Origin of the sequence: Flagellimonas nanhaiensis, from assembly GCF_003382275.1 — a bacterium.
Taxonomy (GTDB): Bacteria; Bacteroidota; Bacteroidia; order Flavobacteriales; family Flavobacteriaceae; genus Flagellimonas; species Flagellimonas nanhaiensis.
In genome coordinates this window covers 1-57,671 of record NZ_QTJX01000005.1, presented here as the reverse complement: position 1 = coordinate 57,671, position 57,671 = coordinate 1, and the positions used below count along the sequence as shown (strand labels likewise).

General features: G+C 40.0%; 57 protein-coding genes (1 of these 57 running past the window's edge). 23 read left to right on the top strand and 34 right to left on the bottom strand.

Features of this window, described 5'->3' with window-relative positions; genetic code table 11:
• The 3 genes in view from tamL to accD are tightly spaced (at most 52 nt apart) and all read left to right on the top strand, a layout consistent with a single transcriptional unit that may run on beyond the window.
• Nucleotides 1-2,416, top strand: the 3' portion of a protein-coding gene (tamL, locus tag DX873_RS16180) for a translocation and assembly module lipoprotein TamL (protein ID WP_232520961.1). Its footprint begins 122 nt before the window's first position; 2,416 of the gene's 2,538 nt are visible here — the last part of the coding sequence; its start codon lies beyond the left edge, outside the window; the stop codon is at nt 2,414-2,416.
• A gap of 52 nt (nt 2,417-2,468) precedes the next feature.
• Nucleotides 2,469-3,536: a class II fructose-bisphosphate aldolase gene (fbaA, locus tag DX873_RS16175; RefSeq protein ID WP_116185533.1), complete on the top strand. Its 1,068-nt coding sequence runs from the start codon at nt 2,469-2,471 to the stop codon at nt 3,534-3,536.
• A gap of 28 nt (nt 3,537-3,564) precedes the next feature.
• Nucleotides 3,565-4,425, top strand: coding sequence for an acetyl-CoA carboxylase, carboxyltransferase subunit beta (accD, locus tag DX873_RS16170; RefSeq protein WP_116185532.1), 861 nt, complete (start codon nt 3,565-3,567; stop codon nt 4,423-4,425).
• 44 nt (nt 4,426-4,469) lie between these two features.
• Here accD and DX873_RS16165 read toward each other — a convergent pair whose 3' ends face one another.
• The gene (locus DX873_RS16165; protein WP_116185531.1) at nt 4,470-5,339 is read right to left on the bottom strand and encodes a hypothetical protein; all 870 of its coding nucleotides are present in this window, start codon (nt 5,337-5,339) and stop codon (nt 4,470-4,472) included.
• A 154-nt stretch (nt 5,340-5,493) separates the two neighbouring features.
• Here DX873_RS16165 and rpsO point away from each other — a divergent pair, with 154 nt between their 5' ends.
• The 3 genes from rpsO to DX873_RS16150 all read left to right on the top strand — a co-directional run bounded on the left by rpsO (nt 5,494) and on the right by DX873_RS16150 (nt 9,230).
• On the top strand, nt 5,494-5,763 hold the full coding sequence (gene rpsO, locus DX873_RS16160; protein WP_116185530.1) for a 30S ribosomal protein S15: 270 nt from the start codon (nt 5,494-5,496) through the stop codon (nt 5,761-5,763).
• A gap of 218 nt (nt 5,764-5,981) precedes the next feature.
• On the top strand, nt 5,982-8,204 hold the full coding sequence (locus DX873_RS16155) for a polyribonucleotide nucleotidyltransferase (RefSeq protein ID WP_116185529.1): 2,223 nt from the start codon (nt 5,982-5,984) through the stop codon (nt 8,202-8,204).
• A 162-nt stretch (nt 8,205-8,366) separates the two neighbouring features.
• The gene (locus DX873_RS16150; protein ID WP_073180565.1) at nt 8,367-9,230 is read left to right on the top strand and encodes a sigma-70 family RNA polymerase sigma factor; all 864 of its coding nucleotides are present in this window, start codon (nt 8,367-8,369) and stop codon (nt 9,228-9,230) included.
• Between the two features lie 183 nt (nt 9,231-9,413).
• On the opposite strand, the gene DX873_RS16145 is transcribed toward DX873_RS16150, so the two are convergent.
• A complete protein-coding gene (locus DX873_RS16145; protein WP_116185655.1) occupies nt 9,414-10,988 on the bottom strand; it encodes an aldehyde dehydrogenase (NADP(+)) in 1,575 nt (524 codons plus the stop codon).
• Nucleotides 10,989-11,187: 199 nt separating this feature from the next.
• On the opposite strand from DX873_RS16145, the gene DX873_RS16140 reads away from it, so the two are divergent.
• The 6 genes from DX873_RS16140 to DX873_RS16115 all read left to right on the top strand — a co-directional run bounded on the left by DX873_RS16140 (nt 11,188) and on the right by DX873_RS16115 (nt 17,952).
• Nucleotides 11,188-12,252 carry a sensor histidine kinase gene (locus DX873_RS16140; protein ID WP_116185528.1) on the top strand — a complete coding sequence of 355 codons (1,065 nt, stop codon included), beginning with the start codon at nt 11,188-11,190 and terminating at the stop codon, nt 12,250-12,252.
• A 9-nt stretch (nt 12,253-12,261) separates the two neighbouring features.
• On the top strand, nt 12,262-13,017 hold the full coding sequence (locus DX873_RS16135) for a LytR/AlgR family response regulator transcription factor (RefSeq protein WP_116185527.1): 756 nt from the start codon (nt 12,262-12,264) through the stop codon (nt 13,015-13,017).
• A 212-nt stretch (nt 13,018-13,229) separates the two neighbouring features.
• Nucleotides 13,230-15,443 (top strand): DUF5916 domain-containing protein, encoded by a 2,214-nt coding sequence (locus tag DX873_RS16130; RefSeq protein ID WP_116185526.1) that lies wholly within the window; start codon nt 13,230-13,232, stop codon nt 15,441-15,443.
• A gap of 66 nt (nt 15,444-15,509) precedes the next feature.
• Complete coding sequence (gene rpe, locus DX873_RS16125) at nt 15,510-16,169, top strand: ribulose-phosphate 3-epimerase (protein WP_116185654.1); 660 nt, start codon at nt 15,510-15,512, stop codon at nt 16,167-16,169.
• Nucleotides 16,169-17,143, top strand: a complete 975-nt coding sequence (locus DX873_RS16120) for a YpdA family putative bacillithiol disulfide reductase (protein ID WP_116185525.1) — start codon at nt 16,169-16,171, stop codon at nt 17,141-17,143. The genes rpe and DX873_RS16120 overlap by 1 nt, the downstream gene beginning before the upstream one ends.
• Before the next feature lie 59 nt (nt 17,144-17,202).
• A complete protein-coding gene (locus DX873_RS16115; protein ID WP_116185524.1) occupies nt 17,203-17,952 on the top strand; it encodes a hypothetical protein in 750 nt (249 codons plus the stop codon).
• Nucleotides 17,953-18,043: 91 nt separating this feature from the next.
• Here the strand turns inward: DX873_RS16115 and DX873_RS16110 are convergent, their stop codons facing one another.
• The 5 genes from DX873_RS16110 to DX873_RS16090 all read right to left on the bottom strand — a co-directional run bounded on the left by DX873_RS16110 (nt 18,044) and on the right by DX873_RS16090 (nt 21,480).
• Nucleotides 18,044-19,087, bottom strand: a complete 1,044-nt coding sequence (locus DX873_RS16110) for an ATP-grasp domain-containing protein (protein ID WP_116185523.1) — start codon at nt 19,085-19,087, stop codon at nt 18,044-18,046.
• Nucleotides 19,088-19,801 carry an NRDE family protein gene (locus tag DX873_RS16105; RefSeq protein ID WP_116185522.1) on the bottom strand — a complete coding sequence of 238 codons (714 nt, stop codon included), beginning with the start codon at nt 19,799-19,801 and terminating at the stop codon, nt 19,088-19,090.
• Nucleotides 19,789-20,274 carry a DinB family protein gene (locus DX873_RS16100; RefSeq protein WP_116185521.1) on the bottom strand — a complete coding sequence of 162 codons (486 nt, stop codon included), beginning with the start codon at nt 20,272-20,274 and terminating at the stop codon, nt 19,789-19,791. Before DX873_RS16100 ends, DX873_RS16105 begins: the two co-directional genes overlap by 13 nt.
• 5 nt (nt 20,275-20,279) lie before the next feature.
• A complete protein-coding gene (locus DX873_RS16095; RefSeq protein WP_147296680.1) occupies nt 20,280-20,933 on the bottom strand; it encodes a LysE family transporter in 654 nt (217 codons plus the stop codon).
• A gap of 100 nt (nt 20,934-21,033) precedes the next feature.
• Nucleotides 21,034-21,480 (bottom strand): YHS domain-containing (seleno)protein, encoded by a 447-nt coding sequence (locus tag DX873_RS16090; RefSeq protein WP_116185519.1) that lies wholly within the window; start codon nt 21,478-21,480, stop codon nt 21,034-21,036.
• Between the two features lie 173 nt (nt 21,481-21,653).
• On the opposite strand from DX873_RS16090, the gene cls reads away from it, so the two are divergent.
• Nucleotides 21,654-23,060 (top strand): cardiolipin synthase, encoded by a 1,407-nt coding sequence (gene cls, locus DX873_RS16085; protein WP_116185518.1) that lies wholly within the window; start codon nt 21,654-21,656, stop codon nt 23,058-23,060.
• On the opposite strand, the gene DX873_RS16080 is transcribed toward cls, so the two are convergent.
• From DX873_RS16080 to DX873_RS16045, 8 genes are all read right to left on the bottom strand, one after another.
• Nucleotides 23,055-24,062 (bottom strand): 2-hydroxyacid dehydrogenase, encoded by a 1,008-nt coding sequence (locus DX873_RS16080; RefSeq protein ID WP_116185517.1) that lies wholly within the window; start codon nt 24,060-24,062, stop codon nt 23,055-23,057. The genes cls and DX873_RS16080 overlap by 6 nt on opposite strands.
• Before the next feature lie 61 nt (nt 24,063-24,123).
• Nucleotides 24,124-24,567 (bottom strand): hypothetical protein, encoded by a 444-nt coding sequence (locus DX873_RS16075; RefSeq protein ID WP_116185653.1) that lies wholly within the window; start codon nt 24,565-24,567, stop codon nt 24,124-24,126.
• Between the two features lie 50 nt (nt 24,568-24,617).
• Nucleotides 24,618-25,058 (bottom strand): Hsp20/alpha crystallin family protein, encoded by a 441-nt coding sequence (locus tag DX873_RS16070; RefSeq protein ID WP_116185516.1) that lies wholly within the window; start codon nt 25,056-25,058, stop codon nt 24,618-24,620.
• Nucleotides 25,059-25,134: 76 nt separating this feature from the next.
• Nucleotides 25,135-25,539, bottom strand: a complete 405-nt coding sequence (locus DX873_RS16065; RefSeq protein WP_116185515.1) for a hypothetical protein — start codon at nt 25,537-25,539, stop codon at nt 25,135-25,137.
• A 98-nt stretch (nt 25,540-25,637) separates the two neighbouring features.
• Entirely contained in the window at nt 25,638-26,060 is a 423-nt protein-coding gene (locus DX873_RS16060; protein ID WP_116185514.1) for a hypothetical protein, read from the bottom strand.
• A gap of 11 nt (nt 26,061-26,071) precedes the next feature.
• Nucleotides 26,072-26,923, bottom strand: coding sequence for a universal stress protein (locus DX873_RS16055; protein WP_116185513.1), 852 nt, complete (start codon nt 26,921-26,923; stop codon nt 26,072-26,074).
• Nucleotides 26,924-26,985: 62 nt separating this feature from the next.
• Entirely contained in the window at nt 26,986-27,789 is an 804-nt protein-coding gene (locus tag DX873_RS16050; RefSeq protein ID WP_116185512.1) for a universal stress protein, read from the bottom strand.
• 3 nt (nt 27,790-27,792) lie between these two features.
• Nucleotides 27,793-28,641, bottom strand: a complete 849-nt coding sequence (locus DX873_RS16045; protein WP_116185511.1) for a universal stress protein — start codon at nt 28,639-28,641, stop codon at nt 27,793-27,795.
• Nucleotides 28,642-28,760: 119 nt separating this feature from the next.
• Here DX873_RS16045 and trxA point away from each other — a divergent pair, with 119 nt between their 5' ends.
• Nucleotides 28,761-29,060 (top strand): thioredoxin, encoded by a 300-nt coding sequence (gene trxA, locus DX873_RS16040; RefSeq protein ID WP_116185510.1) that lies wholly within the window; start codon nt 28,761-28,763, stop codon nt 29,058-29,060.
• A gap of 5 nt (nt 29,061-29,065) precedes the next feature.
• On the opposite strand, the gene DX873_RS16035 is transcribed toward trxA, so the two are convergent.
• From DX873_RS16035 to DX873_RS16005, 7 genes are all read right to left on the bottom strand, one after another.
• Entirely contained in the window at nt 29,066-29,920 is an 855-nt protein-coding gene (locus DX873_RS16035) for a universal stress protein (RefSeq protein ID WP_116185509.1), read from the bottom strand.
• A gap of 17 nt (nt 29,921-29,937) precedes the next feature.
• Nucleotides 29,938-30,789 carry a universal stress protein gene (locus DX873_RS16030; RefSeq protein WP_116185508.1) on the bottom strand — a complete coding sequence of 284 codons (852 nt, stop codon included), beginning with the start codon at nt 30,787-30,789 and terminating at the stop codon, nt 29,938-29,940.
• A 6-nt stretch (nt 30,790-30,795) separates the two neighbouring features.
• Nucleotides 30,796-31,650 carry a universal stress protein gene (locus DX873_RS16025; protein ID WP_116185507.1) on the bottom strand — a complete coding sequence of 285 codons (855 nt, stop codon included), beginning with the start codon at nt 31,648-31,650 and terminating at the stop codon, nt 30,796-30,798.
• Nucleotides 31,651-31,665: 15 nt separating this feature from the next.
• Nucleotides 31,666-32,511, bottom strand: a complete 846-nt coding sequence (locus DX873_RS16020; protein ID WP_116185506.1) for a universal stress protein — start codon at nt 32,509-32,511, stop codon at nt 31,666-31,668.
• 79 nt (nt 32,512-32,590) lie between these two features.
• Nucleotides 32,591-33,433 carry a universal stress protein gene (locus tag DX873_RS16015; RefSeq protein ID WP_181899539.1) on the bottom strand — a complete coding sequence of 281 codons (843 nt, stop codon included), beginning with the start codon at nt 33,431-33,433 and terminating at the stop codon, nt 32,591-32,593.
• 91 nt (nt 33,434-33,524) lie between these two features.
• On the bottom strand, nt 33,525-34,574 hold the full coding sequence (locus tag DX873_RS16010) for a response regulator (RefSeq protein ID WP_116185652.1): 1,050 nt from the start codon (nt 34,572-34,574) through the stop codon (nt 33,525-33,527).
• On the bottom strand, nt 34,552-36,081 hold the full coding sequence (locus DX873_RS16005) for a sensor histidine kinase (RefSeq protein WP_181899538.1): 1,530 nt from the start codon (nt 36,079-36,081) through the stop codon (nt 34,552-34,554). The genes DX873_RS16010 and DX873_RS16005 overlap by 23 nt, the downstream gene beginning before the upstream one ends.
• An 81-nt stretch (nt 36,082-36,162) precedes the next feature.
• Between DX873_RS16005 and DX873_RS16000 the strand changes: the two genes are divergently transcribed.
• Nucleotides 36,163-36,570, top strand: coding sequence for a hypothetical protein (locus tag DX873_RS16000; RefSeq protein ID WP_116185504.1), 408 nt, complete (start codon nt 36,163-36,165; stop codon nt 36,568-36,570).
• On the opposite strand, the gene DX873_RS15995 is transcribed toward DX873_RS16000, so the two are convergent.
• On the bottom strand, nt 36,571-37,482 hold the full coding sequence (locus tag DX873_RS15995; protein WP_232520960.1) for a universal stress protein: 912 nt from the start codon (nt 37,480-37,482) through the stop codon (nt 36,571-36,573).
• A gap of 115 nt (nt 37,483-37,597) precedes the next feature.
• Between DX873_RS15995 and DX873_RS15990 the strand changes: the two genes are divergently transcribed.
• From DX873_RS15990 to DX873_RS15975, 4 genes are all read left to right on the top strand, one after another.
• Nucleotides 37,598-38,230, top strand: a complete 633-nt coding sequence (locus DX873_RS15990; protein WP_116185503.1) for a WG repeat-containing protein — start codon at nt 37,598-37,600, stop codon at nt 38,228-38,230.
• Nucleotides 38,231-38,376: 146 nt separating this feature from the next.
• Nucleotides 38,377-39,462, top strand: coding sequence for an efflux RND transporter periplasmic adaptor subunit (locus tag DX873_RS15985; protein ID WP_116185502.1), 1,086 nt, complete (start codon nt 38,377-38,379; stop codon nt 39,460-39,462).
• Complete coding sequence (locus DX873_RS15980; protein ID WP_116185501.1) at nt 39,459-40,721, top strand: ABC transporter permease; 1,263 nt, start codon at nt 39,459-39,461, stop codon at nt 40,719-40,721. Before DX873_RS15985 ends, DX873_RS15980 begins: the two co-directional genes overlap by 4 nt.
• A 3-nt stretch (nt 40,722-40,724) precedes the next feature.
• The gene (locus DX873_RS15975) at nt 40,725-41,402 is read left to right on the top strand and encodes an ABC transporter ATP-binding protein (protein WP_116185500.1); all 678 of its coding nucleotides are present in this window, start codon (nt 40,725-40,727) and stop codon (nt 41,400-41,402) included.
• A 3-nt stretch (nt 41,403-41,405) separates the two neighbouring features.
• On the opposite strand, the gene DX873_RS15970 is transcribed toward DX873_RS15975, so the two are convergent.
• The 8 genes from DX873_RS15970 to DX873_RS15935 all read right to left on the bottom strand — a co-directional run bounded on the left by DX873_RS15970 (nt 41,406) and on the right by DX873_RS15935 (nt 53,307).
• Nucleotides 41,406-42,251: a universal stress protein gene (locus DX873_RS15970; protein ID WP_116185499.1), complete on the bottom strand. Its 846-nt coding sequence runs from the start codon at nt 42,249-42,251 to the stop codon at nt 41,406-41,408.
• Between the two features lie 130 nt (nt 42,252-42,381).
• Nucleotides 42,382-43,527 (bottom strand): DUF819 family protein, encoded by a 1,146-nt coding sequence (locus tag DX873_RS15965; protein WP_116185498.1) that lies wholly within the window; start codon nt 43,525-43,527, stop codon nt 42,382-42,384.
• Nucleotides 43,528-43,544: 17 nt separating this feature from the next.
• The gene (locus DX873_RS15960; RefSeq protein ID WP_181899537.1) at nt 43,545-45,176 is read right to left on the bottom strand and encodes a gamma-glutamyltransferase family protein; all 1,632 of its coding nucleotides are present in this window, start codon (nt 45,174-45,176) and stop codon (nt 43,545-43,547) included.
• Entirely contained in the window at nt 45,158-46,432 is a 1,275-nt protein-coding gene (locus DX873_RS15955) for a pyridoxal phosphate-dependent aminotransferase (protein WP_116185496.1), read from the bottom strand. Before DX873_RS15955 ends, DX873_RS15960 begins: the two co-directional genes overlap by 19 nt.
• 36 nt (nt 46,433-46,468) lie before the next feature.
• Nucleotides 46,469-48,019: an N-acyl-D-amino-acid deacylase family protein gene (locus DX873_RS15950; protein ID WP_116185495.1), complete on the bottom strand. Its 1,551-nt coding sequence runs from the start codon at nt 48,017-48,019 to the stop codon at nt 46,469-46,471.
• Between the two features lie 119 nt (nt 48,020-48,138).
• Nucleotides 48,139-49,560: a SusD/RagB family nutrient-binding outer membrane lipoprotein gene (locus DX873_RS15945; protein ID WP_116185494.1), complete on the bottom strand. Its 1,422-nt coding sequence runs from the start codon at nt 49,558-49,560 to the stop codon at nt 48,139-48,141.
• A gap of 13 nt (nt 49,561-49,573) precedes the next feature.
• A complete protein-coding gene (locus DX873_RS15940) occupies nt 49,574-52,810 on the bottom strand; it encodes a SusC/RagA family TonB-linked outer membrane protein (protein ID WP_116185493.1) in 3,237 nt (1,078 codons plus the stop codon).
• 95 nt (nt 52,811-52,905) lie between these two features.
• On the bottom strand, nt 52,906-53,307 hold the full coding sequence (locus DX873_RS15935) for a M14 family metallopeptidase (RefSeq protein WP_147296679.1): 402 nt from the start codon (nt 53,305-53,307) through the stop codon (nt 52,906-52,908).
• 626 nt (nt 53,308-53,933) lie between these two features.
• Here DX873_RS15935 and DX873_RS15930 point away from each other — a divergent pair.
• Genes DX873_RS15930 through DX873_RS15915 form a run of 4 tightly spaced genes read left to right on the top strand, consistent with a single transcriptional unit; the run spans nt 53,934 to nt 56,183 of the window.
• The gene (locus DX873_RS15930; protein WP_116185491.1) at nt 53,934-55,214 is read left to right on the top strand and encodes a tyrosine-type recombinase/integrase; all 1,281 of its coding nucleotides are present in this window, start codon (nt 53,934-53,936) and stop codon (nt 55,212-55,214) included.
• Between the two features lie 46 nt (nt 55,215-55,260).
• A complete protein-coding gene (locus DX873_RS15925) occupies nt 55,261-55,605 on the top strand; it encodes a hypothetical protein (RefSeq protein WP_181899536.1) in 345 nt (114 codons plus the stop codon).
• Nucleotides 55,589-55,960: a hypothetical protein gene (locus DX873_RS15920; RefSeq protein ID WP_116185489.1), complete on the top strand. Its 372-nt coding sequence runs from the start codon at nt 55,589-55,591 to the stop codon at nt 55,958-55,960. The genes DX873_RS15925 and DX873_RS15920 overlap by 17 nt, the downstream gene beginning before the upstream one ends.
• Nucleotides 55,950-56,183, top strand: a complete 234-nt coding sequence (locus DX873_RS15915) for a hypothetical protein (protein ID WP_232520959.1) — start codon at nt 55,950-55,952, stop codon at nt 56,181-56,183. Before DX873_RS15920 ends, DX873_RS15915 begins: the two co-directional genes overlap by 11 nt.
• Here the strand turns inward: DX873_RS15915 and DX873_RS15910 are convergent.
• Genes DX873_RS15910 through DX873_RS15900 form a run of 3 tightly spaced genes read right to left on the bottom strand, consistent with a single transcriptional unit; the run spans nt 56,180 to nt 57,465 of the window.
• Nucleotides 56,180-56,512 (bottom strand): hypothetical protein, encoded by a 333-nt coding sequence (locus tag DX873_RS15910; protein WP_116185487.1) that lies wholly within the window; start codon nt 56,510-56,512, stop codon nt 56,180-56,182. The two genes, DX873_RS15915 and DX873_RS15910, sit on opposite strands and share 4 nt — an antisense overlap.
• Nucleotides 56,513-56,572: 60 nt before the next feature.
• Complete coding sequence (locus DX873_RS15905; protein ID WP_116185486.1) at nt 56,573-57,202, bottom strand: hypothetical protein; 630 nt, start codon at nt 57,200-57,202, stop codon at nt 56,573-56,575.
• Entirely contained in the window at nt 57,199-57,465 is a 267-nt protein-coding gene (locus DX873_RS15900) for a helix-turn-helix domain-containing protein (RefSeq protein ID WP_116185485.1), read from the bottom strand. The genes DX873_RS15905 and DX873_RS15900 overlap by 4 nt, the downstream gene beginning before the upstream one ends.
• Nucleotides 57,466-57,671: the final 206 nt, after the last annotated feature.

The window sequence follows — 57,671 nt, the reverse complement described above, 5'->3', positions numbered from 1 at the left end:
AAATTTAATTGTACAAAAGCCCAACAGTAGTGTTTTGGGCTATCCGCTTCGCCTGAACCTTTACAATCTTGCCAAGGAAAACCCTGATTCCTCCTTTCAAAATTGGTTGCACAGAAAAGAAAAAAGGGAAAAAAGATTGAACAATTTCCTTTCTAAAAAACAAGTGACACGTTTAAAGGAGTCTTTTGTGGTCAGCGGAGCAAGTGCATTTCTGAAAAGGATAGGAGAACCTCCCGCGATAATTGATACCACACTGGCCCAAAAAAGTGTAGATCGACTGGAGGCCTTTTATAGCAGTAAAGGTTATTTCAATAATTCAGGGTCGTTTCAAGTAGTCAACAGTAAAAGAAAGAAGAGAGCCGAAGTAGAATATCATGTTGCGCTCAAAAAGCCTTTTATGATTGATACGGTACAAAAAAACATTAATTCCGTTCAATTGGATTCCATTTACGACAAAACTGCAGAGCAATCACTCGTGAAAGCTGGAGATCAGTTCGATTTGGCCAAATTCAATCTGGAAAGAGAGCGTTTGACCAGTCTTTTTAGGAATTCAGGAGTTTATAACTTCCAGGAAAGTTCCATTAACTACGATATTCTTAGGGATACCTCGGAAGTAGCCAACGACCAGTTGATGGATGTTCAACTCAACATTCAACAACCAAGAAGTGCGGACACTACTGCCATTGATAGTGAATATCGGGTACATCGATTTAAAAAAGTAAACATTTATGCCGACTACTTGATTGGTGGTAGTTTAGATTCCCTTAAGTCCGTGGACTATGAGAATTATACCATTTACTACAACAACGAATTAAAATATCGTCCCAAGGCACTTACCGATGCCATTTTCTTTGAAAAAGATAGTATTTATAGGGATTTGGACAGGATTAGAACCTATCGTCAAATTACCAACCTCAACACATTTAAATACCCCAACGTAGAATTTATTCCCGATACTACCCAAGCTCAGCTGATTTCAAACATCTATCTGGCGCCAAGACCTAAGTTCTCCTTGAATCTGGATTTGGATGTAACCCACTCCAACATTCAACAAGTTGGGACTGCACTCAGTGCCACTGTAATAACCAGAAATGTATTTGGTGGCGCCGAGACCCTAAATGTCTCTGCTAGGACATCTATTGGCCTTTTGAGCGATGCCTCCTTGTCCAATGAAACCTTTACTTCAGAAATTGGTGGTGATGTCAATATAACCTTTCCGAGGATATGGTTCCCCTTGAACACAGAGAAGATCATACCCTATTATATGCTTCCTCAAAGTAGATTCTTGGTAGGTACCAATTTTCAAAAAAATATCGGTCTTGATAAAATATCACTTAACACCGTTCTGTCTTATAACTGGTCTCCCACGATAAGTGTGAAAAACAATGTGGAACTATTGAATGTGGAGTTTGTTAGAAATGTTAATCCCGATAATTTTTATAACGTTTACCAAAACACCTACAGAAGCTTGGACGATATTGCGGATGAATTTCAGGATGACCCCCAATATGCTTCTTTTTATGAAGAAACTGAAAGTATAGTAGATCCTTTGCGCCTATCTATCCCCGAAGGTGCAAACAGTTTTGCACAGGCCATTTTGGACAATCAGATTGCCGTAAGTTCTGATACACTTTCCATTGTAAGGAGTATTGAGGAACGAAGAGATCGTCTTACTGAAAACAACCTGATTTTTGCCACCAATTATACCCTTTCCAAAAACAGCAAGACGGACATCAATGACAATGATTTTTTCCAGTATAGAATTAAACTGGAAAGTGCTGGAAACCTGCTTTCCTTGCTAGAATCTGTAGTTCCCTACAATAAAAATGACGATGACCAACTGTTGGTGTTCGGGGTTCCTTTTTCACAATATTTCAAAACAGAATTTGATTTTATCAGACACTGGGAAATTGGAAATTCCAGTGTTATAGCCTTTCGAAGTTTTATGGGCATGGCCGTACCCTACGGAAACTCGGAAAGCATCCCATTTGTTCGCAGTTACTTTGCTGGGGGATCTAATGATAATAGAGCATGGAATGCTTATGAATTGGGGCCGGGAAGAACCGACAACATCAACGATTTTAACGAAGCTAATCTAAAACTGGCTTTTAACTTGGAATATAGATTTCCTATTGCTGGAGATGTAAAAGGTGCACTTTTTGCAGATGCAGGGAACATCTGGAATGTTTTTGATAGTGAGGACAATCCAGATGCCATTTTCACAGGTTTTAACTCGTTAGCTGATATTGCCCTAGGTACTGGTTTGGGGCTTCGTTACGACTTTACCTACTTTGTTTTTAGGTTAGATGTAGGGTTCAAGACCTACAACCCTGCCGAAGAAGGAAGTGATCGATGGTTTAAGGGATACAATCTTAGAAATGCGGTATTTAATATAGGAATCAATTATCCCTTCTAGAGTAAATAATTTATTACTTTTGTGGCTTAATTTAATCCGAAACCAACTAAGTATGTCCCACAATATTAAGCCTGGCGTTGCCACCGGAGATGAGGTTCAAGCTATATTTGAACACGCAAAAGAAAAGGGTTACGCACTACCAGCCGTTAACGTAATTGGTTCCAACACCATTAATTCAGTAATGGAAACTGCAGCCTCCCTAAACTCCCCTGTAATCATACAGTTTTCAAATGGAGGAGCTCAGTTCAATGCAGGAAAAGGACTTTCCAATGAAAACCAACGTGCAGCTATTTTGGGAGGGGTTGCCGGAGCAAAACACGTACATCAACTAGCTGAAGCTTATGGTGCCACCGTAATTTTGCATACCGACCACTGTGCCAAAAAATTATTACCATGGATAGATGGTCTCTTAGATGCTAGCGAAGAGCATTTTGCAGCTACAGGAAAGCCACTTTTCAGCTCACACATGATCGACCTTTCAGAGGAGCCAATTGAAGAAAACATTGAAATCTGCAAGGGTTATTTGGAAAGAATGAGCAAAATGGGCATGACCTTGGAGATTGAACTTGGAATCACTGGAGGTGAAGAAGATGGTGTGGACAATACAGATGTAGATGATTCTAAGTTGTATACCCAACCAGAAGAGGTAGCGTATGCCTATGAGGAGCTTTCCAAAGTAAGCCATAGATTTACTATCGCTGCTGCTTTCGGTAATGTTCACGGAGTGTACAAACCGGGAAATGTAAAGCTTACACCAAAGATTTTGAAGAACTCTCAAGAATTCATCACCGAAAAATATGGTGTAGGGCACAATCATATCGATTTTGTTTTCCATGGAGGATCAGGCTCTACTGTTGAGGAAATAAGAGAGGCCATTGGTTATGGGGTCATTAAAATGAACATCGATACAGACCTTCAATATGCGTTTCTTACCGGGGTAAGAGATTATGTGGGTGAAAAATCAGAATACCTGAAAGCTCAAATCGGGAATCCTGAAGGAGATGACCAACCCAACAAAAAATTCTATGATCCACGAGTTTGGCTCCGAGAGGGAGAAAAAACCTTTGTGGAAAGATTGAAAAAAGCCTTTGAGGATTTGAACAACATAAATACACTGTAGGTCTTTAGTTTAACTTAATTTTGATTGCATGTCGTCTTGGTTTAAAAGAAAGGAAAAGGGAATACAGACCGCTACAGAAGAGAAAAAGGACACTCCCAAGGGGTTATGGTACAAATCCCCTACCGGAAAAATTGTGGAATCAGAGGATCTGGCCAAAAACTTCTATGTAAGTCCAGAAGATGATTACCACGTAAGAATTGGGAGCAAGGAATATTTTGAAATCCTTTTTGATGACAATAAGTTTAGGGAATTGGATGAAAAATTGTACGCCAAGGATCCTTTGAAGTTTGTGGACACCAAAAAATATTCTGAAAGATTAAAAGCGGCCCAGCAGAAAACCGGACTAAAAGATGCCGTTAGAACTGCAGTTGGCAAATCTCAAGGCAAGGATTTGGTCATTGCCTGTATGGATTTCAGCTTTATAGGTGGTTCCATGGGAAGTGTTGTTGGAGAAAAAATCTCAAGGGCCATTGACTATGCCAAAAAGAAAAAGATTCCATTTTTGATGATTTCCAAATCCGGAGGAGCTCGAATGATGGAAGCTGCACTTTCGCTAATGCAGTTGGCAAAGACCTCAGCTAAATTGGCCCAATTGGCCGAAGCCAAAGTGCCTTACATTTCTTTATGTACGGACCCCACTACCGGCGGAACAACAGCATCCTATGCCATGTTGGGCGATATCAATATTTCAGAGCCCGGCGCTCTAATTGGTTTTGCAGGTCCAAGGGTAGTTAAGGATACCACTGGAAAAGATTTGCCTGATGGCTTCCAAACGGCAGAATTTGTTAAAGAACATGGTTTTCTGGATTTCATCTCCCATAGAAGGGACTTAAAAAAGAAAATCAACCTATATATCGATTTGATTACCAATCAACCGGTAAGATCATAAAAAAAGCCTGCAAATGCAGGCTTTTCTTTTAGGCGTCCAAATCGTTATTTCAAAAATCGCCTTAAAAAGATTTCTTCTTCAGAACCATCAGGATAAGTCAATGTCCCCGTTGCATCACAGTCCCCATCACCAAAATCCAAACTTACTGTATTATCGTTTCTGGAGATTTCCAAAACGCCACTGACAATAAACCTGCAGGACAGTTCCCTTCTTAATGGAGTTATTACTTCCTTCACAAAAACATTGCCCAGCCTACCAGTATAGGTCCTTTTACCAGTGATCAAAAACACATTATCTCCCCAAAATCCTGTTCCATAGCCCTCAATCCACTCGCGGGTGCGGGTCCCGGTGAATGAAGCCGTATCCCCCTCTGGCCATGTGGCGGTAAAAGAAGCATTGGAAGTTCCTTGGGGGTTTCCATTTTCATTGGAGCGAACACGCAAAATATCCGCAGAACCTTCAACGGACACACCATTAAAGCTGAAGTTCTCCAAGGTGAGATCAATAGTTTTTGATACAGCCTCCATATCCAAAGCATAGTTCAAATTGATAATTCCCGCAAGGACATTCCCATTGGGCATTTCACATCCTTCCCCAAAATCTATGGTAACATCCTTGGTAGTGTTTGTGATTACTTTAGTAATGGTTACACAATCGGGAAGGTAATCCGAATCATAATTTTTAGAAGTCAGCGCAATTTCTTCGGTCGCATAAACATCTTCGGCAATGGCGGTCACTTCTTCCGATATCATTTCAGTTTCATCACTGTATTTAAGTTCCGCAGCGGAAATTACTTCTGTACTCGACAGTTCTTCAGTAGTGCTTTCATCCTTACTACAGGAAACGATGGTCAAAAATGCCATTGCGGCAAGCATTGGGGTCACTAGTTTCATTTGTTTGAGACTCTTTTTCATAATGATTGTATTTATATGGGTTTGTCTCTAAGACCTGAAGCAGAGCAAAAGGTTTAATTTGTTCTTAAAATTTTTCATTCTAAAAAAAGACTTATCTTTGCACGCTGATTGAGGGACAATCAGATACATAAAAATCATTTAAATAAATATTGGAATGTATTTAACCAAAGAAGTAAAGGCCGAGATTTTTAAGAAACACGGCGGCTCTGAGAGCAACACCGGTTCTACGGAAGGACAAATTGCATTGTTCACACACCGTATCAACCATTTAACAACACACCTAAAAAAGAACCATAAGGATTATAACACCGAGCGTTCTTTGGTGAAACTGGTAGGTAAAAGACGTAGTCTTTTGGATTACCTAAAGAAAAAGGATATTGAAAAATACCGTGCCCTTATTAAAGAGTTGGGTATAAGAAAATAAAAAATGAGGGGAGGCTTTGGCTTCCCCTTTGTTTTAGTTGGAAAAGCTCCAACAACCTTAAGCCCCGATCTTAAGATCGGGCAAACACAAAAAGCTACATTCAGTTTTTCATTGGTCCGTGCCCATGGCACAACACAACAACAACACAACCCGACCGTCCGGATGGCGGTAGACCAAATGTTTAACGACCTGCACTTTTAGCAGGTAAGACTATTTTTATGATTCCAAAAACTTTTAAAGAGGTCATAGACCTTGGTGACGGTAGGGAAATTTCTATCGAAACCGGAAAATTGGCAAAACAGGCCCATGGTTCTGTTGTTGTCCAGTCAGGCAAATGTATGTTGTTATGTACAGTTGTCTCCAATTACAAGCAAAGCGATGTCGATTTTTTACCACTCACAGTAGACTATCGCGAAAAATTTGCTGCCGCTGGGCGTTATCCCGGAGGTTTTTTCAAACGTGAAGCAAGACCAAGTGATGGTGAAGTATTGACCATGCGTTTGGTAGATCGTGTTTTGAGACCGCTATTTCCAAAAGATTACCACGCCGAAACACAGGTGATGATTCAATTGATGTCGCACGACGAGGATGTTATGCCTGATGCCATGGCCGGACTTGCCGCTTCTGCTGCAATTCAACTTTCAGATTTTCCGTTTGAATGTGCCATTTCTGAAGTACGTGTAGGACGTGTAAATGGTGAATTGATCATCAACCCAACAAGAGCACAACTAAAAGAATCAGACATTGATATGGTTATCGGTGCTTCTGCAGATTCTGTTATGATGGTTGAGGGTGAAATGGATGAAATTTCTGAAGAGGAAATGGTTGAGGCCATCAAATTTGCCCATGAAGCCATTAAGGTACAGTGTGAAGCTCAGCTTAAACTGGCCGAAGCCTTCGGAAAAAAAGAAACCAGGGAATACAATCCCGAAGTTGAAGACGAAGAACTTCAAAAGAAGGTTCATGCCCTTACTTATGACAAGGTATACGCCATAGCAAAAGCTGGTTCTGCTAAGCATGAGCGAAGCGAGGCATTCCAAGCCATTAAGGAAGAAGTTGAAGCTACTTTTTCAGAAGAGGAATTGGAGGAAATTGGAGGCCTGGTCTCAAAATATTTCTACAAAGCCGAAAAAGAAGCCGTTCGTAACCTTACCCTAGATGAGGGATTGCGTTTAGATGGACGTAAAACCGATGAAATCAGACCTATTTGGTGTGAAATCGATTATTTACCCTCAGTTCATGGTTCTTCCATCTTTACCAGAGGTGAAACTCAAGCTTTGGCGACCGTTACTTTAGGTACATCAAGAGAAGCCAATGTTATTGACATGCCATCTTATGAAGGTGAAGAAACGTTCTATTTGCACTATAACTTCCCTCCTTTCTCCACAGGTGAAGCAAGACCAATCCGTGGAACATCCCGTAGGGAGGTTGGACATGGAAACTTGGCACAACGTGCACTAAAAGGAATGATTCCTGACGATTGTCCATATACAGTGCGTGTGGTTTCTGAGGTACTGGAGTCCAATGGATCATCTTCCATGGCCACAGTGTGTTCAGGTACAATGGCACTAATGGATGCCGGGGTGCAATTGAAAAAACCTGTTTCAGGTATAGCCATGGGGTTGATTACCGATACTGAAACTGGCAAATATGCCGTACTTTCAGATATCTTGGGTGATGAAGATCACCTGGGTGATATGGACTTTAAAGTTACTGGTACTTCTGAAGGTATCACAGCCTGTCAAATGGACATTAAAGTAAAGGGATTGTCCTACGAAATCTTGGTAAAAGCATTGATGCAAGCCAAAGATGGTCGTTTGCACATACTGAAACATTTGACCGATACTATTGAGACTCCACGTCCTGAAGTTAAGTCTTATGCTCCAAAAATCGTTACCAAAATTATTCCTGGAGAATACATTGGTGCGGTTATCGGTTCTGGAGGAAAAGTAATCCAAGAATTGCAGAAAGAGACCAATACCACTATTGTTATCAATGAAGATCCTGATACGGAAGAAGGTATTGTTGAAATTTTAGGTACCGATCAAGATGGTATTGATGCTGTTATCGCCAAAATTGATGCTGTGATGTTCAAACCTGAAGTAGGTAGTGTTTACGAAGTAAAAGTGATTAAGATGCTTGATTTTGGTGCTGTTGTTGAATACAATGAAGCTCCAGGAAATGAAGTCTTGTTGCACGTCTCTGAATTGGCCTGGGAACGTACCGAAAATGTTTCGGATGTGGTGAACATGGGCGATGTTTTTGATGTGAAATACTTCGGCCTTGATCCAAGAACCAGAAAAGAAAAGGTTTCTAGAAAAGCATTGTTGCCAAAACCTGAAGGTTATAAAGAGCGCCCACCAAGAAACGATCGTGGTGGAGATCGCAGAAACAATGACCGTAGAGGAGGTAATCGCGACAGAAAGCCAAGGAGGGACTAACATTCCTTTTACATACCCTTAAAAAAAGCCCCGGAAAACCTCCGGGGTTTTGTATTTAAGAAAAAAAAGTCAAATAAATTTTACCAAATTGTAACTTTTTGCGTTTTCCTACGTATAATTTAATGAGCTTCGGTTCTAAAATTATAAAGAAGGGAAAATTAGATGAGACAGTTAAAGATCACAAAACAGGTTACCAATAGGGAAACCGCATCGTTGGACAAGTATTTACAGGAAATCGGTAAAGTGGATTTGATTACTGCCGATGAAGAAGTAGAATTGGCCCAACGAATAAAAGCTGGAGACCAAATAGCCTTGGAAAAGCTGACCAAAGCTAACCTTAGGTTCGTAGTCTCTGTTGCTAAACAATATCAAAACCAGGGATTGACCCTACCTGACCTTATAAATGAAGGAAACTTGGGATTGATCAAAGCCGCACAGCGGTTTGATGAAACCCGAGGGTTTAAGTTCATCTCATATGCTGTTTGGTGGATTCGTCAATCCATTCTTCAGGCATTGGCCGAACAATCCCGTATTGTACGTCTTCCGTTGAACAAAATTGGTTCTATCAATAAAATCAACAAGACCTTTGCTTTCTTGGAGCAAGCCCACGAAAGGGTTCCATCCGCTGAAGAAATTGCCAAGGAATTGGACATGACCGTAGAAGATGTAAAGCAATCTCTTAAAAACTCTGGTCGTCATGTTTCTATGGATGCGCCATTGATTGATGGGGAAGATTCCAATCTATACGATGTTTTACGAAGTGGAGAATCTCCAAATCCAGATAAGGAATTGCTTCATGAATCCTTAAGGACTGAGATTGAGCGTGCTTTGGAAACCCTCACTCCAAGAGAAGCGGACGTTATCCGACTATATTTTGGTCTGGCTGGTCAACATTCAATGACCTTAGAAGAAATTGGTGAAACTTTTGATTTAACTAGGGAACGTGTTCGACAAATTAAGGAAAAAGCAATACGTAGGTTAAAGCATACATCAAGAAGTAAGATTTTAAAGACATATTTGGGATAATCGCTTAAATAGCCCCAACAAATTACAGTTAAATTAGTCTTAAATTGTTTTTTTGGCAGGAAAGTTGTAATTTGGAATCCTACAACAGTTTATCATGACTGTTCGTTTTTTGATTGATGAATAAACTCCGGCTGATTACCGGAGTTTTTTCATTTATATACCTTCCACTTATTTCAGTACGTTTCATCCTTTTTGCTCTCCATTAATCAACCTGTTGATTTTCAATGGATTATCCGTTTTTAATTCATCAGGTAAGAGCGAATCTGGAAAATTTTGATAGCAAGTTTGCCTAACAAAACGTTCGATTGCTTTGGTCCCAACAGAAGTGGACCTAGCATCCGTAGTTGCAGGGTAAGGCCCTCCGTGAACCATAGCATTACACACTTCAACACCTGTAGGAAACCCATTGATCAATAGTCTTCCTACTTTTTCCTCTAAAATTTGAATCAACTCTACATTATTCTGTAAATCTTCTTCTGTTCCAAGTATCGTAGCCGTTAAATGCCCGTGCAATCCGCTTGCAATTTTTAATGTTTCATCAGCTCCAGAAGTATGGACCAGCAATGTAGAAGGACCAAACACTTCTTCCTCTAAAAAGGCATTTTCCAAAAAAGTTTCCCCTTTGGTTGAAAGCAAACAGGTTCTTCCCTGATTTTGACCATTTTCATTGGATCTTGCCAAGACCTCAACCCCTTCTTGAGAAGCTAAATTTTCCACTCCTTTGCAAAACGCACCATGAATCCCAGAGGTCAACATGGTCTCGGAAGAAGACGCCGAAATCAAACTGGAAAGGTTAGCTTCAAAATCTTTTACATCTGCAGAATCTTGCATAAAAACCACTCCAGGATTGGTACAAAATTGTCCAACTCCCAGGGTAAAAGAACCGTGCAACTGCTTACTTATCTCCTCTCCTCTTTCACTCATGGCCCCTGGTAAAACAAATACCGGATTGGTACTTCCCATTTCGGCATAAACAGGAATGGGTTCTTCTCGTTTCGAGGCAATATCGAACAATGCCCTACCTCCTTTTAGTGATCCTGTAAAACCAACGGCCTTTACGGCTTTATGGCTTACCAAATGCGTTCCCACTTCGTGGGAAATCCCATGGACCATGGAAAAAACACCATCTGGCATTCCCGTTTTCTTAGCTGCGGAAACAATGGCAAAAGCCACCAACTCCGAAGTTCCGGGGTGCGCAGGATGGGCCTTTACAATTACCGGGCATCCAGCTGCCAAAGCACTTGCGGTATCTCCTCCAGCGACCGAAAAAGCCAGTGGAAAATTGCTTGCACCAAATACAGCCACAGGGCCAAGGGGGCGCAACATGCTTCTTATGTCTACTCTTGGCAAAGGTTGCCTATCTGGAATGGCTTCATCAATCCTGGCATCTACCCACGAACCTTCTCGTACAAGCTCGGCAAAAAGCCTTAATTGCCCCATCGTTCTGCCTCTTTCGCCTATAATTCTACCTTCTGGCAAAGCTGTTTCCGCGCAAGCTCTTTGGACCAACCTATCTCCCAGGTTCATTATCTCATCTGCAATGGTTTCCAAAAACTTGGCCTTAGCTTCTCCAGACATATTCTTATATACCTTAAAAGCTTCCACAGCCATAGCAACTGCGCTATTTACTTCCTCAGAGGTTGCTTCGGTGAATGGAGTTTCAAGATTTTCTCCCCTAGCCGGGTCTATTCCATAAAAAGAAGTTCCACCAAGGGCAGATTCCTGAAATCCTAGATAATTCTTGCCGTGTAATTGCATATTCTCAGTTCTCGTATTTAAATCGGGTTCTAAAGATACCCAATCAAACAACATTCGGGAATACGAAATGTATCTAATCACAATATTTCCAAAACCTGAATTTATAGACATTCAACCCCCAAAACAGGTTATATCCTTTTGTTGGCTGATAATCCATGTCCTATTTCGTACTTTCATATCTTAGATTAGGGAGAATACAATGGTTGAAAGGATACTTCACGGCAACAACAGGATATTTTATCACTTCCTCTTTTGGATGGCCTATGTCCTGTTTTTTACATTGACCTGGGGCAGTTATGATGGGGAATACTGGGAAGAATTTCTTCAATTAGTATTCCTACTACCCTGGAAAATGATTCCTACCTACATCACACTGTACTATTTGATGCCCAAATACCTGTATCCGAAGAAAATGGGCATGTACATTGTAATTACCATCATACTAGCTATCAGTATGGCGATGATCGACAGGTACATGAACTGGAAATATCTGTATAGGTGGTTTCATTATGAAGATGGACATTGGAAGGACCCTCTTTGGTATTTTCCAAAGATTCTCAATTCCATGCTCAGGGTCTATACTCCTGTTTTTGTTGCCATGGCCATAAAATTGCAACGATTTTACTATCAGAAGGACAAAATCAACAAAGCACTTGAAAAAGAAAAGGTGGAAACAGAATTAAAGTTTTTAAAGGCTCAGATTCATCCTCATTTCCTTTTTAACACCTTAAACAGCATTTATTCGCTTTCATTGGAACAGTCTTCAAAAACCCCAGATGCGGTCTTAGGCTTGTCCAAATTTTTAGATTATATGTTGTATGAATGCAATGATCGTTTGATTACCGTGGAAAAGGAATGGGAGCAGCTTATGAACCTTGTCGCCCTGGAACGTTTGCGCTACGGAGATCAATTGAGCATAACCACCAATATTGAAGATGACAATAAAGAAAGTCACATTCCGCCGTTAATCTTGCTTCCATTTGTGGAAAATGCTTTTAAACATGGGGCAGATAATTTAATAACCGATTCTTGGATCAATATTGACCTTAAATTGGAAAACCAACAACTTCAATTTATGGTGGAAAACAGCAAGGCTTCTTCAGAATCCACGGAAGGGCTTGATAGTGACAAGAATATAGGACTCAAAAACGTAAGACGCCGTTTGGACCTCTTCTTTCCTGAAAAACATCAATTAAAGATATTGGAAGAAGAGGACAGCTTCTTGGTGAAGCTGGAAATTGACCTAAGTGATATTAGTTCTTAAATTGGAGGTATGGCGAGAAAAATTAAATGTATCATTGTAGATGATGAACCACTGGCCCAGAGTGTTCTTGTAAAACATGCTGATCAAATAGAGCAACTGGAAGTGGTAGCCGTTTGTGCCAACGCTGTGGAAGCTTTTGGACATCTACAGGACAAGAATATTGACGTCGTTTTTCTCGATATTAAAATGCCCAAAATTAATGGGATGGAATTGTTGGAATCCCTTGACACCCTTCCCCTGGTAGTATTTACAACTGCTTACCGTGAATTTGCCATAAGAGCATTTGAATTGGATGCCATTGATTATTTGCTCAAACCAATATCTCTGGGGCGTTTCATGAAAACTATTTCAAAGGTCAACCGGTACTTGATGGGCACTGATTCTGTTGGCAATGAAGGAAATGAGAAAAAAGAGTCGCAAACCGGGAAAATTCCAAACGACTCGGGTATACTGTATATCAAATCCAATAGAAAGATCCTAAAATTGGATCTGAACGACATTAACTATTTGGAAAGTTTAAATGACAAGGTAATCATCCATACATGTGGTGGAAACCAGATTTCAACTACGCAACGCATTGGATATTTAGCTGAAAAGCTTCCAAAAAAACAGTTTCTGAGAATCCACAGGTCTTTTATTGTTGCTGTTGACAAAGTGGTTGCTTTCAATAGCATTATGGTAGAAATTAATGGCAAAGAGCTTTCCATAGGACGTAACTACCGTTCACATGCCTTAGAGACACTTCAAATACACTCTGATCAATAATCTAAGTACCAAAAAGGCCCTTAACTTGTTAAGCATTCCTTAAATCCAACTTCAATGTTGGCGTTCCAACATTTACGACACGGTACAGACCATTTTCGGCATCAAACAGCGTCTAAACGTCATTTACCCACTTAGAACATCTATTCCCAAAATGCATTTGTTGACGGATATCAAGTAGACTTTCTTTAGGTATCACCAAAAAACAACATCGCATGAAAATTGTCTGTTCTTTCCTTGTACTCCTGGTAGTTGCATCTGGTTTTGCTCAAAATGGAGGCGGCGATACCCGCGCTGAATTTAGGTACCATATTAAAAAGGCAGTTGCCCCTGTAAAGTTGGATGCAGTGATTGGAGACAATGAATGGGACGGTCACGAACTCATTACCAACTTTTTCAACCATTGGCCCAATGACCAAGGTAGAGCACAAAATCAAACTGAGGTAAAAATGACCTATGACGACCAAAATCTTTATGTATTGGCTAAATGTTTCGATAAAGAAGAACGCATTGTGCAATCTCTTGTTCGTGACAATGATGATGACTATTGGGGAAGCGATAATTTCTCTGTTGTTTTTGATCCAGTAAATACCAAACAAAGTGGGTTTATGTTTGGGGTTACTGCTGGCGGAGCCGAATTGGAGGGCAGTCTTACCATTGAAGGCTCACAGACCTGGGTCTCTGAAAACTGGGACAATAAATGGGCATCCAAGACCGCACAATATCACGACTTTTGGCTTGTAGAAATTGCTATTCCTTTTAAAACTTTACGCTATAATGCCAACCAGTCTTCTTGGGGTGTCAATTTTATCCGAGGAGACAAACAAAACAATGCTTACACTACATGGACCCAGTTTCCAGTAAACTTCAACGGTGTTAGCATGAACTACATGGGAACCCTGGAATGGGACCAAAGTCCGGAAAAAGCCAAGGGCACCTTTATTCTAAATCCCTATGTTACCTCTTCCTCCTTAAGGGACTACGAGGATACAGATCAAGAAGAGGCCCAACTGGACAGCGACCTTGGTGGCGAGGTTAAAGTTGCCTTGACCAGTAGCCTCAATCTGGACCTCACCTTATTCCCCGATTTTTCAAATGCTGACGTGGACCAACAGGTCACCAACATTACGCGTTTCAATATTTTTCTTCCCGAACAACGTAATTTCTTTCTGGAGAACAACGATATCTTCTCCAACTTTGGAACCTACGACATTAAACCCTTCTTTTCAAGAAGAATCGGTATTATGGATGGCGAGCCTATCCCTATCGACTTTGGAGGAAGACTGACCGGAAACATCTCGCCAAACCTAAGAATAGGGGTAATGAACATCCAAACGCGGCGTACCGATGAGTTTGCTGCCCAAAACTATAGCGTAGCCGCGTTTCAACAAAAAGTACTGAAGAGATCGGTGGTCAAGGGAATGTTCATCAATAGACTGGCAACCAGTAACACCGAGGAACTGGAATATTCGCGAAACGCCGGACTAGAATTCAGTTATATATCAGAAAGTGGCCGGTTGAACAACACCTTTATGTACCACACTTCCTTGACTCCTGAAAATTATGATGACACCTATTTTTATGGTTTTGAGGGAAACTATACCTCCAAAAGATTCAGGACTGGGTGGACCCTCAACGTTGTGGGTGAAAATTACATCACCGAATTGGGAATAAACCCACGTTTGGAAAACTACAATGCAGAAACTGAAGAAACCATTAGATTGGGCTATACTTTAATCAATCCCTGGGTACGTTACCTCACTTTTGTGGAAGGTGAGAACAAAAAGCTGAATTATCATGGATTGCGTACCTGGCACAATATGTATTTGAACTCTGACGGCACTTTTAACGAAAGTCAGAACAACTTAGGCTACGATTTTGAATACAGGAACACTAGCAGAATGACTTTGTTGGCCCGCTATCGCAAGGTGGACCTTCTTTTTCCAACATCGCTTTTGGGAGATGACTATACTCCTATTCCCACAGCAGATTATTCTTTTGCTTGGGCCGAGCTGCGCTTCAGCTCCGACGTGCGAAAGAAATTCGTCTGGAACACCAATTTGGCCTATGGTGATTTTTTTAACGGAACCCGATTGGGTGCTATGGTGCAGGGCTCGTTCAGATTACGACCCTGGGGAAGTTTTGGACTGACCTATGACTACAACAATATTCAACTTGCCGAAGGGTTTGGTCAGGACAATTTGCATCTTATACGCCTAAATGGAAACATTAGCTTTTCCAACAAACTGTTTTTGAGCAATGTTATGCAGTACAATTCGCAAAGCGATAATTTCAGTGTTTTTTCCCGTTTGCAATGGAGGTACAGTCCAATGTCCGATATCTTTTTGATATTTAATGAAAACCACGACACTGTAGGCTCTGGCATCAAAAATAGGTCGGTGGTGCTAAAAGTTACGTATTGGCTTTAGCAAATATTTGCCAGGGGGCCTAAAGCTAGATCAATTCCTTATTTTTGCATTAGTTAGTACAGAATGATGCAAAAAAAGTTAGTTGCCCCTTCCTTATTGGCTTCGGATTTTGCCAATTTACAACGAGATATAGAAATGGTTAACCAGAGTGAAGCCGATTGGTTTCATTTGGATGTTATGGACGGCGTATTTGTGCCGAACATTTCCTTTGGAATGCCAGTAATACAAGCTATGGCAAAGCATGCCAAAAAGCTTTTGGACGTTCACTTGATGATTGTGGACCCTGATAGGTATATCAAAACCTTCGCAGAAGTGGGCGCAAACAACCTCTCTGTTCACTATGAGGCCTGCACCCATTTACACCGTACGTTACAGGCCATTAAAATGGAAGGTATGAAAGCAGGGGTTGCCCTTAATCCTCATACTTCAGTTAAACTATTGGAAGATACCATTGCAGATATTGATTTGGTGGTCTTGATGAGCGTAAATCCAGGATTTGGCGGTCAAGCCTTTATAGAAAACACCTATAACAAGGTCAAAGACCTTAAAAACCTCATCGAACAGAAAAATTCCGGTGCACTAATTGAAATTGATGGAGGGGTCAATGCTGGCAATGCCAAAAAGTTGGTTGAGGCCGGTGCTGACATTTTAGTAGCGGGAAGCTTTGTTTTTAAAAGCGAAAATCCAACCGAGACCATCAAAAAGTTAAAAGAAGAGATTGCATAATGCAAGAATTTGATATTGTTATAATTGGGGGAGGTCCTATAGGGATTGCCTGCGGCCTCGAGGCCAAAAAAAATGGGATTTCTTACTTGATCATTGAAAAAGGACCTATTGTAAATTCCTTGTTCAACTACCCCATCAATATGCAGTTTTTCTCTTCTTCTGAAAAATTGGAAATTGACAATATTCCCTTTATCAGCAAAGAGGCCAAACCTAAACGTAATGAGGCTTTGGAATATTACCGAAGAATTGTCACTTCAAATAATTTGAACATCCATCTTTTTGAAAAGGTTACAGAAGTAAATAAACAAGGGGAATCATTTCAGGTAGAAACCGACAAAGGCCACTACCTAGCAAAAAACATTATTGTTGCTACAGGATTTTATGATTTGCCCAATACGATCAATGTTCCGGGTGAAAATTTGCCCAAAGTCTCCCATTATTACAAAGACCCGCATTTTTACGCCAGTCAAAAATTAGCGGTGGTCGGGGCAAGTAATTCTGCCATAGATGCGGCTTTGGAATGTTGGCGAAAAGGGGCAGAGGTGACTTTGATCATCCGTGGTCCGGAAGTTGGCCAGAGGGTTAAATATTGGGTGCGACCAGATATTATCAACCGAATCGACGAAGGGAGCATCAAAGCCTACTATAATTCTAATGTAAAAGAAATCAGAGCGAATGAAATTGTAGTGGACACTGATGATGGTGAACTCACTCTTGAAAATGATTTTGTATTGGCCCTAACAGGTTATAAGCCAAATTTCACCTTCTTGGAGAAATTGGGTATTGTATTGTCTCAGGATGAAAAACGCTTGCCAAGTTATGACCCCAACACTATGGAAACCAATGTTCCCGGTCTGTTTTTGGCTGGTGTTATTTGTGGAGGTATGGAAACCCACAAATGGTTCATTGAGAATTCCAGAATCCATGCCCCAATCATTATCAAGGCCATAAAAAGCAAGATGCAGCCTGTGTAAAAGGATTCTTGGAAGCCGTTAAAATTTCGTATTTTCAAGTGACTCTAAACCAGGATACTATGAAAATGATCAAACAATTGCATCTGGCTTCCCAATACCTGGCCGCTGCCGGAAAGAGTTTTTTAGAACACAAAGCGGATGACAGTCATACCAATTTAGAGTTTTCCATTGAAACAAAAAGTTTGTTGACTCGGGCTTTCGATGGATCAAAAACCCAACTTGGCCTAAATTATAAAACCTTTTCCCTGGACTGGATAGCCTCTCAGTCTGAATCCATTTCCTTAAATGGAAAAACCCATCAACAACTTATAGAATGGCTCGCTGAGATGACTAAAAAATCAGGTCTTAACAAAACCTATGAGTACAATCTTCATTACCAGTTGCCCTACTCTTTAGATGATGGAGAAGAATTCAAGTTATCAAGTAAAGAAGAGGTAGAAGAGTTGATTCGTTTACGAACATTGGCCCAAAACGTGATTTCGCAATTTTTAAAAGAAGAGCAGCTGGAATCAGAAATTAGGATATGGCCCCACCATTTTGATACTGGAGCTTTCGCTCATTTGCACGATGGTTCTGGAAAATCCGTTGGTCTGGGAATGGCCATTCCAGATAACATGATAGACGACCTTTACTTTTACATTAGCGGTTATAGAGGGCACGATAACTTGAACACCTGGGCCTTTCCTGCCCTTTCCCATGGCAAATGGGTCAACAATGGATTCAAGGGAGCGGTTATGCCGGCTTCGAAAACCGATGAAACTACCGTATTGCAATTTTTTAGAGAAGCACTGAAAGGATATCAATCATAATTCCAGGCCAGTAGACCTTTAGATCAAACTCTAGCTGTTCATGTCAGTTAAGCCAACAAATCTTATTCAATCCTTAGAATTTGATTTTCCTCTAAATCATTTTGAGTTGAGCCTCTAGGGCTCCATTTTCTTTAAGCATAGTCCTTCCATCTCTAAAACTAAGGTAAGAATGCCCTTTTTTATGATTTAGTATGCTTATTTCATTGAGCATTCCCCAATGTCGTGTGATTTCTTTCCAAGCAAAAAGCAGGGAGTGTTCAGGGTCATAAATGTGGGTGGCCTCCCCTCCTGCACCATTGATTTCAATCACACTGAAGTTTTTACCTTCTGAAAGCTCCTCTAGAGTATTGTAGAGCACATCTAAACGACCATAATGAAATCCTTCCATTTTGGAACATATACTGTCAATTGTACCCGAAAGATTCTTGTTCAATTTATGAGTGATATCCACAAATTTCGCTCCTCGGGTATGACTCCCAAAAGGCACCAAAATGAACTCCTCTCCTTCTTCCAGAACTCTTTTGAGGTCAGATCCAAATTTCTTCTTTAAAGCTTCCAACTGCAGATGGCTACGTGGATTCTTTTTGATCAATTCCAAAATGGAGCTTTGTCCATCACCTATTACTGATAAAAATTGTTTGGAAACAATTCCTGTTATCTTTCCATGTTCCTCATCAGGTTTCCGTACATAAAAAATACCTACTTCCTTGGTAAATGGTATCAGTTCCTGTACCAAAAAATCCGAAGGGGTCTTCAACATATACTCCCTAAACGCATCCTTGCTGTGGATTTTTTCCACGCCAAACGCTTTCATACCAATATCTGGCTTGGCAATAAATGGAAAACCAATGCCCGCAGCCAATACATTTTCCAAAACCTCTTCGGGAATGTCATTTTTTGATACCCAAATAGTTTTAGGGATAAACTGTTGGGGAATCATCTTATATATTTCCATTTTTGATTCCATGGCCATTCCACCATTCTTCATAGAAGGATTTGCAGCATTGAAAAAGAAAAAAGAACGCGCTTTTATTGAATAGTACAGCCATACTGGAAACAAAGGATAATAAATAGCCCATAAGGGCCAGTATTCCCAGTGTGTAAGCTTATGCCATTTAAGTCTCCAACGGTTCATTTAGGTCAAAGTAAGGGGATTAAACAGCTTTTCGTATTCCGTGTTGTTCAGCAGGTCCAGATGTCGCATTTTGATATCTTTTTCCCCTAAAACCGCCTGCGTAACACTAAAGGTCCGTAATCCGGTTTTTCTATCGATAATGAATCCATTTTCGTAATCCTCATGATTGTTGGAATGAAAATCCACCACATGGGAAGCCTCTATATTGGAGTTGGATCTCAAGAATTCATCAAACAAAGAGGCTCTTTCAGTGATTACGGGGTCTTCATACAAAGTCACGGAGGACCAAATGTAACCCTTTGTCTTGTCCAAATGTTTAAAATATTTTTGATTGCCATCCCATCTAAACTCCAATAATTGGGCATCAAAAAGAACCAGGGTAAAAGGCTCAATATTGTACAGTTCCATTTCCTGTAACATAGAAACCGGGTCTGAAGCACTTACTATATCCAAAAGAACAAGCCCCCTACTCTTCGAGTAACTTTTTTGTCTAGTATGACGAACAAAGGCTCCATTCAATAAAACTGTCACCACACCATTTTCATTAACTGCAAACCATGTGCCCCCGGCCAAAGGGTCTTTCGGAAAGAGAACCTTGGTGGAATTGATCACCTCCTCTTTAGGCTCAAAAGCTAAGGGACGGGAAATATGTTCATCCCTATTTGAGGTAATGAAATATTTATCACCGCTGGAAATAAAACTTACTGTGCACATGCTTGTCGATATTGAAGAGTGGAAGGGGCCACTCCAAAAGATTCTGGTAGGTGAAGAGATGTAAAATGCTGGATTCCAACTTTTATAAGGGCATGGTGATGGATGGTATGCTCCAAATTGTACATGACCTCTCTATAAAAATTAGACTCTAAACAAGTCTCGGAGTCTCCCAATCCGTATGTAACCTTGAGGACCTTATTAGGTCGTTCCAGATGTTTTTGGATATAATTTAAACGTTCAATGGCAAACGGTAATTCTTGTTCTATTCTTTTATCCCTGTTGCGCCTATCATAGGAAACATCAGCCTTATCATAACCATCAATCAAACATAGATACAGCTCTATTATATGGCGGGTATGCTGTCCAATAGATGCATCTGAAAGTATTTTGCATGGCGAAGCATAGCTTTCTTTCGGAAGATCAAGCAGAATTTCCTTGAACTGCTCCAGGGTATCTATGGAAGATTTGAACATAGTATTTAAGATGTTTTATAGTTTAGTTTTTTCTTGAGCATTAAGAACATAAGATAGAAAGAAAATCCAAGGTAAAGCAACCCCATCAACAGATTGGTGACCATGTTATATTTGGCGTACTTCGTAAATATATATTTGCCGGCCAGGATAAAAACACCCAGTCCAAACAGTGTCCCAATTCCTATTCCGATTAGATAAAACACATAGGAGGTTTTAGAAGTTTCCAGAATTCCTTTACTATCCAAAACTTTGTTCCATGTCATCCAAAAAGGAATCTGTAATGGGTTCAAGGCACTCAATAAAATACCAAGAACAAAGGTTGAGCTAAATTGCGGCAATAGGTCCATTTTGGAATCAAATTCTGAAACATGGGCCATATTTATAAAATTGGATATTGCCAAGTAGAGCAGCAGCACTATTCCAAATGGAACAAGGTAGTACAACAACTTTCCACTTAGATTCAGCCTTTCGTTGCCAAAAAGGGTCAATCGAACTACAACAAGTTCAACCAAAACCACCGCCAACGCAAACCAAACGGCAGAAAACAATCCCCTCGATGCGGCAATGTCAAAAGCTGTCAGGTTCAATGTTCCAAAAGGCAAAGCGCCCAAAAAACTGATGAGAAGACCTGAGAAACATACTTTTGAAAGTTTTGTCATATCAACTACTAGGCTGAACCCTTTTTTGAGCACATGAAGTGCCTGTTTTTATTAATAACAAATTTATCTTTTCCTATTGGACTACGAGTTACGAGATAGGTTACCGTTGCATTGCTTTTTCCCAATTTTTATCCGCTTGAGCCTTCAGTTTTTCAGGGGATTCCTGGAGCCATAGTGCCAAGGTGTTGTTTTTTCCCTTGTTGTAGAAAAGGTACAGTTTGCCATCTCGTATTTCAAAAGTGCTAGCATTGATGCTTACTTTTTTTCCTGAAACTCCCATAGCGTAGGCACAATATCCACCATATTGAGGGATATAGTTTTTGGGTGAAGCTTCAAACTTGTCCAAATTATCTTGGTTGCTAAACTTGTATTGGACTCCATCAAATACGGAACGAAACTCTTCTTGTCCCTCCCTCGGTTCATTATCAAAGTATGAGACTACATCATAGCCGTTCGCAGCATATCCTTTCTTTGTATTGTAATCAATGGTTTGGGCCGAAAGAACACCACCAAACAACATCAACACTGCAAATAATACATTTCTCATCTGATCACTATATTTTCGGTATTCTCCCTAACCATTTAGCCCTTAAGTCATTATTTTTTTGATTTCCTTTCAAATCAAAAAAACAAAAACCCATTTGAAGGGTTGGTGAGCCACATCATATTACCAATAATAAAGTAGGTCTATATTTGTTATTGACCTCATTATCAATAGTGATGCTGCTCATTACAGTTATAGTCGTTTATATCATCATTGCACTGAGCATGGTCATCAGTTTGTTGCTCAATGGTGTACGCCCAAGTAAGACTTTGGGGTGGTTATTGGCAATTTTCACCATTCCTGTTGGTGGTTTTTTACTGTATTTGATGTTGGGTAGAAATCGAAGGAAAAACAAGCTTTTTCCTTTACAAAATGACTTTTTTGAAGATTTGCCCTATGACTTCAAACAAAAAGACCTCCCAGTTCTAGAAAATCATACCAAAACTGTGGAACTGATCCAAGGCACCTCCAAATGTCCGGTGACAAATCACAACGAGATTACCCTCCTAAAAGATGGCAAGAATACTTTTGAGAGTATTTTCAAAGCTTTGGAAGACGCCAAAGAACACATACATCTGCAGTACTACATCTTTGAGGACGGCCTTCTAGCCCAGAAGTTGTTGGAAATATTTGAGAGGAAAGTAAAAGAAAATGTACAGGTCAGGCTTTTGTATGATGGTATTGGCAGCTATTCATTGAGCAAAAGGTATCTACGTAAACTTCAAAAAATAGGGGTTGAGGTAGTGCAGTTTCTCCCCTTCAGGTTTGGACGTTTTTTGTCTTCCTTGAATTATAGAAACCATAGGAAAATAATTGTAGTGGACAACAAAATAGGTTTCACCGGAGGCATCAACATTTCCGACAAATATTTAAAAGGAGACCCTTCTGTGGGAAAATGGCACGATACCCATTTAAAAATTGAAGGTGAAGCAGTTTCTTACCTCAATAGGGTATTTATTTCGGACTGGTTTCTTGCTAGCAAAAAGAAAGTGGACTTTACCTCCTTTAACGTTGTAAAAACCCCAGAGGAATCAACTTCAATGCAAATAGTGCCCAGTAGTCCAGATGACGATTTCCCCATTATGGAACAGGTTTATTTTTCAATCATCAATGGGGCCAAAAAATATCTTTACATAACCAATCCCTATATCATTCCCAACCATGCCATACTCCAAAGTTTAGAGACAGCGGCCCTGAGTGGTGTGGATGTGCGTCTGCTGATGTCTTCAAGTACGGATATGAAATTGGTGGATTGGTGTGTTAGAGCCTATTTTGATTCCTATCTTAAAGCTGGAATCAAAATCTATCTTTACCCTGATGGAATTCTACACAGCAAGGTCATGATCTCTGATGACACCATTGCCAGCGTGGGCACGGCAAATCTTGATAATCGAAGTCTGCAGCAAAATTATGAGGCCAATGCCATATTGTACAGTCCTTTGCTTTGCAAAGAATTAAAGGCTGATTTTTTAATGGATTGCTCCAAGTCAAAAAAACTAACGGACCATCTCACTTTTAGCAATCGGCCATGGGTAAATAAACTTATTGAAGGTAGTGCCAAACTTATGAGTCCCTTGTTATGACACTGGGTTTACAAATCCCAATTCATTTTTACAGGTTCTGTCCTCTTCCCAACAATCAATATTGTAGAGTGTTGTTTCCGCAATTCGCTGAAGCGCTTCTCGAGTAGCAAAAGCTTGGTGTGGAGTCAACAACACATTGGTCATGGCAATGAGTTCTTTCAGCTGCTCATCTTTGATGCCCCTAGCACTGTTATCTTTAAAAAATATGCCTTTTTCGTTCTCGTACACATCCGTGGCGTAGCCCGCCAATCGGCCATCTTTTAATACTTCCAGTAGGTCCTTGGTTTTTACAATCGCTCCTCTTGCCGTATTGATCAACAGGGCTCCCTTTTTCATGGACCCCAACAATTTTGAGTCAAAAATATGGTGCGTATCATAGGTCAATGGCACATTTATGCTCACAATATCACACTGTTTGCAAAGCTCCTCAAGTTCTACATACTCCAAATCATATTGATTTTCCAAAAAATGATTCTTCTTCAAATCTGTCCCTAAGACCTTGCAGCCAAATGCATGTAATATCTTCACCATAATGGAACCAATTCGTCCCGTACCAAAAACCCCAACCGTTTTGCCCTCAAGATCAAAACCAATAAGATCCTTGACCATAAAATTATAGTTGTGTACTTGGTCATTGGCCCGAATTAGATTGCGATTGAGAGCCAATAAAAGACAAATGGCATGTTCAGCAATGGCATGTGGGGAATACTCGGGAGCATAGGCCACTTTTATACCCAAACGCTTTGCAGACTTAACACTAATGTTGTTATATCCAGTAGATCTTAAGGTAACGTACTTGACCCCCATCTCCTTCAAAATTTCAAGAACCACCAAAGAGGCTTCATCACTTGAGAAAATGGAAATAGCATCGTAGCCTGCCGCCATAACAGCTGTCGTAGAGTCTAAGGCACGGGCTTCAAATCTAATCTTATGCCTATCCGCATTTACAGCTTTGATGTTTTCAATTTCAAAATCCTTGGCGCTATAAACAAGTACTTTCATTTTTCTTTCGTGGGTTTATTAGGGTGATTTGCAAATGACCTTTCAGCCACATCAGAACTGCTTAGTTGAGCAGTCTTTTTTGTTTTTTCTTTTTGATTACTTTGGATACAATGTTGAACATTTTGGTTTTCGTATCTCGATACTGTTCAAAGTATTCTTCCACTTCTTCTTTTAGATCGGCATGGGTATCCAAATAGGCATTCTCCATTCTTTTTTGATCCACATCATCCACCATGATCTGCAACTGATTTTCATGTAATCGAACCCTTTTGAAGAGTTTTTGTAAATCTTTTTCCAAAGTGTCCAGCATCTCAACCACTGGTTTTATGGTATTGAACATGTTTGCATCAATAATATCCAGGGTGTAATCCTTGACCATATTGTTCAAGAATTTTTGCTCATCCTTAGCAAATTCCAGTTCAGAATTCCATTTTTTCGATTCTACGTGAAGTTCGTCTGCACTGAACCATTCTCTGTATGATTTATTTTGGGTTTTTGATTTCATATTTTCAATATTGTAGCGGCAAATGGAATCCATTTGCCGCGTGTTCCACATCAAACAACCTCGATTATCTTTTTTGGGTTTTCCATTGCTCCATCTTTCTTAAGAAGATTGAGACTTAAAATCCCGTTCTCATAGGTTGCCTTTACATCCTTTGTTTGATCTACCGAATTGGGCAATTGCATGGTTCTTGTAAACGCATTGTAATTAAATTCCCTTCGGGTATACTCTTCATCTTTTTCGGTTTCTTCCTTACTTTTTTTGGCAGAAACCTCCAAGACGTCATCCTTCATGGTAATTTCAAAATCCTTTTTTTCAAAGCCGGGGGCTGCAATCTCAATTTCAAAATCACCATCATGTTCTTTCACGTTCATGGATGGAAGGGATTTCTCCAAGTTGAAAAAATCGTCATCAATGAAAGTGTCCCTGTTGAAGAAATCAATCAGGCTTTCGTTCCATGGGAATCGTTTTCCCTTTAGTTTAACAAGTGACATAATAACAGGTTTTTAGATTAATGAATTATGTTCTATTTCAATATAAAATCAGGCCTTGGGCCTAAAATGATCTATGTCAACATGAAGGTTTTCTTCTTTTAAGCACCGAACCGGCATAACTATAGACCTCTGTCTTTAGTTTTAGGTAATCATCAAAGTATTGCAACACCTTGTCCTGAAGTGCATGGTGCTTTTGAAAGAAATTCTTATCGCATATTTCCGGTGTGCACTCGATAATTCCACCTAAAAGGTTTATGTGCTTTAAAACAGCCTTTTTAAGCCGTTCTTTTTCCTTTTTTGACTTTAGCAGTTCTTGTCTGTAGGTTACTAACCTCTCAAATAGATTGGGTGTCCTGGGCTCAAAGACATAGGAGTTCAATAGTTTTTCAATAAAGGTCATTTCGTCCTCAATGAATTGAAGATGAGATTTCCATCTTTGTAATTGGGAATTGAGTACCTCTATTTTCTTTTCTTTGACCATATTCCGTGCCGTTCATTAAGTAATGGCGACTCATGAATATAAAGTTTGGTCGGTCTATTTGAAATGATTTAGGTCAATTTAGGGCGTGGTCAAACGAATTATTGATAACGGTCGTCTACATTGAAGGAGCGTTTGACCAACGCCTTAAATTGATTTTGAGTCATACTATCTGTTTTTTCCTTAAGCTTTACTTTATTGGCCAATTGAGGATAATTGGATTCCAGCTCTCTCATAAATTTATCAGGTGCTTCGGCCGGGCCAAACAATGCCAATTGGTCCGCATCTACCAGCTCCTGGGCAATTTTGGCAAAATATCGCTTTAGCTGATGTTTCTCTGTTTCTAAATATTTGCTGTCCTGAACTACATCTTGGGGACCCCATCTGGTTTTTGAACGTGAGCCTCCTTTGGGGTTAAAGAAATCCAATTCCGAAGGAATTGTAAAAATGCTCTTTTCCTTCCCATCTTCCAAGATTACTCCAAGCGCTTCCTGTTTATCCAACCAAATTCCTATTTGCTTCATTATTATCTTTTTCAATTATCATTGAGTTCCAAAATTGGGATAGTGGGGTCATACCCTATTTCCTTGACCAATGGGTTGGAAAGCATACTTCCAAAAAACCAATGTTTACGATTGAGGAAAGCTATCATATCACAAGGTTTGTTCTCCATAAAAAGATTGATGCCCTTACTCACTTTGACCCCAGGCACAAAATGCATTTCATAATCCGACCCATTCAAGATGTCCTGCAACAATTGTTTATTGGCTTCTTCGCTCTTGCTCAATTTACCATCCTTATCCTTGTCAATATGCACTACATTGATTTTTGAATCATGTAGTTTGGCTATTTCTATCAGATGTCCTATTTCCTGTTTTTTATAATCGGTCTTGTAATCGGTTGGAAACAGAATTTCTTTTGGAGTTGAAAAAGAATAGTCCACGGGCACGGCAATGACCGGGCATTCTTTGATTCTTTCCATTACAGCTACGGTATTGGTCCCAAAAATCCTAGCTCGGGATTCAGTGAGCCCTTTGGTTCCCATGATAACAATATCTATATCCTTTGCGGCTATGACGTGGTTAATGGCCTCAACAATGCTATTGAACGTACTTATGGAATGAAACCTATGTTTTGGGTTTTCAGGATACAACTTTATCATTTTCATTAAGCGCTCCATTTTTACCCGGGAATCTTTCTTTGCAGTTTCATAAAGACGTTCACCAGGTTCGGGAACCATCATACTGTCCAAAGTATACCCAGAAACTTGAAAGGCGTTCAACACGTAAAAATCGCATTCAACATCTTTGTAAAGTTGCATTGCATAGCGCAATGCATTCAATGCATTCCGGGAATAATCTGTGGGCAATAAAACTCGCTTGTCCATTTGATATAGCTTTGGTTTTCCTTAAAGCTAGTTTACATTATGCTTTTAAAACATGACGAAGGTCAATTTTTGGCCTGGGGTAAAATCAAAAATGGCAAATCCAATTTCACATTCAATTCCTTAATGATTCCCTTGCCTATAAATTCCAAGAAAAAATGATGTGGATAATACACCATGCAGAGCATATCAATACTCCATAGATCCACGAACTCCAGAATGGTCTTGGCCTTGTTTTGGAGCACAGGCATTTCTATTTCCTTGGACATTCCATTGGAAAATGCCGTAAAGAAATCCGCTTTGTTCTTGGATGCGGTGTTATCTTCCTTTCCTTCTTCAATGGTCATGGGCACCAATTCACATTTGGCGACTCCGGTAATGAATTTTAGAGCTTCAACGTTCTTGGAAGTAATGGGATTGGCATAGTTGGAGATAAAGGCCATTTTAGATACTTTTTTAAAGTCTATCTCCAGAGGAACTATCAAAATGGGGCAACAGGTAATTTCCCGAACCAATTGCATTGCATTGTTTCCGAACAAAATATCTTTCATTTCATCATGTCCTTTATTACCAATAACCATAAGGTCGAAATTATTTTCTTTGGCATACTGTGCCACACCGTCTATTAAATTTGAGTGTAACCCGGTTTTTTTAAACGTATGTCTTTGATTCTTCCCAACATCCCGGACCAATCTGTGCACAATGGAATCGAGACCTTCCTTTGATTCATCTTTGGCTACTTGTCCGCCATCAGCATAAACATTGAGAACATGGAATGTGCATTCTTCATCTTCCAATAGATGCGCAGCATAGAATAGAGCATTGTATGAGTTATCTGAAAAATCGGTAGGTACCAGCAATTGTAACATGTCTTAAGATTTAGATTTATATGGAAGTACTAAAAAGGGAACATTGGAGTGCAATCCGATGTTTCTTATCACGGGTTCAACAAAAAGGCGTTCCAAAAAAGAATGTTTGTTCTTTACCATGACCAGTAAACCAAATGGAACGCGCTCTTGAAAAACATTTATGGCATTTATCAATTCTTGGTCAGGTAAGTCATGAACTTGATGAGGCGTGTCTTTGATCATCTTTTCCAAAGCCCTTTTATATTTTTTCTGCTCCGATGTCAATCCTTGCGGAGCTGTAACGTGTATGACGTTTATCTTACTTTCCCAAATTTTGGACAACCAAAGTATTACATCAAGCTCCGTGCGTTTATAGTCTATCTCGTAGTCCGTTGGGAACGCGATTTCTTTGAGAGCCGAAAATTTATAGGTCGAGGGAACCGCCAGTACCGGAATGCCCACCTTCCTAAAAATATGTACTGTATTGGAACCAAAAAGAACCTCTTTGGCTCCAGTAGCTCCCTGGGTACCCATTATAATCATATCTATGTTCTCGTTCTTTACCACGGAACACATTTCGTCATCCAAAGTATTGAAGGCAGCATGCGGAACATAGGTATGTTTAGGGTTGGGATATAGTTTCCTTAAACGCTTTACAATCTTATCCAAGGTTGTTTCGGCCAAGTGTTGATGGTCATCTGGCAATCCAAATTTACCAGGACTTCCCATGGAATAATCCACCCTGTAAAGGGCAGGTGTGTACGCATGAACAATAAAAAATATACATGTTGTGCTCTGGAGCAATTCCACAGCATAGCACATTGCATTGAATGCGTTTTCCGAGAAGTCTGTTGGCAATAGTATCTTTTTCATTGGATTAGTTTCAACCCTACATCATATAAAACTATAGCAGCAGGTACTTTCATACTATGATATCCATCAATTGGAGAGAAAATCCGATTTTATAAATTGCGGTCATAATTGCAAAACAGATGAAAGCAAGCTTTTCGGAAATCATTGGTACGGATCAATTGGTATTGATTGATTTTCATGCGGATTGGTGTGGCCCCTGTAAAATGTTGGCCCCTATTTTGAAGGAAGTAAAGGAAGAGATGGGGAGTGCTATCAGAATAATCAAGATTGATGTGGATAAAAACCAATCTTTGGCCAGCAAATATCAAGTTAGGGGAGTCCCCACGATGATTGCATTTAAAAATGGAAAGCAACTCTGGCGGCAATCAGGGGTATTGCAAAAACAGTCCATAATACAGACGTTACAATCCTTTTTGTAGTGTTTTTATTCAAAAAGGTGTGTTACCAAAAATGGCACTGAAGTATTGAACGATATCTTTTTGATGACAGCTTCACGGGTCAATTTTTCAAAAAAGCCATGCCAATAATTGATCATGGCCACCATATCTATCTTTTCGTTGTTCTCCACCAAATCCTGTATTGTTGTACTAACGGATGCCCCGCTGTCAACGTCCACAAACTTATGATTTACAGATTTTAGGTGTTCTTTTATAAGGTCACGGGCATTTTTCTGTTGTGGACTTAGCTCTTCGGGGTTTCCAACATAGGTGATTTGAACCTTGGAATCAAACAGTTTTGCAATTTCTATTAAGGGTTTAAACTCATAGGCTTCGTAGAGATGTTCATAGCCTGTTGCCAGTAAAATTGTGTTGATGGTTCCCTCACTTTTATACTCTTCAGGAACGGCTATAATAGGGCAGAAATTGATATCCTTGATAATTTTGTAGGTATTGCTTCCCATAAATACTTCCTTAAGACCGGTAGCCCCTTTGGTTCCCATAATTATACAATCAACCTCTTTTCCATAGACCGTTCTACCCACTGCATTGGTAAGACTATCTACTATGGACAATGTTGTGAAGGTATGTTCTGGATTCTGATCTATGGACTTGATTCTTTTCAACACCTTTTCAAGCCCTTGTTCAGATTCCTCTTTTAATATTCTAAAAAGTCTGGTCTCATTTAACTTCGCTCTTTTTGTAGTAAGTCCTGAGGAGCCTACTTTAAAAGCGTTTATAACAAAAAACTCACAAGGAGCTTCTTTGAAAATGGACAACGCATATTCAATTGCGTTCCACGCATTCTCGGAAAAATCGGTGGGCAATACTATTCGTTTCATACGAAAACTATTTTAGGTTATCCGTCAAAATCTGGTAGCACCAGTAGAGGCACCTGGGTCCTAAAGCTCACTTTTTTTACCACAGGTTCCTGGGTCAATCCTTCAAAAAAACCATGAGAGTGATTGGTAAGTACTATCATATCGGCTTTTTGCTCTTCTGTAAACTGTCTGATTGCTTCCGCTACAGTTGTCCTGATTTCCACTCTATGAAATGAAGTAGGGTAATCTCCAAAACGCTTTTTTAAAACCTCCTTATTGGCCTGTTGCAATTCTGACAGTTTAAATTCTTGGGCAACATGGAATACGTTTATCTGAGGTTTCCATTGTCGGAATAATTGAAGCAGTGGGCACAATACATTTTTGGGGTAAAAATGAGCATACTCCGTTGGAAAGACCACCAATTGCAATTTTTGGAAGTTAAAGGCCTCTGGCACCACCAAAATGGCACAGTTCTTTACTTTTTTAAGCACTTTTACCGCATTACTTCCCATAAAAATCTCTTTGGCTGCGGTTGAGCCCTTGGTTCCCATAACTATGGCGTCCAAATCATATCTGGACACTAATTGTTCAATGGTTTCAACTAAATCCCCAGCAACGGAAAGTACTTCAAAACTATGTTTTGAATTCTTGTGGTTTGTATCTAAATACTCTTTGGCTTTTGCCAATTCTGCTTGTGATGCTTCCGATAGGGATTTGTAAACAACCCCAGCCCGCGAACTACTTTTAAATCCTGCTACGTTTTGGGTTTTGGGTTCGTAAGTGTTCAGCAGATAAAACTTGCATTCCAAATCTGTATGAAGTTTGGTGGCCATAAATATGGCATTCCACGCATTTTCAGAAAAATCGGTGAGCAACAGAATATTTTTCATCGTCTTTTATTTAGAAATCCTGGCCGAGTCCGGAAGTACTAGAAAGGGAACCGAACAGTGGTACCCTACGGAATCTACATTCTGTTTTAGAACAAGCCTGTCCAAAAAAGAATGTTTTCTGTTCATCATTGCAATAAGCCCCATTTGGTTCTCCTCTACATAGGAATGGACAATGTTCGGCATATATGCATCTAGAACATCCTCAAAAATGGTTGAAAGTCCACTCAATAGTTGTTGTAGGTGTTCTTTGTTTTTTTCTTGTGCCTGAGTGAAGTCCGGCTCCTCCACAGCATGGACCACATGAAGGGTGGCACTACATTCTTTGACCAAATTGATCAAGGGAGCAATTTCATGGGGTTTATATTTTGACCAATATCCAGTGGGAAGTAAAACTTTTTCAATGGGTTGATATTGATACCCACTTGGAACCGCCAGTACCGGAACTGTAGACTTTCTTATGACATGGACCGTGTTGGAACCCAAAAAAAACTCCTTGGCCCCTGATGCACCTTGAGTTCCCATTACCACCATATCTATAGCTTTATCCTCACAGATTTCACCAATTTCGTCTGTCAACGTGTTGAAGGCAGATAAACTTTCAAACTGGTGCTTAGGGTTCTTGTACTCTTTTTGGATACGCTCCAGGGTAATTTCCAATCCCTTAAGCGAAATGTCAACCCCAACATCGGGAATTGCACTGAGCACAGGTCCGCCGACCAAATAATCCACTCGGTAAAAAGAAGGAGTATAGGTATTCAGCAAGAAGAATTTGCACTCCTCATTCTTGAAGAATTCAAGGGCATATGCTATAGCATTCCATGCATTCTTGGAGAAATCGGTAGGTAGCAAAATCTGTTTCATTGCGTTTGTTTTATGTTATCTGTGTAGGTTCTGCATCACCAAAAATGGCACCTTGACCTTTAGGCTCAATAAATCAACGGTGGATCTATAGAGCATATCCTCAAAAAAGGAATGTCTGGAGTTCACCATCACTAGCATACCCACGTCTTTTTCTTTTATGTACTCCATTATTGCCTCTGCCTTGTTCTTTACCGAGGTAGTATCAAAGGATAGGTAGGCTCGGTTAAGGGCTCCCTCCAAGAATAGTTTGTTGTCCTCTTGTCTAGGGCTCAACACCTCAAAATCTGTTATATAGAGACAATGAATCTCCGATTTAAGGTCTCCTGCTAAATCTCCCAGTAGTTTTAGTTCCCTTCGTTTGTACGGAAGCATATAATCTGTAGGGAAAAGTATGGTTTTGGGCTGTTTGTACTCAAAGTCCTTTGGCACTGCCAACACCGGGCATTGCACATATTTAAAGACCTCTATGGTATAACTGCCAAATGTGGTTTTATGGTCACTGGTTTCCCCTTTGGTACCCATAATGACCATATCAATGTTCATTTCGTTCACAAAATCATTGATACCATCCACCAGATTGTCAAAAGATGCAATGGTTTCAAATGTGTGCAATGGATTTGGCGGGTGGTCCATTACTTCTTCGACCAACTTATCCAACTTCTCCTCTATCTCCCTCCTTTTCTTTTCTTCGGCCTTCTTGATTTCTTCTTGTGGGGTTGTTTTGTACTCCCCGTAGACCTCATCGGCAAAGGCGTGTAGAATAAAAAAACATGTTCGTTTGCATTTGTACAGTTCTTGGGCATATTTAAGTGCCTGCAATGCATTGTTCGAAAAATCAGTAGGAATAAGGACCGTTCGCATAACCACTCTTTTTTCAAAGGTAACCGAGGGGCTAATCCTAAAAAATGATTTTGGTCAATGCTATTTTTGACAAATCATCCTACTCATGGATCACATAAAATGGAATCTTTGTGTGGAAACTGATTTTTTCCACGATGGGATCAAAAAGAATCTGTTCTATGAAGTTGAGGTTCTTGGCCACCATAATGATCATCTCTACATCCCTACTTTCCACAAAACATTGAATGGCCGATTTAACATTTTTATTGGTGACCGTGTGGAAGCTGAATCTTTCCTGAAAGCTTTCCTCCAGATAGTCAAAAAGATATTCTTTGTTGGTCTCCTGTTCTATACTAAGTCCATCTCCATTTCTTATGGCATTCATTATCCTTAGTTTACCGCTTCCCACCTCTAGCATCTCCTCTATGGACCTCAGGATGTAGTGCGAATAAAATATATTGAAATCCGTGGGGAAGGCTATTTCTTGTGGAAGGTGGAATTCTACATCATTGGGTATGACCAGCGTATTGCATTGTACTTTAGTAATGACATCGCCAGCATTGCTGCCCACTACCTTCTCCTTTAAACCTGAAGCGCCCTTGGTCCCCATTACAATGAGCTCAATATCTTTTTCCTCCAATTGTTTCCGTATGGTGGGAACAAAGAAACCGAACTCCAGAAGGGGGTAAAAATGATGTTTGCCATTTGTATTTTGTTTTTTGAACCCGTCCACCAAATCGGCCAATCTTTCTTTGGCGTCCTCTTTGGGCTCATCGTTGTTGAGTTTAGGGAGCACCCCAAATGAATTCGTTTGTGAATCCAAGAGGGTCCCTACAAACAAGATGTAAAAATTGCACTCTAAAGAATTGAACAATATTTGGGAATATTTGAGGGCATTCTTAGAGTTTTCTGAAAAATCCGTGGGGACCAAAATATTTTTCATACAAACCGAATGAGCCCACAAGTTGGTCATTCCGTGAAGAATACTAAATGACCAATATCATTTACTTTTTACAAATGACCTGTATTTTAGCTCAATGCACATTTTCTAGAGCTTCTTTATCCAAAACTCTAATGTTTCTGTTCTCAATGGCTATTAAACCTTCACTTTTGAAATCGGAAAGGGTTCTGATCAGACTTTCAGTAGCAATGCCCGCCACGCCTGCGAGGTCGCTTCTGGCTATTTTCAGCACTTTTTGATTGCCTTTGCTTATTGCCTTTGCATACATCAACAGGGTCTGGGCCGTTTTTTTCCTGACCGAGCTATAGGCCATCTGCAACAATTGTTTTTTTATCTGCGCCAAATCACCTGCCATGATATTCATCAGTTCCAGGGAAACATTTTGATTTTCTTCCAAAATTGACTTCAGACGTACTTTTGGGATTCCCGCGAGCTCTACCTCCTCAATGGCAATGGCATATTCTTCATACGGAGTATGTTCGGTCAAGGATGTGAAACCCAGAAAATCATCCGCAGAATAAATGGTGGTTATGAGTTCTTTTCCCTCTTCATCTAATCTACAACACTTTACAACCCCTTTTAGAATAAGGTATATTGTATTGGAATGATCCCCAACACTGTAAATGGTCTGTTCTTTTTTGTATGTTGTGCTAACGCCATGGTCATCAAAAAAGTTTTTGAGCTCGTTCAATGATCTAATATCCCCTTCTTTCTTTTTCGCCTTGTTTCTTTCCAAGAACGCAGATTCCATTTGTTCCGCCTTCTCCAATCTTGTATTTATGGCATTGAGCAGTTCATCCTCCTCAAAAGGTTTGGTCAGGTAGTCATCTGCTCCCAATTCCATTCCCTTTCTTACCTCATGGCGCTCGGTCTTTGCAGATACAAATATGAACGGGATATGTCTTGTGGTTTCACATGAAGACAATTGCTCCAGTACCTCGTAACCGTCCATTTCCGGCATCATAATGTCACATAGAACAAGGTCTGGATGTTCAATTTTGGCCATTTCAACGGCTTGTTGGCCATTGGCAGCTGCAAAAACCCGAAACCCGGACAGATCCAATAGTTCTTCAACATTTTCACGTAATGAGGCATCATCCTCAACCAATAGAATCTTTTTCATTTCCATTAGGTTTTATAGGTATGGTCAATGTAAATGTTGAACCTTCACCCTGTTTACTTTTAAAACAAATATCTCCTTCTAAATTTTGCATGTGTCTTCTGACCGTATTCAGACCAATTCCTGTTCCCTGGGTTGTCAATACATTGCTTGCCCTAAAATAGCGATCAAAAATGAAAGGCTGATCTTCTTGTGGTATACCAAACCCTTTGTCAATTACTTCAATTTTAAGCTGTTTCTTCCCATTGATTACCTTCAACCTGACATTTGTGCCTTCAGATGAATATTTGATTGCATTGAGCACCAAATTGGATAGGGCCAGTGCCAAAATCTTCTCATCAAATGTAATGTTTATTCCATCTATATCCTTTGGATATAGGATTCTTTGTCCTTCTTTCAGCAGGGTATTGGAATCATAGATCACTTCATTGATCAACTTGCTCAAAGGAAAACTAGTGATGTTATACCTGACCTTGCCAGAGTCCAATCGCTCCACAGAAAGAAAATCAGAAAGTATATTGTCCAGGTACTTTACCTTGGACTTAATTGTAGTTATATGCTTATCCCTTTTTTCTTGCTGATCAGTTTCTGTATACTTGGACAACAAGGAAGTCGACGTTAAAATACTGGTCAGCGGGGTCTTAAACTCATGGGAAACCAAGGAAAGGAATTTTGTCTTGAGCTCGTTCAATTTCTTCTCTGCTTTCAGGGCCTCGCTCAACTGTTGTGTGCGCTCTTCAACTGTTTGCTCTAATCTTTGGGTATAGTTCTTTCGATCAGTGATATCCAAAACAATCATTACACACACCTCTTTCTTTGCAATTTTTGAAAGCTGCAGGTGTACTTCAACGGGGTATTGGGTTTTATCCTTTCTTTGAAAAACGCTTTCAAAATCAATCTTCTCGGACTTGCTATTTTGCAAAGGCCACACCAGTCTTCTAAAACTCTCCTTTGAAAGTTCCGGCATTACATCCAAGATGGCCATTTGGTCCAACTCCTGCATAGAGTGGCCAAGGTTCCGTTGGGCGCCATGATTTACATTTAAGAACTGTAATGTATTTACATCGAAGACGTAAATTTCATTTAGGGATTCATTAAAAATCCTATACCAGTGGTCAATTGCCTGTTCAGCCTTCTTGCGTTCGGTAATGTCCACCACAATGGCCATTACATACCGCTTTCTTAATAGAACAAATGGATTAAGGCTGATTTCTAAAGGAAATTCACTGCCATCCTGTCGAACCCCAAAAAGGTCCAAGTCCGCGCCCATTTCCCTTTTTTCCCCTTTTTTGATGAACCCCCCAGCATCTCTTTTATGCTGATTTCTTGCTTTTTTGGGAATCAATACTTGTAACTCTTGCCCATTGAGACCATCTTTAGGGTAACCAAACATCTCATTGGCCATGGTATTGCTAGCCGCTATTACCTGTTGGTCATTGACAATAAGAATACCCTCATAAACTACCTCTGAGAGTATCTTAAAAACATCTTTCTTTTCAAACAGCTTCACAATTTAAAGTTACTGATTTAGGTCATGGGTAGAGGTAATTTCCATGACTATATTTAGTCCTGAGCATCAAAAGTTAAGAAAATGTTGGATACAAGGAAAAAGCAGGGAAAGGAATTTTATCAAAACTTGGGAAGATTGTTCTATGCCGTGGCCTTGGCAGACCACAGCATTCATATTCAAGAAATTGAAAGATTGAAGGAAGTGGTGCGGGAGCATTGGTTGGATGTGGATGACATTAAAGATGAATATGGCAATGATGCCGCTTTTCAGATTGAGACCATTTTTAACCAGCTATTGGAATACGGACAAAAGTCAGACGGAATGTTCCAGGAGTTTAAAGATTTTTATATGGAGCATAAGACGCTCTTCCCTGAAAAAATCAAACAATTGATCAAACTGACAGCAAGGGCAATATCCTCCGCGTTTGCCGGAAACAATAAATCTGAATTGATTATGCTGGGACGTATTGAACTGTTGTTCAACGAATAATCAAAGTTTTATGGTCAAAACCGGAAGCTTGGCATGATTGGCAACGTCCTCTGCCCTACTTCCCTTAAAGAAATGTGCTATTCCACGTTTTCCATGAGTGGGAATTGCCAAAAGATCGGCTCCATGTTCAAGGCAAAAATTAAAGATGCCCTTTTCCACACTGTGGTAGTTATAAATTTTTATTGGCGCTTCTTCCCCTAGTTCTTTATTAAAATCCCTGATTTTATGCTCAACATCCGAGAACCCCATATAGTTGGCCCCGGAAGTGTTCACAAATACAATCTCAATTGAAGCGGAAAAAAGCTGAGCAAATGCTACAGCCTTGTGATAGGCAGGAATGTTCTCCGGCTTTAAATCACAAGCAAATACCATTTTTTTAATTTGAAAGTCTTCATGGGGCTTTTTGATTACTAAAACCGGGATACTGGAAGTCCTCACCACCTTTTCCGCATTTGAACCCGCAAAAATCTCACTAAAGCCACTGGTTCCATGTGAGCCAATTACTATTAAATCGCAATTCTGTTCTTCGGCCACATAGTTTACCTCACTAAAATCCTTATAATTTTGAATAATGGCTTCCAGAGGTATGTCCTTAAGGGATTCCTTGTTTGTAAATTCCCGAATCTTGTCCTTGGTAAGGTCCAAATAGTATTTTGCTTCCTGTCTCTCTTCCATTTCAGATTTGGCCATGACCGATTCTGACAATCCCAACATGTGCAAAATAACAATCCCTGCTTCATGCTTTTTTGCAATTTGCGAAGCAACATCCAAGGCATAGCCAGAATGCTCGGAAAAATCCACAGGTACCAATATTTTTTTCATTACACTCATCTCGGCGGTTAAAAGAACTCGGCTTTTCCAATGAAAAGAAAACGCGGAATCCGTAACATTAATTCCAGGTATAGTTTCCATTTTGTGCAGTTTTAATTCAAAAATAAATCTAGGTAAACTCTTAGTCCATGACCCAGGTCATTTCACATAATCCATGCACGGTTGAACTTTATAAGAATCACAAAAAATTACTGCCATGAAAAAGATTATCGCCATACTGATAGCAATCTGGTGTGCTGGTTTAAGTGCCCAATTGCCAAAAAATCTAGATCAAGTTACTCCTTTTCATGAGGGACTTGCTGCCATTCAAAAAGGAAACCATTGGGCCTTTATTGACGACCTCGGTAATATCATCATCAATTTTAGGGATGATATCTATTGGAACAAAACGGGCGAAACTGCCCATGATGATATACGCTCCGTGCTTTATCCCAAATTCTCAGATGGACTCTGCATTGTTCAAAAGAAGGTTGACGATATTCCCGTTTTTGGCTTCATCAACACCAAAGGGGATCTGGTCATAGAGCATCAATTCTTAAATGTTAGGCCATTTGAGAATGGATTTACTACCGGAGTCATGTTTGAAAAGGTTAAAAGAGGTCAAAACGAATTCAAGTTGGATATTTATGAATATAAATTCTACGAGGTTTTAGTGGACTCCAAAGGAAATATCGTCGAATTTTTGAGTAGGCGGTACAATATCCAAATGACAAAAAAGCGTTACAAAATGCCCTTGATTCTTTCAAAAATTCTCAACGACAAATTGATTGCGGTTAAAAACGAAGACAACTGGGAATTGAAAAAATGGAATCTAAACCAAAGTCCTTGAACCTATTAAGGGCGGAAAAAAACAACTACTTTTCCATTTGTTTTAGGATTGGTGCAACATCCATACCTAGATAAATCCCATACTGATCAAGCTCATGTTTTAAGCAATATTTTTATTAGTAATTTGGACGCTCACACCCTTTCAAGATGAAATATTTGTTTCCCATCCTTTTTGTTTTTCTTGGTTTAGTTTCTTGTGGTGACAGCACAGAAAAAATCTTTCCGGAAAAAATGCCCTTAACGGAATCGGTTTATGCCTCTGCTACGGTACAACCAGATAGCTTGTATCAAGCCTATTCGGCTGTAATTGGAATTTTGGATATAATTTGGGTAGAGGAAGGTGATGAAGTCAAAAAAGATGATAAAATTCTTCAGATCATCAATACCTCGCCAGAGCTCAACATGAAAAATGCCCAATTGGCGCTGCAATTGGCCAGAGAAAACTATGGTGGAAACGCTGCAATACTCACCGGAATTCTAGATGAAATCCGGGCAGCGGAGCTCACCTACAAAAATGATTCCATCAACTATTTCAGGCAAAAGAACCTTTGGGACCAAAACATTGGATCAAAGGTAGAGTTTGATAACAGAAAACTGGCCTACGAACTCTCACAAAACAACTTAAAACTGCTCAAACGGAAGTACGATCGTACAAAAAATGAATTGGAAACTGTTCTGCAGCAAGCGGAAAACAATTATAAAACCTCGCTTACCAACTCCGAGGACTTTACCATTACCAGTAAAATAAATGGTAAAGTGTACGCTCTTTTTAAAGAGCCCGGAGAAATAGTGAACACCATGGAGCCCGTAGCTTCGGTTGGCCAGAGCAACAAATTTGTGGTGGAATTACTGGTGGATGAGGTGGATATTGTTAAGTTGACCCTGGGCCAAAAAGTCTACATAACATTGGATGCCTATAATTCGGAAGTTTTTGAAGCTGTTTTGGAAAAAATCTATCCCAGAAAAGATGAGAGGTCGCAAACTTTCAAAGTGGAAGCTCTTTTTAAAGACCCTCCGGCCACACTATATCCTGGACTTTCCGGAGAGGGAAACATCATAATTGCGGAAAAAAAAGAAACCTTGACCATTCCCAAGGAATATCTTGTTGGTGAATCCAAAGTAATTACAGAAGAAGGCGAAACGGAAATCACCATTGGTCTTCAAAACCTGGATCGGGTGGAAGTATTACAGGGAATCAACGAAAATACAGCAATCTATAGGCCTGAAAGATGATCAATTGGCAAGTTATATTGGGCATAGCCAAAACGCATCTAATTACCAAGATGAAATCCACGGTAACGGCCACCCTTGGGGTAACCTTTGGAATTGGGGCCTATATTACCTTGGTAAGTTTTATGACCGGTCTTAATGGCATGTTAGATGACCTGATTCTTAATCAGACGCCCCACATCCATATGTACAACGAAATACGGCCATCGGAAAAGCAACCTATTGCACTTTATGATGAGTTTAAAGATGCCTTAAACGTTGTGCATTCCATCAAGCCCAAACAAAGCCAGAAAAAAATACACAATGCCCTGCCCATATTGAACCACCTCAAATCGCATCCAAATGTCAAGGGGGCAACTCCACAACTTAGGGCACAAATCTTTTATCTCTCCGGGTCCATTGAACTGGGTGGAAACCTTATCGGAGTAGATATCATGGAAGAGGCTCGACTTTCCAACATTCAGGATAACATAGTGGAAGGTACTCCAGAGGCTTTGAATAATCTTGACGACGGAATTCTACTCGGGGCCGGATTGGCAGAAAAAATGTCCTTGTCCGTTGGAGACCGGGTTCAAATCAGTACAGTTTCGGGGAATATTTTTCCTTTAAAAATTGTGGGCATATATCAAAGTGGGATTGCCGATATCGATAATATACAAAGCTTTGCCAATCTTAAAACTGTTCAACGCATTGAAGGCGAAGCTGAAAACTATGTGACCGACATCAATATAAAATTGTTCGATATCCAAAAGGCCGAACCTATGGCTAGATTGTTGGAAAAACAATTCAATGCAAAGGCAATAGATATTAATCAGGCCAACGCCCAGTTCGAAACTGGTTCCAGCATCAGGAACATGATTACTTATGCCGTGTCCATTACGTTACTAATTGTGGCTGGTTTTGGAATTTACAACATCCTGAATATGCTCATTTATGAAAAAATGAAGGATATCGCCATTTTAAAGGCCACCGGATTTTCGGGCAGGGACGTGCAATTGATTTTTATGAGTCAAGCCATGATCATAGGGCTTATCGGCGGGGTTTTAGGGCTGACCATTGGTTTTTTACTGTCCACGGTTATAGATCGTGCTCCTTTTGAAACCGAGGCCCTTCCCACCATATCCACATTTCCAGTTAATTACAACATGGCGTATTACATTATTGGGATAACGTTTGCATTGATTTCCACATTTGTTGCAGGGTACTTGCCCTCAAAACGTGCCAAAAAAATAGATCCGGTAAAAATTATAAGAGGTACTTAGTGTATGAATCTTGTCCTAGAAGCTAAAAATATCAACAAACACTTCTATAAACCCAAGGATTTTCATGTTCTGAAAGATATTTCCTTTGGAGTACATGAGGGTGAATTTGCCTCTATTATGGGGAAATCAGGCTCTGGAAAATCCACATTGCTGTACATACTTTCCACTATGGACACCGATTATACAGGGGAACTGTTTCTCAATCAAGAATTGGTCTCAGGGAAAAGCCATCAGGAACTCTCCAGAATACGAAACAAGCATATTGGTTTTGTGTTTCAGTTCCATTATCTGTTGTCTGAGTTCAGTGTGTTGGAAAACGTAATGCTTCCGGCAAAGAAATTAGCTGAAAAATCCAACGCCGAAATTGCAAAGGACGCACAAGAAAAATTGGAAATGTTGCACATAGGGCATTTAGCCCATCAAAGGGCATCTAGAATTTCAGGAGGTGAAAAACAGCGTGTGGCCATCGCCCGAGCATTGATCAACAACCCAACAATTCTAATGGGGGATGAACCTACTGGGAATCTGGACAGCCACAACTCGGAAAATGTATTCAACATCTTTAAAAGCCTGAAGGAGGAACAGGGACTTTCCTTATTGGTGGTCACGCACGATGAAGATTTTGCCAAACGTACAGACCGAATCATTCAAATGGAAGATGGCATGATCGTAGATCAATAAGGGTTACAAATTGGCCTTATTCATGCTCAAAATGGGGAAATTTCCTTTGGACATCATCCGTTTCACCAAATCTTCCCGGGTTAAAAATCCCAGGAAACTTGATTTTTCACGCTCCAGCATTACCACCAAATCTGTATCCAATTCCTCAACTTGAGATAAAAGGGTACCAAAGATATCCTCGGAACGTACCAGTCTGAAATCCATTTTTGGATACGAGACCTTTTGCCCCAGCATTTCCTCAAACCATTGCATTTGGTCCTCTCCGGCATACTCATCCGCAGTGCCCACATGAAGAATATTTATGAAGGAATCAAGAGGTTTGGCAAGTTTATGCACCAACCAATCCATGGCCTGGATATCTGTTTCTTCAAAATCGGTGGCATAGGTAATTTTCTTGAAAGTATACTTTTCCATAGGTTCAGGTATGGCCAACACCGGACAAGGACTTTTGTCTATCATCCCTTTGGTGCTGCTTCCCATGAGCACCTCCCTAAATGCACTTTTCCCCTTCAATCCCATTACCACCATAGACGCACCATACTCATTGATCGTCTCCACAATGGCATCATTGATAATGGCATTTTCACGTACTTCAAACTTGGTAGAGCTTTCTGGTTCCTCCCCTAAATGCATTGTGTAGAATTCCTGTAACTTTTTATGGTACTTTTCAAATGCCTCCTTCTCCATTTTGGCGTAGGTCACGCTCAAGGGTGTCACCAAAGCTACTTTTAGGTCGAACACATGAAGCAAAATCAGTTGTGAATTCAATTTTTTGCTAAGGGAATGTGCCATCTTCATGGCGGCAATTGAATTGTCCGAAAAGTCAGTTGTATATAATATTGGCCCCATGTCCTTTTTATGATGAAGCTATAGCTTCTTGTAGTAAGGAGAAATGATTTTTATCAACATTCGGGAAATCCTGGAGCTTTAAATTTCCCTTTCTTAGCCTGATGATTTCAAACCATTTTTTGATTTAAAATCAACCTGTAAAGAGTTTCTGCAAGAAGAAAATGGTGATCATTCCCCAAAATGTTCCTGTGGCCATGCTCAGAACTGCCAACAAGATGGCATGGGGCATCCATTTTTTTTCATAGGCCGCTGTAACTGCGGGGGCTGTGGCTATACCCCCAACGTTGGCCATACTGGCAATGGGTACCCAAACTGAATTCACATTAAGAATTTTGGATATGAGTAACATGAACAAAAAATGCCCAATCAACCAAACGACCAAAAACCAGACAAGCGCAGAACTTATCTGAATCAGGTCAAATTTTAGCTTGAGGCCAAGTACTGCCATTACCGCAACTATCAAAACTCCACCTAGTTTTAGAATAAACTGAAAGGGCCAATTTTTGAGATAATTGCCCAGGCCCATTCCAATGATAGAGAGTAGGATTATTTTGTAGACCAAATTGTCAGTTATGGCGTTAATGATCAGCACACAAATCAACAATATTGCAACCACCCAGATAGGTTTTATCTGCTTCCCCATTGTCATATCAATTGATCGTGGTTTTTTATCGTCTGATATTCCAAGCTTTTTGTTCACTAGATCGGTTCTTTTGATTCCCTGGAACATTAGAATTGTCCAAATATTCACCATGATATTGTCAATGACCAGAATGTTCAGAAAAATTCCCTCTGGGCACTCAACCAATTCTTTTAGTACCAATTGACTGGTGCTCCCGCCTATCCAACCCCCTACAATTGGAGGAACACCTTTCCAATACTCTTGGTTCCCGAGCACTTCAGTAACCAAAAAACTTTCTCCTTTCAACCAAATAAAGACCACTGGAAAAATGGCAATCCACACAGAACCTGAAACAAAAAGAGCAATTGGCCTCCATCCCATCGCTTTTAATTGGGCAATGGATAAACTTGCCATTACAGCTACGATAGCCAACGGAATAAGGTAATTCTTGCTAAAGTCGTGGATAGCATGTCCGGAAAAATCAAATCCAAATGTTTTGTTGACCACAGCTGGAATCACGTAGGCAAATAAAATAGCCGGAAACCAATCCAGAATACTTTTTATGTACCTGTTCTCCAATCTGTTGAGATATATTACAAATAGGATGGTTCCTATGCTGATGAACCACGGTGTAAAGTCAGTTTCTAAAATCATTTGGACTTCAAAATCGGTTAATCAAAAACGGTAATGTAGAGTCCATCCCTTCTAGGGTCTGCAGCTCCAATCCATACAGAGTCTTCTTTGGCAATAGCATGGACCCCACCATAGTAAGGGTTCAATCCATCCTTTAGGATCAGGCTTTCATCAGGAACACGGAACTCAAGGTCATATTTTTTTATCAAGTCATTGTTTATTTCCAAAGTATCGCTCTTTTTCTCCAAATACACCCTTTTTCTGTTGACATGTATTCTATTTGAAGAAATAAGTGCCGTAATATCCTTTTGATTGATCCACTTGGCAGTAAGTTGGGCCACTGTTGAGATGATTCTTGAACTTCCCGGACTGCCAATTACCAAAACATTCTCTGCATTTTTTTGAACAATAGTTGGCGACATTGAGGAATAGGCCATCGCATTTGGGCGCAAAGCGAAGGGATGTTCAGGTTTTTCAAACACAAAGTCGTCCATGTAGGAATTGTACAAAAAACCCAGCTTCTCGGAGGCAGCCAATGAACCAAAGTAGGCATTGATACTAGCCGTAACGGCAATGGCATTGCCTTGGTTGTCCACAATGGAAAAATGTGTGGTTTCCCCAGTTTTCTTTTCTTGTACTTCACTAACCTTTATTGAATCGGGACCTATCTCCATTAATTTTTCAATATGGTCTTTGCCCAATTTCGTCTCAACTAGGCTGTCATATTCAATGAGATCAGTGACGGGATTTAGCCTTCTATCATTCTGGCCCAAGTAAAGTGCCTCGATCAAAGCATTTTTATCCCATTCTTGATTTTGTATTTTTTGTTCCAACAATTCCAATATCAAAAGAGCGGTCCATCCGCCGCAAGGTGGGGGTTGTGAATATACTCTATGCTCCCCGTATTGTATGGTCAATGGTTCCAACACTTTGGGTTCTGGAAATTCCTCAAGATCTTTTAAACTAATCCAGCCTCCATTTTTCTGCATATCTTCAGCTATGGTATTGGCTATTTCACCTTTATAAAAATCATCTGCACCATGGGTAGCCAATCTTCTCAAAGTTTTGGCCAACACTTGTTGCTTGATTTTTTGCCCAGATTTTGGCACTTCACCTTGCAACAAGAAAAGATCAGTCCCAAAAGGACTGCTCTTTAATCTATCACCATACTTCTGATATACCTTGCTCCTAAACGGTCCAACTTCATAGCCCTTTTCGGCAAGTTCAATGGCTGGTTGAAGTAATTCTTCCCATGAAACGTTTCCACTGCCATAATTACGGTACAAGTAGTCCAAAACCTTTACGGTGGAGGGCACCGTGCTTCTTCGATGATAGGATAAGGTATCCTGGCTGTCCACTAGAGTGCCACGTGGTGAAAAAGTTGTCCCATTAATTGCCACAGGAGTTTGGTTTTTAGTAGAAAGCAGTATTTGTGTGCCGCCGCCCAAACCTGACATGGCTGGTTCGGTAACTGCTAGTGCAAAGGAAACGGCGACAGCCGCATCGAAGGAGTTTCCTCCCATTTTCAAGATTTGTTCACCGACCTTTGAAGCTTCAGGGGTAGCTGAAGACACTACACCAAGAACATTCTTCTCTTTTGTGGAACAGGAAAGGACCATTATCATCACCAAATATCCCACGACCCATTTTCTTATAAAGTTAAAATCCATGAAGCAATCTTTTTTACGGCCAAAGAAATTCTTGGGCATTGTTGTTCAATTATGTCATTATCAATTTTGGTTTCAGGGTGTTTCCTCATGAATACCAGAAACTTTTCTCCATCAAAATCAACATAGGAAAGTCGAGCTGAAAAGCAGTCCTTAGGATGTCCAAAAGCTGTCCCCGGAAGCAGTGCCACCCCAGTTTCGTTCAATAGAATTTGACAAAATTCCTCACTCGAATCTATCCCTTTGGAAATGATTTGGGATTTCCATTTTCCAAAATTGGGATATAGATAAAATCCGCCTTCCGGTTTTGGCATCGTAACACCTAGTTTGGTCAGTTCGGTATACACATAGTGTCCTACCGCCTTCAGAATCTTTCTTGATGCATTGAGGTATTCCTTTAAGGATTCGTCCTCCTTGTAAGCTTCTATGGCGGCATATTGTATAGGTGCACTTACCGAAGTGAATGTCTCACTGGCCACTACGGCCATTGCTTTTTGGATATAGGTCAATTCTTCTGGGAACACAAAAATTCCAAAACGCCAGCCACCCGCACCGGCCCATTTGCTAAGTCCCGTACTAATGATAGTACCTTCAGGGTAAAATTTGGCAATGGTCTGATGGTTTCCTTCATGATGGACCTCTCCATAAATTTCATCTGCAATGACAAGGATTTCCTCCTTCCTTAACATATGAGCCAAATCCTCCAATTCTGCATCTGAATACGTGTTTCCCAGAGGGTTGGAAGGGTAGTTCAATATGAGGACCCTTTTTTTGTCAGTATCCTTTTTACAGTGTTCTTCCAAAGCTTTTGGGTCCAATTTCCATCCGTTGGTCTCCAATGTAGGAAGCCATTTCACTGTATGATTGTTCAGAAAGGCTTGGGGTTCATAGGACACCCAACTTGGGGTTGGCAACAACAACTCATCAAATGAGCAGGCCACCTGAAAATTGTATATCAATTCCTTTGAGCCTGGACCCACCAAAATGCTATTGGCATTTACTTGCAACTGATAATTTCTTTTGAAGTAGTTACCAATTTCTTCACGAAGTTCATAGAGACCTTGCACCGGCAAATAGTCTTTTTGATGTGCATTTTTTTTCAATGCCTCCACAATCTTTGTGGGCACTGGGAACGGAGATTGACCAAAACCTAGCCTAAATACCTCCTTCCCTTGGGAAATAATCTCGGCGGACAATTCATTGATCGCCAAAGTAGCCGAGGGTTTTACCTTCCCCATTGTTGAATCTAGATCTATCATATCTAAACTGTTAAAATAATTGGATTATGTTGTTTGTTACTCTTTGGAAAGAACTTTTCCGTTTCGCATACCTGTAAAAGTGCCTTCTTCTACTGCAATTCTCCCATTGATTATACTATGGGACAAACCACTTGAAAGTTCAAAAGCATTCGAATAGGTAGCTTGATCCTGGAATTGGTCCGGATCAAAAACTATTACATCTGCATAATAGCCTTTTTTTATAGCTCCTCTCTCTGGAACCTTAAATATTTGGGCTGTTTTATAGGTGCTGTTGTTAATAAAAGTTGCCAGGCCAATTATGCTGTCCTTTTTTACATATTTGGCATATTTTCTTGGAAAGGAACCGTATTTTCTTGGATGGCCCATGTTACCATCTGACCCTGTTACAACCCATTGCTGGGTCATGAAATTGTGTATATCCGATTTTTCCATGTTGAAGGAAACTACCTTGGCATTTCCATTTTTTAATATTTCATATACGGATTCTTCTGATGACATTTTAAATTTCAGTGCTAATTCATCAAGGTTTTGTCCCACAATAGAAGAGTCAGGGTGTTTGACTATCAATAATTTGGAAGGACCTCCTCTTCGTTCGATGTTGGTATTGGTTTCCTCCAGAATCTTTTTATTCAGTTTTGGGTCTTGAAGTCTGAAAAACAAGGAATCCAATCCACCGCTTTCTGCCCATCTAGGCACAACAGCAGCTTTTAAACTTGTTGCGGATGCATCATAGGGATATTGATTTGCAGTCACCTCAATTCCTTCACCTCTGGCATCTTCCACCAGCTTGATTATTTCTTCACTTTTTCCCCAAACATCTTTCCCCAAACATTTAATATGGGAGATGTGAATTGGGACTCCGGTTTCCCTACCAATTGATATGGCCTCTTTAACAGCATTTATCAACCCAACACTAAATGAGCTTTCGTCCCTGAGATGGGTGTCATAAATTCCGTTATTATTGGCAACGATTTTTGATAAGGCTACAACTTCTTCAGTATTTGAGTAGCTCCCTGGAGCATAGTAAAGGCCTGTTGATATACCAAAGACACCTGCATCCATTTCTTGCTGCACCAGTTCTTCCATTTTCTTGAGCTCGTCTTCCGTTGGGAGCCTGTCACTCTTACCCATTACCTCATCTCGAACAGTTCCATGCCCAACCAATAAGATTGCGTTGGTACCGATGCCATGGGAGTTGTACAATTTACTATAGTCCTCCGTAGGATAGAAGCTATCACCGTCATTGCCCACAACCACAGTGGTTACTCCTTGAAAGAGGAACGGTTTGTTGTGCGCTGTGTTTTCATTTACCAAATCCCTATCTGCATGGGTATGCGGGTCTATGAAACCTGGGCAAACAATTTTTCCGGAAGCATCAATTGTTTTTTTGGTACTAATCTGAACTTCTTCTACTGTGCCCAAAAAAACTATTCGGTCATCCTTGATGGCGATATCAAGCATTGATGGTGTTTCTGATAGACCTGTATACACCGTACCCTTGGTTATCAAAATATCAGCTTCAATCTTCTTTTTTGAACAGGAAAGGAAGAGAAGGATGGCACAGAACAAGAAAACAACCCTTTTCACTTAAAATTATGTATTTGAATTATGCAACAATTTAAAGAAAGGCCACTTAATCAGAAATTAAGTAGCCTTTCATAACTAAACTAACTCAAACTGTATCTAAACAAGAACAACTTTCAAGTCTATTGGTTTACCGGAGTTGGCGTGAACAAATCCGGAATTGGGTCTGGTAAATTGCTATTGTTGTTAATCTCGTCTTGAGCGTATAAAAAACGCTGTGGATTAACTGTCGTAGTAGCATTGTTTAGTGGGAAGGGCACCAAAACGTCCGTTTCGGCACGCAATCTTCTTGCATCATTGAAAGGCATATAAGTACTAAAACCAGTCACGTATCGCTCTTCAATAATTTCCCGCATTACTGCACGATCCGTAGCAATGTTATCGGCATTCTCCATACCTCCCGCTTCAAAATCAGCCAGCACATAGGCATCATAAAGGAAGGTCTCATCTCCATTGATCAGGTTAAAAGCGGCTCCAGTATTTAAGTAGGCTCTCAACTCGTTCAATTTGTCTATGGCTCCCTGAACATCGTTGTTTGCCCTTAGCAAGCATTCGGCCCAGATAAGAATGTTCTCTTCATAGCTCACCAATTTCATTGGCGTAGTAGCATCATCTATTCCTCCAGACTGATTTCCATCTCCACTGATAAAGGAATAGTTTCTACGTGCGGTTTCGTCTGTTTTTGCATTATTTCTACTACCTGCATTATCAGGATCCATTAAATCTCTATAAAAAGTTCCTTCGCCAGTCATATCACCCGCTCTACTACTGTTAACAAAGTTGAACAGAATGTTACTGTTCCCAGGAACATCTCCAATTGGATTGTAATACATGGTTCCCGAAGCACTGTTAATTCCATTTACCACATTTGCCAATGCCTGTGCATACTGTTTGGTCTGCAAATAGTAGCGAGCCTTTAAGGTATATGCAGCAGCTATCCAACTATCCGCATCACCTCCAAAATAGTAATCTTGACTATCAGTAACACTTGTGGTTGAACCGTTTTGCAATTTTGGTATGGCATTATCCAACAAGGTTTGTAGTGCTGCATAAACATCTGCCTGGCCATCCAAAGTAGGATCTTCAGAATCTACTCCAGGATTATCTGGAGTGGCAGTGGAATAAGGAATATCTCCAAACAAGGATGCGGCCGTACCTACTGCCAAAGCTTCATTTACATCAATAATGCCCTGCAATAGTCCAACATCTGGAGAAAGTCTACGGATCTCTTTGTTCTGAACCAATATTCCATTGTACAAATGTCCCCAAACCGCATTGGAATCACCAGGGGTATAATCATAATTATATAGGGTCTGCTGCACCAGCTGCAATCCAATTAAACCTCCTGTATAATACATGCTTGTCCTAGCCAGTTGCCCTTGTTGTACCTGAGCATTGGCCAATAATGTTCCTCCAAGTAACAAATCCCCTGAAGGAACCTCCACTAATTGATTAGGATTATCATTTACATCTAAGTATTCGTCACATGCGGTTGCCGATACTAGAAAAATCAATGATAAAATTATTTTATATCTAGATTTCATAATTTCCTACGAATTAAAAATTAAAATTGATTCCAAAAGCATATGTTCTTGATCCAGGGTTGGAGAAATAATCCAATCCACGTGCTCTACCCACACCAAACTGGTTGATATCGGGGTCAATTCCGACCACATCGGTCCAAATGATCAAGTTACGGCCAGATGCTGTAAACTGCACTGAACTCAAGCCTGTAGCCTTTCTAAACTTCTCGGAATTTAAGGTATAGGACAAAGACAGCTCCCTTAAACGAGTCCAACTTCCATCTTCAACGGCAAACTCATTTAACTTTCCGTCTCCAAAACCGTACAGTGACGTGTAGTATTCCTCATCAAGCAATACATTTCCGCCCCCAAAATTACCGACGTTACCTCTAACAACCGAGCCAGCAGGGAAAACATCTCCATCAAAGTTCACCAAGTCCTCTTCAAGGGTAATAGTCTTACCCACATCGGCGTGAGTTCCAAAGAAGGATAGGATAAAACGTGTACGCTGTGCAAGGTCATTTCCTTGACTGGTATCAAAAGAAGCTGCAAGGGCAAGGTTCTTATAGGAAAGGTCAAACTGAAGACCACCTCTCCAATCTGGATTGGGATCTCCTACAATCAGGTTTCCTCCTGTATCAACCTGTGGGAAGCCATTGGCATCTAAAACAAGATTACCGCTTGCATCCCTTAGTGCTCCTTGAGTATACAACACCCCAAGTGGCTCGCCATCTATCGCAACAGACTGAATTGATGAGCCTTCAGAAAACTCCTGAATGAATTCTCCTTCTCCGGTAACTCCTCTTACAACATTTTCATTGGTGCTATAGTTCAGCGCTATGGAACCTTTCCAATCTTGTTTTCTCAAAAAGTCATATCGAAATTCAATTTCAAGACCATCATTTTCTATGGTAGCCCCGTTTGCATAAATCTCATCAAAACCAAGGGATGGAACCAAAGCAAGATCTAGGAGTACATCCTCGGTTTTATTTGTATAGTATGTTGTTGAAAGCCCCAACCTGTTTCTTAAGAATCTTAAGTCAAGACCGACTTCATATTCTGTTTTAATTTCAGGTTTTAGGTTGGAGTTTCCTAAACGTTCATCCAATTGGAATCCTCCTCCAAAATTTTCCAAAGCAATTTGGTCGGAAAAGGATGAGAAAGTACCCACTTCAAAAACGGTTTGCTCTCTATGTGCTATTGGCACATTTGCCACCTGTCCGTAAGCAAATCTAAGTTTTCCGAAGGATAGAGGTCCTGGGTTTTTCATTGCTTTGGTAAAAGTCCATCCCAATTCCGCACTTGGATAAAAGAAACCATTATCCGATGCTGGAAGTACAGAATGCTTTTCATACGCCCCACCTAATTGCACTATAAGTTGATCGGCATAGTCAAAATTGGCTGTACCATAGAAGCGAATGTTCCTTCTACTTGTCCTTGTAGTCTCGGAGCCAACGTTTTCCCTTGCGGAAAGCTCAGCGGCATCTAGGGGACTCCTAAAATTAGCGATAAAGTTATCCGCTTCCGTAAAGATTCTTTTCCGCCTTCTATCATTAATACCGAAACCAACAATGACATTAGTATTGAGGTCCTTGGCCAATTTATAATTGAAATTGGTGATAAGATCGCCGTTATATTCTTCGTTATTGATGGTCTCATCGTTCAAAAGGCCATATCTTCTTGCAGCTCCAGCCGTATAGTACGGAAAGAAATATACCCGGGTATCCACATAAAAATCCACACCACCTCGAAGAATTGTACTGATGTTGTCATTCCATTGGTAGGATACTTCCCCAGTTCCGATCAAACGGTTTACTTTGGCGGTACTCTTTTGTTCATTAACTGTCCAAAGTGGGTTGTTATAAATGACATTGTCACTATTGGCCAAATATCTTCTATACCCCCTATGTCTGTTTGGTGTAATGGATCCAGAGCTACTATGGTAATTTCCAATATAATCACTCTGATCAAAATCTGGCGGGGTACGCAAGAGGCCTAAATATAGTCCTGCCGTATTTGAACCCTGTTGTGTTCTGTTGGAACCCGTGTGCACATAATTTGCTTTGAAATTAGTGCGTAGTTTATCAGTTAAATTCTGGGTTAAATTAATGGTAAAGTTGGTTTTCTTATAGTAACTACTTTTAATAATACCATCTTGATTTACATGCGCCGCACTTATATAATAAGTACCCTTTTCATTACCACTGCTCACCGATACCTTGTTATCAAACGTAACACCTGATTGGAAAACCTGATCAAAGTTTCTATTGGTGAATATGTCTGTGGAGTTCTTTTGTGTAATTGGATAAATGATGTTATCCGAAACCAGAGACTCAAAAAACTGCCCCGAAGTATCTACATCATCAGCCCCGCCTGACCTCTCTGAGATTCTGTCTCCCCAAGAACGTTGCGCTGTTGGACTATAACTACCTCCGTTACCTTGACCGAAAACCGTCTGCAATGGATGTTCGTATGAAATCTTATCAATGGAAACACCAGTAGAATAATTTACATTGAATTTCCCAGGCTTACCTTTTTTGGTAGTAATCACAATAACCCCGTTCAAAGCTCTTGATCCGTACAATGCACCTGCGGAAGCTCCTTTAAATACCTGAAACGATTCAATATCCTCAGGGTTGATATCATTTAACCTGGACTGTTGCGAAACCCCTGCGGATTGATCGCTATCTCCAGAACCAGCCAAGTTATCGTTATTCAAGGGTATACCATCAACTACAATCAATGGCTGACTAGACCCACTCAATGAACTTGTTCCCCGAATCTGAATGTTGGACCCTGCACCAGGATCACCAGACGTTGCGTTGATGCTAACACCCGCCGCCTTACCGGCAATACCATCGATAATTTTGTTCTCAACAGGCTGTACAAGCTTATCTGAATCAATTTTGGAATAGGTTGATGCCATTTTGTCCCGTTGCTCAACAAAACCCAATGCGGTAACCACCACCTCGTCCAAAGCTTGGGCATCTTCTATCAAAACTACATTCATGGTAGTAGTCTCTGCGGAAACTACCAGCTCCTGTGTACCATAGCCCACGTAGGTAAAGACAAGTGTTTGGCCTGCTTCTACACTAATGGAATAGTTACCATCAAAATCTGTGGTGGTACCAGTTGTGGTTCCTTTAACAACGACGGAGGCACCGGGCAATGGGCCTGTTTCGTCACTGATGTTACCGGAAACGGTCTGTTGGGCACTGACCACCGTCAGCCCCAAAAGAAAAAGAATCAAAGAAAAAAAGGTTTTTTTCATACAGTTTTAATTAAGTTAGTTACTCGCTCTATTTAGTTAGTTAGGTATTATTCTATTTATTGGTTTCGTTATTTCCATGGCTGATATCCTCCCCATTACTCTGATTCTGAAAGCCATGATTCAACAAATTCGGGCATTAGTCTCCTTACTTTTTTATTAGTGTAAAAGATGTTATACCATGTAAAAAGGAAGTCAAGCCCGATAAGAAGTTCCTTCTTTGTTTCTTTCATAACCCCCTCTATATACTCCACAGTATCCTTTATCTCCAGCTGTCTATATTTTGACCAATCCCTATTTGTGTCTACCCCACCCAGATTGTGTCTCCAATGACCATGATCTACTCCATCCAGAGCGTAAGTTTGCTTTGTTCGATTTTCTATTATTTCGGAGCTTGTACCTGAGGGAGTTTCAAAACGAACCTTTTTGGCCACACCATAGGAAATAACCATAAAAAATGGTGGTGTTACCCAAATTGATTTTAAGGTTGATGCAATCAAGGTTTTAAGGTTTGTTATTGATCTATTGAAATTATGCTAAACTTGCGATAAATTGAACATACCAATTTTTTGAAACAATACATACCAATTTTGCTTCTAAATATCGAAAAGTATACTAAAGACAAGAGCTTCAATGCTGGTTTACCCCATTACAATATTTTTCTCAATTTTTTAAAGGTTCCGAAAGGAGACATTTTAGAAGGGAAACTGTATAACCATCTTCAGAACTAATCGTGAAAGAGCTTGATAAAATACATTTATGTATAGCCCTTGATGCCTGTGAAAACAAACTCTTTGATTAACAACAAAAAAGCCTGAAAAAATTGTTTCCAGGCTTTTTAAAAGAAATAATAATTTGTGATTGCGGGAGGATTGGCTTTGCCCTTTCTGACAAAGCTCCGCTTTGAAAATAGTTTATACAAAAAAACACTCAAGCAAGCTTGGTGTTTTCTCTTATCTAACTATTTATTAGTGACCGCGGGAGGATTCTATAATTATACTAAAAACAACTATAAACAAATAAAAAAGCAATATAATATATTACACTTAATGTCTTTTTATTATATTTGCTTGCGTTTGTATGTGTGTTTTGCCGTGCAGATGTCGTGCAGAGGATAAGTATAACAATGGCATCAATTAGATTAATCACCAGGGGAAAGGGCAATCCTTCACCACTTTATATCAGGTTCCTGAACGGTCGTTCATTGGATATCTTCTATAACACAAAGATACAGGTCGATCCATCCGAATGGGACAACAGCAAATCCAACTACAAGAACCTTAAATCCATCCGCAATAGGGTCAAGCAACAGGCCAGGTTCGAAAAATTGAAGTCACATGTCCTTTATGAGTTCAACGAGGCCTATATGATGGGGGAACTTATCGATAGGGAATGGCTGGAGAACACGGTCAAAAGTTTTTTTGGGCGCCCGATCATTGAACACAATATGCGGGTAAGTGAACATTTTTTGTATTATGGAAAATTTGTGGATTGGTGGCTAAAGGAAAAAGCGCCCACATGGAGGACACAAAAAAACAAATACCTTGAGCATAGGGCCATACAACAATATGAGTCGTTCCTTGTATTGTGGAGAGGGTTTTCTACCGGGAACACAAAAATAAGGGCTGTCGATTCGGTCATGATAGGTGAATTTGTCGGCTACCTTGAAAAGAACAGCTACAGCATGGCCACAATAAAAAGGCATATCGGAAGGTTAAAATTTTTCTTGTTCAGGGCAGAAACGGAAGGAATAAATATTCATCCGAGCTCGAAGGAAAGGACGTTCTACACAAAAGAAGAGGAAATTGATGTCCCCTACCTTAATGAGGATGAAATCGAGGAAATATTCAAATTGGACTTGACCCATGACCACGTTTTGGACTATATACGCGATAATTTCATAATTGCGCTATGGACGGGGTTGAGGATATCTGACTTCAACCATAACCTTAGCCCGGAGAACATTGATGGAGGATATATAAACATCGTTACCCAAAAAACAAGAACAAGGGTAATGCTGCCAATCCATCCCCACGTGCAATCAGTATTGGATAAATGGAATGGCGGACTCCCGAAAAGATGTAATGATGTCAGGTTCAACAAGAAAATAAAGGTCATCTGTATGTTGGCCAACATCGACAATGAAGTAAAAGGGAAAAAGTTCGATAAGGAAACCAAGCGCAAAAAAGTGGACTACTACAAAAAATGGGAGCTGATTACCGCTCACAGTGCAAGACGTTCATTTGCAACAAACTTGCACGGAATGGTAAACAACGATATATTAGCAGAGCTGGGAGGATGGGCTGATGTCCAAATGTGCTTGCACTACATAAAAAGGACCAAAAAAGAATCAGCGGACAAGCTGAAATCAGTTTGGAAAGAAAAATATAATCTAACGAATCAATAACAAAGAGATGGGGGAAAATCTATCAGACGGCCAAAAATTAATTAGCGTGATCGAGGCTCTAATGATCACGAGATATGAATTGGCAAAAACTTTGGGGTATGCGAGTCATGCGGCAATTTATGCCGTTGTCGATGGAAGGAACAATATGTCACCGGGAATGATGGATAGGATTGTCAGAACCTATACAAACGTTAATTATGGTTTCCTTAAATCCGGGGAGTTGCCAATACTTCTAGATAAAGCAGGTGCCCAGGCCCAGATGAACTCATTGAACATAGCCCAACCAAATTCCGATATAGCCGCTCTACAAAGAATCATGAACATTCCCGATCAATTAGATCGGATTGAAAGTAAATTGGATAAATTGTTGGGTGATGAGAAGGACAGGTAAGACTACTCGTCTTGTAGATTTGGCCATTCAAACTTTATTTGAAAAGGGTGAGATTTTTATTGCTGATATGAAGTGGATAGAGTCTGAACGTCGTGGCTTCACTTCAGATGAAATAGCTGATAGAGATAAGTTTATTGATGAAATTGATGCTTCTCAAAGAATTCAGAATCATCTAATGTCAAGAATTCTGAAAAGATTGGAATCTGAACACCATGGACAATTCGAAGTGAACGGGCGGTTTATTAGGTTAAAATCCGATTATCAATTTTCAGTAGACACCCCAAAAGGCAGAATGTTAGTGGGATATAAAGACATTAAAAAAATGCACGATTTTAATTACGGCAATGATGAGTGATAAGGAAAATTTTTGGGATAGAGAAAAAACCAAAATTGCAACCGAAGGTTTAATCGAGTTTTGCAGAAAGCAAGAAATTAGTTTTAGAAAACTTGAATCTAATTACTCTGGAGTTGAATATTTGTCCAGAGCGGTAATAGAAGGTGTTATTACAATGGATGATTATATTCAGATTCTTCCAGCGATTTCTAATCCGTATGCGCCTTACGAATTAACTTCCTAACATCTATACTTATGGTGCCTGAACCTTTTCATATTCTCCCTTTTATCTGGGTAAGATAGAGAGTGTTCATATTCCGGATTTAGGTCAAAGGTCAACAACAATATTCCTGAGAACATCCAATCATTGACATCATACTTCAGGGTACAGTCATTGACCCGATCGATGTAAAGGACGCACTCATCTTTTATTTTGTCCCATTTTAACCCTTTTAGATGGCAAGCCCTTTTGATATGTAGCAATACTGCTTTAGGTATCTGAATCTCCATTTCAGCACCACGGTAAACTTTCCTGTCTTGGACATCGATTTCTATTTTCGGTTTTTTGAACATGGAATAAAAATAGGGAATTATATCACTCCGACCATCTGAAGCACTTTCTTTAGCTCTGATTTAGCCATATTTCCAAATAAAACCATAAGCTAAATTTCTTTCTCCTCGGCATACAGCTCTAATATTGTTAATTGATTTATAGTAATTTTTTATATCCAAAGTACCATTCTTCCAAGTCTTGATTAAATTCATTTTAGTGTCAAACTGAAGTACAACTTTTGTCCTTGATTTTGATATTGCTCTGATAGCCATTTTATGTCGTTCAGAATTTTTGTTTTTCCAATCATTATATTCCCATGTTACCCATTGAGTATTTTCAAAAGAATAGCCTTTATGGTCCTCTAAACGGTCACATGAAGGTTTTAGTGATTTAATAAAGTTTGACTTTTTCCAATTTTCAAACAATAAATTAAAGTCCCTATCTAGTAATGAATTTTGGATAAACTCATTAATATTGTACTTTGGCGAAGGATGTCCTCTTAGTTTAGATTTTCTTTTTTGGGTATAAAAAATTCTTTTTAGTAATCCCTTTTTGGTTTTGACAACTTTTTGAGAATATATAGTTGACCTGCCTTTTCTTCTTTTGTACAAACATTTTTTACAAGTACCATTTAGGTTATCTTTTGCGCTATTATCAACATAAAAAGAAGTTTCTGGAAGCTTAAGTTTACAGGAGTTGCATTTCTTCATCTCCTGACTCTTTTTCTTTTTGACTTTTTCTCTTTTATCACAATCTCTAAATTTAGTGCATTTAGGATCCTTACCAGCATATAGACAGTAATCCTGTGCTTTTTTCCCCGCTCTATTCTGGAAATGTAGGCATTGTCAACACCTGAAGCCCTGGAAATGGAACTTTGGCTAATTTCAAGTTCAATGCGCTTTTCCTTTATGAACTGTGCCAGGTACTGCATTACCTCTTCATCGCTTCCGCATAAGTTTAGGTTGTTGCTCATAATGATTTAATAAAGATTTCGATTTTCTCTATCAATTCAGGAAACCCTTCAGCCTTCAACCTTTGATAACCTGAAGTATTTCCATTTATAAATCGGATTCTTGCTTTAAATTCGATTTCCTTAGTAAATTGGATAAGCCGGGTAAACTGACCCACCTTCGCCGGATGAAACTGACCATGGCAAATGGACTGCCCAGATTTGATCTA

What these genes read in the sequence shown, in the direction of transcription:
- DX873_RS16150 (WP_073180565.1), top strand. Translation starts at nt 8,367, where the DNA reads ATGAGACAGTTAAAGATCACAAAACAGGTTACCAATAGGGAAACCGCA.
- DX873_RS16055 (WP_116185513.1), bottom strand. Translation starts at nt 26,923, where the DNA reads ATGGACAAGCGAGTTTTATTGCCCACAGATTATTCCCGGAATGCATTG.
- rpe (WP_116185654.1), top strand. Translation starts at nt 15,510, where the DNA reads ATGCAAAAAAAGTTAGTTGCCCCTTCCTTATTGGCTTCGGATTTTGCC.
- DX873_RS16045 (WP_116185511.1), bottom strand. Translation starts at nt 28,641, where the DNA reads ATGAAAAAGATACTATTGCCAACAGACTTCTCGGAAAACGCATTCAAT.
- DX873_RS15955 (WP_116185496.1), bottom strand. Translation starts at nt 46,432, where the DNA reads ATGATAGATCTAGATTCAACAATGGGGAAGGTAAAACCCTCGGCTACT.
- DX873_RS16020 (WP_116185506.1), bottom strand. Translation starts at nt 32,511, where the DNA reads ATGCGAACGGTCCTTATTCCTACTGATTTTTCGAACAATGCATTGCAG.
- DX873_RS15985 (WP_116185502.1), top strand. Translation starts at nt 38,377, where the DNA reads ATGAAATATTTGTTTCCCATCCTTTTTGTTTTTCTTGGTTTAGTTTCT.
- DX873_RS15945 (WP_116185494.1), bottom strand. Translation starts at nt 49,560, where the DNA reads ATGAAATCTAGATATAAAATAATTTTATCATTGATTTTTCTAGTATCG.
- rpsO (WP_116185530.1), top strand. Translation starts at nt 5,494, where the DNA reads ATGTATTTAACCAAAGAAGTAAAGGCCGAGATTTTTAAGAAACACGGC.
- DX873_RS16010 (WP_116185652.1), bottom strand. Translation starts at nt 34,574, where the DNA reads ATGAAAAAGATTCTATTGGTTGAGGATGATGCCTCATTACGTGAAAAT.
- DX873_RS16100 (WP_116185521.1), bottom strand. Translation starts at nt 20,274, where the DNA reads ATGTTCAAATCTTCCATAGATACCCTGGAGCAGTTCAAGGAAATTCTG.
- DX873_RS15965 (WP_116185498.1), bottom strand. Translation starts at nt 43,527, where the DNA reads ATGATTTTAGAAACTGACTTTACACCGTGGTTCATCAGCATAGGAACC.
- DX873_RS16155 (WP_116185529.1), top strand. Translation starts at nt 5,982, where the DNA reads ATGATTCCAAAAACTTTTAAAGAGGTCATAGACCTTGGTGACGGTAGG.
- DX873_RS16105 (WP_116185522.1), bottom strand. Translation starts at nt 19,801, where the DNA reads ATGTGCACAGTAAGTTTTATTTCCAGCGGTGATAAATATTTCATTACC.
- DX873_RS15980 (WP_116185501.1), top strand. Translation starts at nt 39,459, where the DNA reads ATGATCAATTGGCAAGTTATATTGGGCATAGCCAAAACGCATCTAATT.
- DX873_RS15975 (WP_116185500.1), top strand. Translation starts at nt 40,725, where the DNA reads ATGAATCTTGTCCTAGAAGCTAAAAATATCAACAAACACTTCTATAAA.
- DX873_RS15960 (WP_181899537.1), bottom strand. Translation starts at nt 45,176, where the DNA reads ATGGATTTTAACTTTATAAGAAAATGGGTCGTGGGATATTTGGTGATG.
- DX873_RS16130 (WP_116185526.1), top strand. Translation starts at nt 13,230, where the DNA reads ATGAAAATTGTCTGTTCTTTCCTTGTACTCCTGGTAGTTGCATCTGGT.
- DX873_RS16075 (WP_116185653.1), bottom strand. Translation starts at nt 24,567, where the DNA reads ATGAAATCAAAAACCCAAAATAAATCATACAGAGAATGGTTCAGTGCA.
- DX873_RS16145 (WP_116185655.1), bottom strand. Translation starts at nt 10,988, where the DNA reads ATGCAATTACACGGCAAGAATTATCTAGGATTTCAGGAATCTGCCCTT.
- DX873_RS16165 (WP_116185531.1), bottom strand. Translation starts at nt 5,339, where the DNA reads ATGAAAAAGAGTCTCAAACAAATGAAACTAGTGACCCCAATGCTTGCC.
- DX873_RS15990 (WP_116185503.1), top strand. Translation starts at nt 37,598, where the DNA reads ATGAAAAAGATTATCGCCATACTGATAGCAATCTGGTGTGCTGGTTTA.
- DX873_RS15920 (WP_116185489.1), top strand. Translation starts at nt 55,589, where the DNA reads ATGAGAAGGACAGGTAAGACTACTCGTCTTGTAGATTTGGCCATTCAA.
- DX873_RS16120 (WP_116185525.1), top strand. Translation starts at nt 16,169, where the DNA reads ATGCAAGAATTTGATATTGTTATAATTGGGGGAGGTCCTATAGGGATT.
- DX873_RS16135 (WP_116185527.1), top strand. Translation starts at nt 12,262, where the DNA reads ATGGCGAGAAAAATTAAATGTATCATTGTAGATGATGAACCACTGGCC.
- DX873_RS15900 (WP_116185485.1), bottom strand. Translation starts at nt 57,465, where the DNA reads ATGAGCAACAACCTAAACTTATGCGGAAGCGATGAAGAGGTAATGCAG.
- accD (WP_116185532.1), top strand. Translation starts at nt 3,565, where the DNA reads ATGTCGTCTTGGTTTAAAAGAAAGGAAAAGGGAATACAGACCGCTACA.
- DX873_RS16110 (WP_116185523.1), bottom strand. Translation starts at nt 19,087, where the DNA reads ATGAACCGTTGGAGACTTAAATGGCATAAGCTTACACACTGGGAATAC.
- DX873_RS16115 (WP_116185524.1), top strand. Translation starts at nt 17,203, where the DNA reads ATGAAAATGATCAAACAATTGCATCTGGCTTCCCAATACCTGGCCGCT.
- fbaA (WP_116185533.1), top strand. Translation starts at nt 2,469, where the DNA reads ATGTCCCACAATATTAAGCCTGGCGTTGCCACCGGAGATGAGGTTCAA.
- DX873_RS16015 (WP_181899539.1), bottom strand. Translation starts at nt 33,433, where the DNA reads ATGAAAAATATTTTGGTCCCCACGGATTTTTCAGAAAACTCTAAGAAT.
- cls (WP_116185518.1), top strand. Translation starts at nt 21,654, where the DNA reads ATGCTGCTCATTACAGTTATAGTCGTTTATATCATCATTGCACTGAGC.
- DX873_RS16050 (WP_116185512.1), bottom strand. Translation starts at nt 27,789, where the DNA reads ATGTTACAATTGCTGGTACCTACCGATTTTTCAGATAACTCATACAAT.
- DX873_RS15940 (WP_116185493.1), bottom strand. Translation starts at nt 52,810, where the DNA reads ATGAAAAAAACCTTTTTTTCTTTGATTCTTTTTCTTTTGGGGCTGACG.
- DX873_RS15995 (WP_232520960.1), bottom strand. Translation starts at nt 37,482, where the DNA reads ATGGAAACTATACCTGGAATTAATGTTACGGATTCCGCGTTTTCTTTT.
- trxA (WP_116185510.1), top strand. Translation starts at nt 28,761, where the DNA reads ATGAAAGCAAGCTTTTCGGAAATCATTGGTACGGATCAATTGGTATTG.
- DX873_RS15930 (WP_116185491.1), top strand. Translation starts at nt 53,934, where the DNA reads ATGGCATCAATTAGATTAATCACCAGGGGAAAGGGCAATCCTTCACCA.
- DX873_RS16065 (WP_116185515.1), bottom strand. Translation starts at nt 25,539, where the DNA reads ATGGTCAAAGAAAAGAAAATAGAGGTACTCAATTCCCAATTACAAAGA.
- DX873_RS16060 (WP_116185514.1), bottom strand. Translation starts at nt 26,060, where the DNA reads ATGAAGCAAATAGGAATTTGGTTGGATAAACAGGAAGCGCTTGGAGTA.
- DX873_RS16030 (WP_116185508.1), bottom strand. Translation starts at nt 30,789, where the DNA reads ATGAAAAATATTCTGTTGCTCACCGATTTTTCTGAAAATGCGTGGAAT.
- DX873_RS16080 (WP_116185517.1), bottom strand. Translation starts at nt 24,062, where the DNA reads ATGAAAGTACTTGTTTATAGCGCCAAGGATTTTGAAATTGAAAACATC.
- DX873_RS16140 (WP_116185528.1), top strand. Translation starts at nt 11,188, where the DNA reads ATGGTTGAAAGGATACTTCACGGCAACAACAGGATATTTTATCACTTC.
- DX873_RS16000 (WP_116185504.1), top strand. Translation starts at nt 36,163, where the DNA reads ATGTTGGATACAAGGAAAAAGCAGGGAAAGGAATTTTATCAAAACTTG.
- DX873_RS16090 (WP_116185519.1), bottom strand. Translation starts at nt 21,480, where the DNA reads ATGAGAAATGTATTATTTGCAGTGTTGATGTTGTTTGGTGGTGTTCTT.
- DX873_RS15905 (WP_116185486.1), bottom strand. Translation starts at nt 57,202, where the DNA reads ATGAAGAAATGCAACTCCTGTAAACTTAAGCTTCCAGAAACTTCTTTT.
- DX873_RS15970 (WP_116185499.1), bottom strand. Translation starts at nt 42,251, where the DNA reads ATGGGGCCAATATTATATACAACTGACTTTTCGGACAATTCAATTGCC.
- DX873_RS15910 (WP_116185487.1), bottom strand. Translation starts at nt 56,512, where the DNA reads ATGTTCAAAAAACCGAAAATAGAAATCGATGTCCAAGACAGGAAAGTT.
- DX873_RS16025 (WP_116185507.1), bottom strand. Translation starts at nt 31,650, where the DNA reads ATGAAACAGATTTTGCTACCTACCGATTTCTCCAAGAATGCATGGAAT.
- DX873_RS16070 (WP_116185516.1), bottom strand. Translation starts at nt 25,058, where the DNA reads ATGTCACTTGTTAAACTAAAGGGAAAACGATTCCCATGGAACGAAAGC.
- DX873_RS16035 (WP_116185509.1), bottom strand. Translation starts at nt 29,920, where the DNA reads ATGAAACGAATAGTATTGCCCACCGATTTTTCCGAGAATGCGTGGAAC.
- DX873_RS16095 (WP_147296680.1), bottom strand. Translation starts at nt 20,933, where the DNA reads ATGACAAAACTTTCAAAAGTATGTTTCTCAGGTCTTCTCATCAGTTTT.
- DX873_RS15915 (WP_232520959.1), top strand. Translation starts at nt 55,950, where the DNA reads ATGATGAGTGATAAGGAAAATTTTTGGGATAGAGAAAAAACCAAAATT.